The sequence below is a fragment of the Neptunicoccus sediminis genome (assembly GCF_001719615.1).
Taxonomy (GTDB): domain Bacteria; phylum Pseudomonadota; class Alphaproteobacteria; order Rhodobacterales; family Rhodobacteraceae; genus Amylibacter; species Amylibacter sediminis.
Map to the genome: position 1 here is coordinate 1 of NZ_MDVX01000014.1, position 56,847 is coordinate 56,847.

The 56,847-nt window shown below is 58.1% G+C and carries 50 protein-coding genes and 9 pseudogenes (1 of these 59 only partly in view); 27 read left to right on the forward strand and 32 right to left on the reverse strand.

Annotation, left to right across the window (positions count from 1 at the left end; translation table 11 throughout):
- Positions 1 to 440: 440 nt before the first annotated feature.
- From BFV97_RS14180 to BFV97_RS19175, 4 genes and pseudogenes are all read left to right on the forward strand, one after another.
- Entirely contained in the window at positions 441 to 1,547 is a 1,107-nt protein-coding gene (locus BFV97_RS14180) for a GSCFA domain-containing protein (RefSeq protein ID WP_157888332.1), read from the forward strand.
- A complete protein-coding gene (locus BFV97_RS14185; protein ID WP_069301057.1) occupies positions 1,544 to 2,296 on the forward strand; it encodes an SGNH/GDSL hydrolase family protein in 753 nt (250 codons plus the stop codon). The genes BFV97_RS14180 and BFV97_RS14185 overlap by 4 nt, the downstream gene beginning before the upstream one ends.
- Before the next feature lie 143 nt (positions 2,297 to 2,439).
- Positions 2,440 to 2,589, forward strand: a pseudogene (locus BFV97_RS18645) (IS630-like element ISSpo6 family transposase); the annotation flags it as partial.
- An 84-nt stretch (positions 2,590 to 2,673) separates the two neighbouring features.
- The gene (locus tag BFV97_RS19175) at positions 2,674 to 2,802 is read left to right on the forward strand and encodes a hypothetical protein (protein WP_281200958.1); all 129 of its coding nucleotides are present in this window, start codon (positions 2,674 to 2,676) and stop codon (positions 2,800 to 2,802) included.
- Positions 2,803 to 2,998: 196 nt separating this feature from the next.
- Here BFV97_RS19175 and BFV97_RS14195 read toward each other — a convergent pair.
- Positions 2,999 to 3,205 (reverse strand): annotated as a pseudogene (locus tag BFV97_RS14195) (transposase); the annotation flags it as partial.
- 256 nt (positions 3,206 to 3,461) lie between these two features.
- Here BFV97_RS14195 and BFV97_RS14200 point away from each other — a divergent pair.
- Positions 3,462 to 4,640 (forward strand): annotated as a pseudogene (locus tag BFV97_RS14200) (IS110 family RNA-guided transposase); the annotation flags it as partial.
- Positions 4,641 to 4,776: 136 nt separating this feature from the next.
- Here BFV97_RS14200 and BFV97_RS18460 read toward each other — a convergent pair.
- Positions 4,777 to 5,449: pseudogene (locus tag BFV97_RS18460) on the reverse strand (IS256 family transposase); the annotation flags it as partial.
- A 346-nt stretch (positions 5,450 to 5,795) separates the two neighbouring features.
- On the opposite strand from BFV97_RS18460, the gene BFV97_RS14210 reads away from it, so the two are divergent.
- Positions 5,796 to 6,995 (forward strand): sulfotransferase domain-containing protein, encoded by a 1,200-nt coding sequence (locus BFV97_RS14210; protein ID WP_069301060.1) that lies wholly within the window; start codon positions 5,796 to 5,798, stop codon positions 6,993 to 6,995.
- 128 nt (positions 6,996 to 7,123) lie between these two features.
- On the opposite strand, the pseudogene BFV97_RS18465 reads toward BFV97_RS14210, so the two are convergent.
- The 3 genes and pseudogenes from BFV97_RS18465 to BFV97_RS14220 form a co-directional block, all read right to left on the reverse strand.
- Positions 7,124 to 7,537: pseudogene (locus BFV97_RS18465) on the reverse strand (DDE-type integrase/transposase/recombinase); the annotation flags it as partial.
- A complete protein-coding gene (locus BFV97_RS18790; protein WP_157888334.1) occupies positions 7,530 to 7,703 on the reverse strand; it encodes a hypothetical protein in 174 nt (57 codons plus the stop codon). The pseudogene BFV97_RS18465 and the gene BFV97_RS18790, both read right to left, overlap by 8 nt.
- 20 nt (positions 7,704 to 7,723) lie before the next feature.
- Positions 7,724 to 7,999, reverse strand: coding sequence for an IS3 family transposase (locus BFV97_RS14220; RefSeq protein ID WP_069301061.1), 276 nt, complete (start codon positions 7,997 to 7,999; stop codon positions 7,724 to 7,726).
- Positions 8,000 to 8,065: 66 nt separating this feature from the next.
- Here BFV97_RS14220 and BFV97_RS18470 point away from each other — a divergent pair.
- Positions 8,066 to 8,200 (forward strand): annotated as a pseudogene (locus BFV97_RS18470) (helix-turn-helix domain-containing protein); the annotation flags it as partial.
- 98 nt (positions 8,201 to 8,298) lie between these two features.
- Positions 8,299 to 9,114 (forward strand): annotated as a pseudogene (locus BFV97_RS18475) (IS110 family RNA-guided transposase); the annotation flags it as partial.
- Positions 9,115 to 9,141: 27 nt separating this feature from the next.
- Here the strand turns inward: BFV97_RS18475 and BFV97_RS18480 are convergent.
- Together BFV97_RS18480 and BFV97_RS18485 are read right to left on the reverse strand one after the other, a co-directional pair.
- Positions 9,142 to 9,423, reverse strand: a pseudogene (locus tag BFV97_RS18480) (IS30 family transposase); the annotation flags it as partial.
- Positions 9,424 to 9,589: 166 nt separating this feature from the next.
- Positions 9,590 to 9,745: pseudogene (locus tag BFV97_RS18485) on the reverse strand (integrase core domain-containing protein); the annotation flags it as partial.
- A gap of 131 nt (positions 9,746 to 9,876) precedes the next feature.
- Here BFV97_RS18485 and gmd point away from each other — a divergent pair.
- The 8 genes from gmd (at position 9,877) to BFV97_RS14270 (ending at position 19,507) form a co-directional block, all read left to right on the forward strand.
- Positions 9,877 to 10,995, forward strand: coding sequence for a GDP-mannose 4,6-dehydratase (gene gmd / locus BFV97_RS14235; RefSeq protein ID WP_069301064.1), 1,119 nt, complete (start codon positions 9,877 to 9,879; stop codon positions 10,993 to 10,995).
- 11 nt (positions 10,996 to 11,006) lie between these two features.
- Positions 11,007 to 11,963 (forward strand): GDP-L-fucose synthase, encoded by a 957-nt coding sequence (gene fcl, locus BFV97_RS14240; protein WP_069301065.1) that lies wholly within the window; start codon positions 11,007 to 11,009, stop codon positions 11,961 to 11,963.
- A gap of 60 nt (positions 11,964 to 12,023) precedes the next feature.
- On the forward strand, positions 12,024 to 13,457 hold the full coding sequence (locus BFV97_RS14245) for a mannose-1-phosphate guanylyltransferase/mannose-6-phosphate isomerase (RefSeq protein WP_069301066.1): 1,434 nt from the start codon (positions 12,024 to 12,026) through the stop codon (positions 13,455 to 13,457).
- Positions 13,458 to 13,537: 80 nt separating this feature from the next.
- Entirely contained in the window at positions 13,538 to 14,074 is a 537-nt protein-coding gene (locus tag BFV97_RS14250; protein ID WP_069301067.1) for a hypothetical protein, read from the forward strand.
- Positions 14,071 to 15,039 carry a glycosyltransferase family 2 protein gene (locus BFV97_RS14255; protein ID WP_069301068.1) on the forward strand — a complete coding sequence of 323 codons (969 nt, stop codon included), beginning with the start codon at positions 14,071 to 14,073 and terminating at the stop codon, positions 15,037 to 15,039. The genes BFV97_RS14250 and BFV97_RS14255 overlap by 4 nt, the downstream gene beginning before the upstream one ends.
- Positions 15,036 to 16,163 carry a glycosyltransferase family 2 protein gene (locus BFV97_RS14260; RefSeq protein WP_069301069.1) on the forward strand — a complete coding sequence of 376 codons (1,128 nt, stop codon included), beginning with the start codon at positions 15,036 to 15,038 and terminating at the stop codon, positions 16,161 to 16,163. Before BFV97_RS14255 ends, BFV97_RS14260 begins: the two co-directional genes overlap by 4 nt.
- A 146-nt stretch (positions 16,164 to 16,309) precedes the next feature.
- Positions 16,310 to 18,640 (forward strand): glycosyltransferase family 2 protein, encoded by a 2,331-nt coding sequence (locus BFV97_RS14265; protein WP_069301070.1) that lies wholly within the window; start codon positions 16,310 to 16,312, stop codon positions 18,638 to 18,640.
- Complete coding sequence (locus BFV97_RS14270; protein WP_069301071.1) at positions 18,641 to 19,507, forward strand: ATP-grasp fold amidoligase family protein; 867 nt, start codon at positions 18,641 to 18,643, stop codon at positions 19,505 to 19,507.
- A gap of 20 nt (positions 19,508 to 19,527) precedes the next feature.
- On the opposite strand, the gene BFV97_RS14275 is transcribed toward BFV97_RS14270, so the two are convergent.
- The 8 genes from BFV97_RS14275 to BFV97_RS14310 all read right to left on the reverse strand — a co-directional run bounded on the left by BFV97_RS14275 (position 19,528) and on the right by BFV97_RS14310 (position 29,049).
- Complete coding sequence (locus BFV97_RS14275; RefSeq protein WP_069301072.1) at positions 19,528 to 20,727, reverse strand: hypothetical protein; 1,200 nt, start codon at positions 20,725 to 20,727, stop codon at positions 19,528 to 19,530.
- 16 nt (positions 20,728 to 20,743) lie between these two features.
- On the reverse strand, positions 20,744 to 21,592 hold the full coding sequence (locus BFV97_RS14280) for a hypothetical protein (RefSeq protein WP_069301073.1): 849 nt from the start codon (positions 21,590 to 21,592) through the stop codon (positions 20,744 to 20,746).
- Between the two features lie 87 nt (positions 21,593 to 21,679).
- Positions 21,680 to 22,702 carry a UDP-glucose 4-epimerase GalE gene (gene galE, locus BFV97_RS14285; RefSeq protein WP_069301074.1) on the reverse strand — a complete coding sequence of 341 codons (1,023 nt, stop codon included), beginning with the start codon at positions 22,700 to 22,702 and terminating at the stop codon, positions 21,680 to 21,682.
- 144 nt (positions 22,703 to 22,846) lie between these two features.
- Positions 22,847 to 23,521, reverse strand: a complete 675-nt coding sequence (locus BFV97_RS14290) for a sugar transferase (protein WP_069301075.1) — start codon at positions 23,519 to 23,521, stop codon at positions 22,847 to 22,849.
- Between the two features lie 257 nt (positions 23,522 to 23,778).
- On the reverse strand, positions 23,779 to 25,017 hold the full coding sequence (locus BFV97_RS14295) for a type II secretion system F family protein (RefSeq protein WP_069301076.1): 1,239 nt from the start codon (positions 25,015 to 25,017) through the stop codon (positions 23,779 to 23,781).
- Entirely contained in the window at positions 25,014 to 26,468 is a 1,455-nt protein-coding gene (locus tag BFV97_RS14300; RefSeq protein WP_069301077.1) for a GspE/PulE family protein, read from the reverse strand. The genes BFV97_RS14295 and BFV97_RS14300 overlap by 4 nt, the downstream gene beginning before the upstream one ends.
- A 9-nt stretch (positions 26,469 to 26,477) precedes the next feature.
- On the reverse strand, positions 26,478 to 28,439 hold the full coding sequence (gspD, locus tag BFV97_RS14305) for a type II secretion system secretin GspD (RefSeq protein WP_069301078.1): 1,962 nt from the start codon (positions 28,437 to 28,439) through the stop codon (positions 26,478 to 26,480).
- Between the two features lie 193 nt (positions 28,440 to 28,632).
- Entirely contained in the window at positions 28,633 to 29,049 is a 417-nt protein-coding gene (locus BFV97_RS14310; protein WP_069301079.1) for a type II secretion system protein N, read from the reverse strand.
- 160 nt (positions 29,050 to 29,209) lie between these two features.
- On the opposite strand from BFV97_RS14310, the gene BFV97_RS14315 reads away from it, so the two are divergent.
- Entirely contained in the window at positions 29,210 to 29,788 is a 579-nt protein-coding gene (locus BFV97_RS14315) for an outer membrane protein assembly factor BamD (protein WP_069301080.1), read from the forward strand.
- Positions 29,789 to 29,997: 209 nt separating this feature from the next.
- Here BFV97_RS14315 and BFV97_RS14320 read toward each other — a convergent pair whose 3' ends face one another.
- The 11 genes from BFV97_RS14320 to gspG all read right to left on the reverse strand — a co-directional run bounded on the left by BFV97_RS14320 (position 29,998) and on the right by gspG (position 37,878).
- Positions 29,998 to 30,342, reverse strand: coding sequence for a nuclear transport factor 2 family protein (locus tag BFV97_RS14320; RefSeq protein ID WP_069301081.1), 345 nt, complete (start codon positions 30,340 to 30,342; stop codon positions 29,998 to 30,000).
- Positions 30,343 to 30,481: 139 nt separating this feature from the next.
- Positions 30,482 to 30,949: an SRPBCC family protein gene (locus BFV97_RS14325; protein ID WP_069301082.1), complete on the reverse strand. Its 468-nt coding sequence runs from the start codon at positions 30,947 to 30,949 to the stop codon at positions 30,482 to 30,484.
- Between the two features lie 90 nt (positions 30,950 to 31,039).
- Positions 31,040 to 32,029, reverse strand: coding sequence for an IS1595 family transposase (locus BFV97_RS14330; protein WP_069301083.1), 990 nt, complete (start codon positions 32,027 to 32,029; stop codon positions 31,040 to 31,042).
- Between the two features lie 500 nt (positions 32,030 to 32,529).
- On the reverse strand, positions 32,530 to 33,318 hold the full coding sequence (locus tag BFV97_RS14335; protein WP_069301084.1) for a hypothetical protein: 789 nt from the start codon (positions 33,316 to 33,318) through the stop codon (positions 32,530 to 32,532).
- Positions 33,315 to 33,815, reverse strand: coding sequence for a type II secretion system protein GspM (gene gspM, locus BFV97_RS14340; RefSeq protein ID WP_069301085.1), 501 nt, complete (start codon positions 33,813 to 33,815; stop codon positions 33,315 to 33,317). Before gspM ends, BFV97_RS14335 begins: the two co-directional genes overlap by 4 nt.
- On the reverse strand, positions 33,812 to 34,942 hold the full coding sequence (gspL, locus tag BFV97_RS14345) for a type II secretion system protein GspL (RefSeq protein WP_157888336.1): 1,131 nt from the start codon (positions 34,940 to 34,942) through the stop codon (positions 33,812 to 33,814). Before gspL ends, gspM begins: the two co-directional genes overlap by 4 nt.
- Positions 34,943 to 35,020: 78 nt before the next feature.
- Positions 35,021 to 35,950: a type II secretion system minor pseudopilin GspK gene (gene gspK, locus BFV97_RS14350; RefSeq protein ID WP_069301087.1), complete on the reverse strand. Its 930-nt coding sequence runs from the start codon at positions 35,948 to 35,950 to the stop codon at positions 35,021 to 35,023.
- Positions 35,947 to 36,570: a type II secretion system protein GspJ gene (locus BFV97_RS14355; protein ID WP_069301088.1), complete on the reverse strand. Its 624-nt coding sequence runs from the start codon at positions 36,568 to 36,570 to the stop codon at positions 35,947 to 35,949. The genes gspK and BFV97_RS14355 overlap by 4 nt, the downstream gene beginning before the upstream one ends.
- Positions 36,567 to 36,950: a prepilin-type N-terminal cleavage/methylation domain-containing protein gene (locus BFV97_RS14360; protein ID WP_157888337.1), complete on the reverse strand. Its 384-nt coding sequence runs from the start codon at positions 36,948 to 36,950 to the stop codon at positions 36,567 to 36,569. Before BFV97_RS14360 ends, BFV97_RS14355 begins: the two co-directional genes overlap by 4 nt.
- Complete coding sequence (locus BFV97_RS14365) at positions 36,947 to 37,423, reverse strand: GspH/FimT family pseudopilin (RefSeq protein WP_069301090.1); 477 nt, start codon at positions 37,421 to 37,423, stop codon at positions 36,947 to 36,949. Before BFV97_RS14365 ends, BFV97_RS14360 begins: the two co-directional genes overlap by 4 nt.
- Positions 37,408 to 37,878, reverse strand: coding sequence for a type II secretion system major pseudopilin GspG (gspG, locus tag BFV97_RS14370; protein ID WP_069301091.1), 471 nt, complete (start codon positions 37,876 to 37,878; stop codon positions 37,408 to 37,410). The genes BFV97_RS14365 and gspG overlap by 16 nt, the downstream gene beginning before the upstream one ends.
- Positions 37,879 to 38,008: 130 nt before the next feature.
- On the opposite strand from gspG, the gene BFV97_RS14375 reads away from it, so the two are divergent.
- From BFV97_RS14375 to BFV97_RS14395, 5 genes are all read left to right on the forward strand, one after another.
- Positions 38,009 to 38,752 (forward strand): prepilin peptidase, encoded by a 744-nt coding sequence (locus BFV97_RS14375; protein WP_069301092.1) that lies wholly within the window; start codon positions 38,009 to 38,011, stop codon positions 38,750 to 38,752.
- Between the two features lie 88 nt (positions 38,753 to 38,840).
- Positions 38,841 to 40,424, forward strand: coding sequence for a tetratricopeptide repeat protein (locus BFV97_RS14380; RefSeq protein ID WP_069301093.1), 1,584 nt, complete (start codon positions 38,841 to 38,843; stop codon positions 40,422 to 40,424).
- Entirely contained in the window at positions 40,408 to 41,619 is a 1,212-nt protein-coding gene (locus tag BFV97_RS14385; RefSeq protein WP_069301094.1) for a tetratricopeptide repeat protein, read from the forward strand. The genes BFV97_RS14380 and BFV97_RS14385 overlap by 17 nt, the downstream gene beginning before the upstream one ends.
- 195 nt (positions 41,620 to 41,814) lie before the next feature.
- Entirely contained in the window at positions 41,815 to 42,231 is a 417-nt protein-coding gene (locus tag BFV97_RS14390) for a hypothetical protein (protein ID WP_069301095.1), read from the forward strand.
- Positions 42,232 to 42,285: 54 nt separating this feature from the next.
- Positions 42,286 to 43,476 (forward strand): hypothetical protein, encoded by a 1,191-nt coding sequence (locus BFV97_RS14395; protein WP_069301096.1) that lies wholly within the window; start codon positions 42,286 to 42,288, stop codon positions 43,474 to 43,476.
- Positions 43,477 to 43,557: 81 nt separating this feature from the next.
- On the opposite strand, the gene BFV97_RS14400 is transcribed toward BFV97_RS14395, so the two are convergent.
- Both BFV97_RS14400 and BFV97_RS14405 read right to left on the reverse strand, forming a co-directional pair.
- Positions 43,558 to 44,202: a hypothetical protein gene (locus BFV97_RS14400; protein ID WP_069301097.1), complete on the reverse strand. Its 645-nt coding sequence runs from the start codon at positions 44,200 to 44,202 to the stop codon at positions 43,558 to 43,560.
- A complete protein-coding gene (locus BFV97_RS14405; protein WP_245667753.1) occupies positions 44,192 to 45,265 on the reverse strand; it encodes a GSCFA domain-containing protein in 1,074 nt (357 codons plus the stop codon). The genes BFV97_RS14400 and BFV97_RS14405 overlap by 11 nt, the downstream gene beginning before the upstream one ends.
- A gap of 121 nt (positions 45,266 to 45,386) precedes the next feature.
- Between BFV97_RS14405 and BFV97_RS14410 the strand changes: the two genes are divergently transcribed.
- Positions 45,387 to 48,440: an FG-GAP-like repeat-containing protein gene (locus tag BFV97_RS14410; RefSeq protein ID WP_069301098.1), complete on the forward strand. Its 3,054-nt coding sequence runs from the start codon at positions 45,387 to 45,389 to the stop codon at positions 48,438 to 48,440.
- A 47-nt stretch (positions 48,441 to 48,487) separates the two neighbouring features.
- On the opposite strand, the gene BFV97_RS14415 is transcribed toward BFV97_RS14410, so the two are convergent.
- The 3 genes from BFV97_RS14415 to BFV97_RS14425 form a co-directional block, all read right to left on the reverse strand.
- Positions 48,488 to 49,993, reverse strand: a complete 1,506-nt coding sequence (locus BFV97_RS14415) for a M10 family metallopeptidase (protein ID WP_069301099.1) — start codon at positions 49,991 to 49,993, stop codon at positions 48,488 to 48,490.
- A gap of 105 nt (positions 49,994 to 50,098) precedes the next feature.
- Positions 50,099 to 51,082, reverse strand: coding sequence for a calcium-binding protein (locus BFV97_RS18490; RefSeq protein WP_083225660.1), 984 nt, complete (start codon positions 51,080 to 51,082; stop codon positions 50,099 to 50,101).
- A 174-nt stretch (positions 51,083 to 51,256) separates the two neighbouring features.
- Positions 51,257 to 51,937 carry a DUF1236 domain-containing protein gene (locus BFV97_RS14425; protein ID WP_069301138.1) on the reverse strand — a complete coding sequence of 227 codons (681 nt, stop codon included), beginning with the start codon at positions 51,935 to 51,937 and terminating at the stop codon, positions 51,257 to 51,259.
- 339 nt (positions 51,938 to 52,276) lie between these two features.
- Here BFV97_RS14425 and BFV97_RS14430 point away from each other — a divergent pair, with 339 nt between their 5' ends.
- From BFV97_RS14430 to BFV97_RS14440, 3 genes are all read left to right on the forward strand, one after another.
- Positions 52,277 to 52,450 (forward strand): hypothetical protein, encoded by a 174-nt coding sequence (locus tag BFV97_RS14430; RefSeq protein ID WP_157888338.1) that lies wholly within the window; start codon positions 52,277 to 52,279, stop codon positions 52,448 to 52,450.
- Positions 52,451 to 52,463: 13 nt separating this feature from the next.
- Positions 52,464 to 52,616: a DUF3309 family protein gene (locus tag BFV97_RS14435; RefSeq protein ID WP_069301101.1), complete on the forward strand. Its 153-nt coding sequence runs from the start codon at positions 52,464 to 52,466 to the stop codon at positions 52,614 to 52,616.
- 182 nt (positions 52,617 to 52,798) lie between these two features.
- Positions 52,799 to 54,616, forward strand: a complete 1,818-nt coding sequence (locus BFV97_RS14440) for a cation:proton antiporter (protein ID WP_069301102.1) — start codon at positions 52,799 to 52,801, stop codon at positions 54,614 to 54,616.
- A 9-nt stretch (positions 54,617 to 54,625) separates the two neighbouring features.
- Here the strand turns inward: BFV97_RS14440 and BFV97_RS14445 are convergent, their stop codons facing one another.
- A complete protein-coding gene (locus BFV97_RS14445) occupies positions 54,626 to 55,624 on the reverse strand; it encodes a replication initiator protein A (RefSeq protein ID WP_069301103.1) in 999 nt (332 codons plus the stop codon).
- Between the two features lie 494 nt (positions 55,625 to 56,118).
- Here BFV97_RS14445 and BFV97_RS14450 point away from each other — a divergent pair, with 494 nt between their 5' ends.
- Positions 56,119 to 56,847, forward strand: partial view of an AAA family ATPase gene (locus BFV97_RS14450; protein ID WP_069301104.1) — the 5' portion only. It continues 660 nt past the right edge of the window; the window shows 729 of its 1,389 coding nt (coding positions 1-729); its start codon is at positions 56,119 to 56,121; the stop codon falls past the right edge of the window.

Consider the following 56,847-nt stretch of genomic DNA (forward strand, 5'->3'; position numbering starts at 1 on the left):
TCGACCGAATCCATGATCACAAGATCAACCGACTTGAAGAGTTGTTGCCGTGGAATTGGGAACCGCTCGCCTCAAGAAGTGACACTCAAGCCGCTTAATCCGCGGTATCAATGAGGCGGTTACGAATAAAGAGTAGCCAGCGATATTTGATTTCCATCGCGTGTTGTAGCAACGATGACATCAGACTTAAGCATGTCCTGAATAGTATCCGTCTTAATCAAGCGCTGTTTTCGCCCATTTCCGATCGCTCTTAATCAGTAGGTTCGCCAACAAGATTAGTTTACGCATGATAGCGGTAAAGGCGACCTTTGCAGGTTTTCCGGCGTTGATGAGTCTTTCGTAAAACTGTTTCATATCCGGGTTGTGCCGCGCAGCGAACATCTCTGGACTTGATGCCCCTACTGGCCTATCACTTTCCCCATAGAAACAGCGCGCTGGGGATGATGATGACACTGAGCCCGTACTCAAAGCTTCCAGATACAGCCTTTTGGCGGACCGGCGTTGCCGAGATCGATGCACCGATCGACCCTAATATTTATACGCCCAAGTGGGCGATTGATCCGGCGATACAGATTGCAACTGCGGGAAGCTGTTTTGCGCAGCATATCGGTAGCCATCTGAGTGCCGCGGGCTTTGACATCCTCGATGTCGAGCCCGCACCCAGGGACCTGCCCGCGCCGCTGCACATGAAATTTGGCTACGGTATCTATTCGGGACGGTACGGGAATATCTATACTGTTCGCCAGATGCTACAGTTGGCGCAAGAGGCGCTTGGTGACAGCAACCGCCGCGATTATCTGTGGCGCAAGGGCGATCGATGGTTCGACGGTCTGCGCCCGACAATCGAACCGGACGGACTATCATCGCCGAAAGCGGTGACTTACCACCGTGATTGGCACCTGTCGCAAGTTGGAAAAATGCTGACCTCGATGGATTTGCTGATCTTCACGTTTGGCCTGACCGAAGCTTGGATAGACAAGGAGACCGGCACTGTATTCCCAGTTTGCCCAGGGACAGTAACTGATAATTTCGATCCCAGAAAGCATGTCTTCCACAATTTCGACTATGCTGAAATCTATGACGATTTCATCGAATTGATGGCGCTTCTTGCCAAACATCGGCCTGTGGGGAAAAAGCCGCTAAAATATATGCTGACGGTATCACCCGTGCCGCTGACCGCGACTGCCGCCGATAAGCATGTGCAGGTTGCGACCGTCTATTCAAAATCAGTCCTGCGATCGGTGGCCGGCACCTTGGCCGACCGGTTCCCTGAGGTCGACTATTTTCCGTCCTACGAGATTATCACCAGCCCATGGTCGGGTCGGCATTTCTACAGTGCTAACGAGCGTTCCGTTACGGCCGAAGGAGTCGCTTGTGCCATGAGCACTTTCATGTCGAGCCACAGCAGCGCGGCGATCACCAGCGAACAGGCCCCTACATTGCGATCGAGGCCCCGCGACGAACCTGAAACGCTGGAGGAAGATCTGGAGATGTTGGTCGCCTGTGACGAGGAGTTGCTGGACGCGTTTGGAAGGAGCAAGACGTGAAGCTTCTTGTAATCGGAAACTCTCAGGCGGGTGCCATCAAGCGCGCATACGACTCCCGCCAGCCCGAGTTCAACACTGGGGGCATCGAGTGGTTTTTTTATGTTGTTCCGGGCGGGTTTGGCCCCGATTTCACGATTGCAGACGGCAAATTGATCCTTGGTGCCCGCAGTGAAAAGAGCCCGCCATTCATCAAGCCGAAAGGGACCGAAAAAATACCCTTGGACGAATTCGACGCTGTGTTTGTCAGCGCGCTCGGGAACACGGTGGGGAGCTATACGTACAACAACTATTTTGTTCAGGCTGGCGTTCTGGCGGAATGCGAACCGCGCGGCCGTGCGCTTTCTCTGCCCCCAGTTTCAGATCATTGTTATTCGTCAATGATACAAGCCCTGCTCGAACGCCAGTCAGGAATTAAAACGCTTCGGAGGATCTCTGCGGCCTTCGATGGTCCAATTTATGTTCAACGTTTTCCGCTATTATCTGACGCCGTCCGCGAGAATCCGGCTTGGCGGCTCAGGCAGTGGTACACAAAGCCGATCAAGGCATATAACTTTCTCGCGACCGAGTGCGCGATGGCGTTGGCCACGATAGCGAAGGAGACCGGCGCCATTTTGCTCGACTACCCCGACATTGATCACCCGAATGGGATGAGTCCCCAGGAATTGATGCGCGACGATTGCATCCACCAGAGCGATGTTTACGCGGGCATGATTCTAGACCAGTTGGTGGTCAAGATGTTAGACCGCTGAACGTCGGACAAGCCGCGTTGTTCGTCGCCCATCACCGTTCCTGAACAGGCTCCGGGCGTTTCTTAGAGCGGCGTCCTGAAAATCTGAATCGATAGGATTCCCACAAGCCTGATTTTGTGATTCACCATATTTGGAGGTGGATCATGGGCGAATCGCTATCACTGGGCATTCGGGAACGTGTCGTCTCACTGATTAATGAAGGGTTGTCATGCCACGAAGCCGCACGGCGCTTACGCATATTAGCGGCGAGTGCCGTGCGGATCATGCAGCGCAAGAAGAGAACGGGTGGGGTCAAGGCTGCGCAGCAAGCTGGATGCGGTCTCGGGAATTCGGACGAGTTGTTAAGGTGGATCGACCTGCGAAAGAGATGATCCAAAATGACGAAACGGAAGAACCATTCGCCCGATTTCAAGGCCAAGGTTGCGCTTGAAGCGATCCGCGAAGAAATGACAATGGCGGAGCTGTCCATCCTACCCAGATCGGGACATGGAAGCGCGCAGCGATAGAGAACATGGCGACTGCCTTTATTCGCAAAGGTTCAGCGCCCGAACGGGTTAGTTCCGCCGATGTCGACAAGCTGCATTCCAAGATTGGGCAGCTTGTTGTGGAACGGGGTTTTTTGGTCGATGCCTCGCAGCAACTGCTCGGAAGAGAGTATCCGAAACTCTGTGTATGAGGCTTAGCCCATGCGAGTTTGGTGGCTCATTTGTTGAACTGTTCTGGGTATAGAATAGCGAACTGATTTCGGGCAGCAACCCATTCTCTGACGGCCCTGCCTGTCTTTTCAAAACTGCGGATGGCCAAATAGATCAGCTTTGTCGCAGCATCATCAGTGGGAAAGCTACCGCGCGTTTTGGTGGTTTTTCGGATGACGCGGTTCAGGCTTTCAATCGCATTTGTAACTGGTATGGAGAATCTGGTGTCGAAGTTCGGCCCGGATTTTCGGATTTGGGTGTATGGTGCGACCATCCGGGACAGAGGCACCGGGAGCACCAAAGTGCGGGCAGGCCGATCTATACGATGAGCCGAGAGCTCGAGTTAGTAGCTGGCCGCCTCTGCGACTCGCCCGGTTGCGCCGAGAGCGCGAATCCGTAGTTGTCGTGTCGCCCGCCGCTCCCGCTTTTTGTCACTGGCAAGGGAGGCGCACATGCGACGCGCAATCGGAATCGACATCCACCGCACCTTTGGGGAGGTAGTGATCTGGGAGAACGGTTTAACGAGGCACGAGGGACGGGTCGACATGACCCGCACGGCCCTGGAGGGGTTTGGTAGACAGCTTCTGAAGACAGACGAGGTTGTGATCGAGGCGACCGGGAACTGCATGGCGGTGTCGCGCGTCCTGACGCCCCTTGTGAAGCGGGTGGTGATCGCCAATCCGCTTCAAGTGAAGGCTATCGCCCACGCGCATGTGAAGACCGATAAGGTCGACGCAGCAACGTTGGCGAGTCTACATGCGGCTGGTTACCTGCCGGAGATCTGGACCCCGGATGCGGCGACGGAGCGGATGCGTAGGCTCGTTGCGCGCCGCTATCAGGTTGTCCGGCATCGAACCCGGATTAAGAACGAGTTGCATGCCATCCTGCATGCGCATCTGATCCCGAAATGCCCGCATGCCGATCTTTTCAACAAGCGTGGCCGCGATTGGCTGACCCGCCAACCGGTGCCGGAGGACGAGCGAGCCGCCATCGTGCGCCATATCCGAGAACTGGACCGTCTTGGGGAAGATCTTGCCATGCTCGACGGTGATATCGCTCAAGGTGCCCTGGAAGATGAACCGATCCGGCGGCTGCTTACCATCACCGGGGTTAATCTGACAGTGGCGGCCGGGCTGATGGCGGCGATCGGCAGCATCGACCGGTTTGGATATCCGCAGAAACTGGTGAGCTACTTCGGGCTAAACCCACGGGTGCGCTAATCCGGCCTCGGGCTAGCCTATCATGGCCGGATCAGCAAGGCCGGCCGCAGCCACGCCCGCGCAATGCTGGTCGAGGCGGCTTGGGCAGCGGCGAAAGCGCCAGGTCCGCTGCGGGGGTTCTTCATCCGTATCCGTGCGCGCCGTGGCCATCAGATCGCCGTCGTTGCGGTGGCACGCAAGCTTACTACGTTGTGCTGGCATATGCTGACCAAGCAGGAAGATTACCGTTGGGCTCGGCCCAGTCTTGTAGCCCATAAAATCCGGTCCATGGAGTTGGCTGCCGGAGTGCCGCCGAAGAAAGGTAACAAGCGTGGTGCCAGCTACGCCTATCACATCAAGGAGTTGCGAGATCAGGAAGTGCAGATCGCGGAACGGGCAGGGAAAAGCTATGAGCACTTTGTTGCAGCTTGGCGAACGTATCCCCCGAAACGACACGGGTGTGCGGCCGCCTCAAGCCAGCAGGGACTAAATAGGCTGCCCGGTGACGCTTCCAGCCGACGCGCCACGCTTCGCCACGAGGTCGACCACACAAGAAAAGATTAGCAGAAATCAGAAGAAAAGTCTTGTCGATCACATCCGTCGTATAGATGATTTTGCGCACTGCTGGTGGGAAGGCGAAGAACGGGATGACTTCTTGCCACGCGCGTCGCCAGCTTGGAGCGATTGACGAGTACTTTTGGCCCCATTCGGCCTCAAAATCAGTAAGGGCTTTCTCCGCCTCGGTGTCATTCGTGGCCTGATAAATCCGCTTGAGGTCTTTTGCGACGTTCTTGCGATCTTTCCATCCGCAGAAGTTCAGGGAATGGCGCACGAGGTGGACAATGCAGGTTTGGACTGTGGTCTCAGGGAATGCGGCATTGATGGCATCTGGAAAGCCCTTGAGGCCGTCCATTGCCCAGCAGGCGATTGCAAAGCAATCTGCCGAGAGGGGACAACGGCGATCAGGATGTCTTCGACGCCGCGATCGCGCAGGTTGTTCATCACCGAGAGCCAGAACTTGGCCCCTTCGTTGTTGGCAATCCACAGGCCGAGAACCTCGCGTTCGCCCTCGGCGTTGACGCCCAGGGCTACGTAAACGGCTTTGTTCTTGACCTGACGGCTTTCCATTGCCCGACAGGGTATTGCGCAGCAATGTCCCGAGAGGGGGCATCGCGGATTTTGACCCGAAGAGCATCAAGAAAAACAATGGGATACATCGGCTCCAGAGCCCGGTTCTGCCAGTCTGATACTTCCTCCATCCCAAAATAGGGAATTTACAGGAAGTGTCCCGAGAGTCCGTACATATCTACACCTTCGGCCATACGAGAAGGATGCGACAGAACCTTCATGACAAGCCAAGAACGCGGCATTCAGTTAAACGCTTGGACTTGAAAAGTAATTTTGCATCTGATAGCAGGGCACATATTTCTCAGGGCCTACAATCTACTTTGAAATGTCTTCAGATAAGTTGGATATCAATCTTCTAGAGTAGCGGACGGTAGTTTATAGTTTCCCATGATATAGCAGCAACTTTGGCGTATTTCCATGAGCCAATAATAGCTTTAAAAACCCTTTCGAATATGAAGACGACAATGGGACAAGTCTATGAGTAACGCGTTTCAAAACAAGGTTGAAAAGGCACGCAATTGCATGCGAACTAATAAATGGCATGCTGCATGCGACCTGTGGGACCAAATCCGATATGAGAATCCGTTGCATAGAGGGGCTTATATCGAGGGTATCAATGCTCTGATCCGTGCCTACCGTCACGACGAAATTGATGCCCTAGCCCTACAAGCTCGTGAGATGGTAGGTGATTACTTCCAGGTGCAGTTTTTTTTGGCTGGACTTGCCTGTCGAAGAGGGCAATGGACCACTTCAGTTAAGGAGTTTGAAGCATTGATCGGAAAATTTCCTTCACGGAAGTCCGAGGTAATGAACTCGACCACTTACCGTCAAGCGGTCCTCAACTCAGTGGGAATTATTGCGGGTAACCGCAAACTCGCTCCCTTATCTCATGCTGAGTTTATGAAATATGACGGCAATAATACTTCCCCTTCTTCTTATGAACTTGAATATGTCTTTGTTTCCGGCATGCCACGGGCCGGAACTACTGCACTTGGCCATCTTTTGAACATGTCTCCCGACATAGCCTTATTTACGGAAATACATATTCCATACTTGAACTATAAGCCGAGTTCATTCTCTCAAGAGATTCTAGAAAAACGTGCTGTACGGCTACCGGCTGGAGCGCCGCCAAAGATAGTTAAAAAATTGAGCCAAGCAAAGCTTATAGGCGATAAACGTCCGTTGTTCCATTACATGTTGCCACAAACACTACAGGCAATGCGCGAACACAGGGTTACCGTGTTTCAAATTCTACGTTCAGTCCTTAATGTTGCAGTCTCGTACCAAAATCGTGCTAATAGTCCTGAGGACCAATGGGATCCCTTACGCAATCTAAATAATGCCATAGATGAATTTAATGTGATGCATAGATTCATTCTAGAATGGGAATCACAGGGTGAAATGCAACCGCACCATAAGATATTCTATATTGACTACAGCAAGGTTTTCACGGAAATGAATTGCGCGACGGGACTGTTTGACTGTCTTGGTCAGACTGTGGATGAAAACCTCAAACACAGAATAGCCCAGTACATTCAGCATTCAAATAGTATTATGGCCAAAGAACGCAGGGTGGAACCTGAAGTTCTTGCTCAGATTCGGGATCGAATTGATATGAATGCAGCTTGTGAAGTGGTCAAGCTGACCGGCATAGATGTTATTGATGGATTGAGCTGAATTAGTCTCGATGTGATCTGACACCGCCCCCTTCCCAGCAAGCCGGAAAGCCATGCGGCACCACCCCATCGAACGGTCGATCAGTGTTTGAGTCAAACCATCCGAGAACTGGTTCTTATCATATGACTATCTGTATTCATGATCTTCGGTGGGCCATGTTTGGCGATGGCTTCGTTCAAAGCATCGACGCAGAAGTCGGCATGCATCGTATTCGATAGTCGCCAACTCAGGACTTTGCGTGACGCCTAATCCGTGATTGCCACGAGGTACAGGAACCCGTTCTTGACCGGCACGAACGTGATATCGGCGCACCAGACTTGATTGGGGCGGTCGATCTGCATCTTCCTCAGCAAGTACGGATAGACGGGATGATGTGGGTGCGGCTGACTGGTTCTGGGCCGTTTGTAGATCGCCTCCAAGCCCATCCTGGCCATCAACCGCCTGACGCGATGACGTCCGACAACTGTGCCTTCTCTTCGCAGATAGGCCGCGATCTGGCGCGACCCGAAGAACGGATACTTGGTAAAGACCCGGTCAATTATTACCTGACAGTGCATTCGCAAAGCGAATGTCACGAGAGGGCTCTTTCATCATGGCCAGCGTATCTGAACCGATGCCAACCGGCGTGTAGTAGAACGCCGACCGCGACAGCTGCACCAGTTTGCATTGCTGGCTGATGCTCAGCTCAGGGTGATCGCGTTTGATCATGGCTCGCTTCTTTGCCGGGCTCACTTTTTGAGCCCTTCCGACAAAAAATCATTCTCGACCGCCAACCTCCCGATCTTGGCGTGCAGTTCCTTGACCTCTGCTTCAGTTGGGCCGCTTTGCTTCCCCCCAGAGAACACATCGGCCTTCCCGTCGATGGCCTGCCGTTTCCATGTGCTGACCTGGTTTGGGTGCAACTGATGCTTCGCTGCGATCTCCTGCACAGTCTTGTCACCGCGCAACGCTTCCAACGCCACCTTGGCCTTAAACTGATCTGTAAAATTCCGGCGCTTTGCCATTCTCGTATCCCTTCAAAGGTTTGGGATACACCTTAACCGACTGCCCAGTTTTCTGGGACCACTTCAAAGCTTGGCAACGTGTCAAAAGCCTGCCAGGTGATGGGCATGTCACGCGATACGTTCTACCGCTACAAATCGGCGGTTGAGGGCGGTGCTGTCGAGGCGTTGTTTGAACGCAGCCGACGCAAACCCAATCGTAAGACCGCATGTCTTTTGTGCGCCGGTTTGATGTTGTGAGGATTTAAGCTGGCTCTGAGAGGGCTGCTTATCCTGCTGCCCTTCATTTTTGGAGGTACGACATGAAGGACAAATCAAAAGTAGTTTTTGTTGGGCTCGACGTGGCAAAGGACACGCTGGCAGTTTCTGTTGCGGATGCAGGCCGGGACGGTGAGATACGCGATTGGGGGACAGTTTCCACTACACCTCAATCAGTTGAAAGGTTGCTCAAAAAGCTGGCGGCGCGATTTAATAAGGTTGAGGTCTGCTATGAAGCGGGGCCAACGGGGTATGGGCTGCATCGACATATTACGGCGTTTGGGTTTTCCTGTAGCGTTGTGGCCCCGTCCTTAATCCCTATACGGGCCGGAGAGCGGATCAAAACGGACAGGCGGGATGCGATGCGCCTTACGCGCCTTCTAAGGGCGAGCCCGATCTAGGTGCCCGATGAAATCCATGAAGCGATGCGGGATTTGGTGCGGGCCCGCGAGAGTGCTGCTGAAGATCAGCGCCACAAGAGACAATTGATCTCTGCTTTTCTTCTGCGTCACGGGCGGATTTATCATCGCACCAAAACCTGGACGATGCGCTATCGCCGCTGGCTGCAACGGCAGTCCTTTGACCACCCTGCGCAACAGGTTGCGTTGCAAGAGATGGTTCTGGCTGAGCGCCATGCCGTGGAGCGGGTCGCGCGGCTGACAACTGGGATCAAGGAGTTGGTGACAGATTGGCAATTGGGGCCGGTTGTTGAGGCATTACAAGCCCTGCGCGGTGTTGCCTTGATTAGTGCCGTGACATTCATGGCTGAGATCGGCGATGTTTGCCGGTTTGAGGACTCTCGCAAATTGATGGCTGATCTGGGCTTGGTGCCAAGCGAGTATTCCACGGGTCAGACGGTAATCCCCCCATTTTTAATGGGGGCGGATTCAACCGATCGTCGCAACACCTTCGATCATATCCTGTTTGAGCAGCCGGTCGAGAGCTTCTGCCGGTGTTTGCCAACCCAATGTCTTTCGAGGGCGCGTGTTCAGTGAGTGCGCAACAGCGCTCAACTCGTCAACGCCATGCTGGCTGAGGTCCGTGCCCTTGGGAAAGTATTGGCGGAGCAAACCGTTGGTGTTCTCATTGCTGCCACGCTGCCAGGGGTTTTGAGGGTCGCAGAAGTAGATCTCGAGACCGGTATCGATCCGCAGCTGCACGTGTTGGGCCTGCTGGCACCAGGAGCGCAGACTGTCCGGCGAACAACCCAGCTTCGGTGCGATTGCGCGAGTGTTTTACTCTCCGGTAAACCCGGGGCGGTTCAGAATTCGTCCGTCCGTTTCAGTCCCATAGTCAGTCTCCTTTGTTACAGTAAATGCTATCAAAGGAGCGGCATCAAACCGTGACAGGTCCAGTTCTGACATTCCTCAGCCAATAGACCACGGCTGGTGGCCTGCCGCCAAGGGCTGAGTGAGGGCGTTGGTTGTTGAAAAAGGTCATCCATTTCCGGATGCCTGCCTTCGCTTCTGATCCGGTCTCCCAAGCATGCAGGTCCACAAACCCGCCGATGGAATTTTCCGCTTATTCTCAATTTCAACCTTGTGACCGTTGTGTCTCTTCACTAAACAGACGGACTGAATGATCGATGACATTTAGTCGCGCAATTATATTGGGAACTTTGCATGAAAAAAGCCCTTATCACCGGTATCACAGGCCAGGACGGCTCTTACCTCGCTGAATTCCTGTTGGAAAAAGGCTATGAGGTGCATGGCATCAAACGGCGTGGTTCGACGTTGAACACCCAGCGGATCGACCATATTTATCAGGACCCCCATGTGGACAGCCAGCGGCTCATTCTGCATTATGGGGATCTGACGGATACCTCCAATCTGGTGCGCATTATTCAGGAAATCCAGCCTGACGAGATTTACAACCTTGGCGCGCAATCCCATGTGGCGGTCAGCTTTGAATCGCCGGAATATACGGCGGATGTAGACGGCATGGGCACGCTGCGTCTGCTGGAGGCGATCCGCCTGTTGGGTCTGGAAAAGAAGACGAAGTTCTATCAGGCTTCTACATCCGAATTATATGGTCTGGTCCAGGAAACTCCGCAAAAAGAGACCACGCCATTTTACCCGCGTTCCCCTTATGCGGTAGCCAAGCTCTACTCCTACTGGATCACCGTCAACTACCGCGAGGCTTATGGCATGTATGCCTGTAACGGCATCCTGTTCAACCACGAGAGCCCGCGGCGTGGGGAGACCTTTGTGACCCGCAAGATCACCCGTGGTCTCGCCAATATCGCGCAGGGTCAGGAAGAGTGTCTGTATATGGGCAACATCGACTCTTTGCGCGACTGGGGTCATGCTAAAGACTATGTTCGGATGCAGTGGATGATGCTGCAACAGGACACGCCCGAGGATTTCGTCATCGCCACCGGCGTGCAGTATTCCGTGCGCGAGTTCATCACATGGTCCGCAGCCGAACTGGGGATCACCGTGGAATTCACCGGCTCTGACGTGGAAGAAATCTGCACTGTTACCGCAATTGAAGGCGACAAGGCCCCCGCCCTGTCCGTAGGTGATGTCATCATGCGCATTGACCCGCGCTACTTCCGCCCTGCCGAGGTGGAAACCCTGCTAGGCGATCCGGCCAAGGCTAAAGAGAAGCTAGGTTGGGTGCCGGAAATCACCGTGCAGGAGATGTGTGCCGAGATGGTGCGCGAGGACCTCAAGACTGCAAAACGTCATGCGCTACTGAAAGAGCATGGTATGGGCATGCCGGTTTCGGTTGAAAACTGAGGGCTAACCCTATGAAAATATACATCGCAGGGCATCGCGGCATGGTGGGCAGTGCCATTTTGCGCCGGCTTCAGGCAGAGGGCGGGCATGATCTTATTACCCGCACCAGTTCGGAACTGGATCTGACCAATCAGGCGGCGGTGCAGGAATTCATGGCAGCCGAAAAGCCCGATCAGGTTATCCTGGCGGCGGCCAAGGTGGGGGGCATTATTGCCAATAACACCTATCCGGCGGATTTCATTTATGAAAACCTGATGATCGAGTGCAATGTGATCCACAGCGCCTACCGCGCAGGGGTGCACAAGCTGTTGCAGCTCGGCTCCAGCTGTATCTACCCGCGTCTGGCCGAGCAGCCGATGCAGGAAAACGCCCTGCTGACCGGCACGCTGGAACCCACAAACGAGCCCTATGCCATCGCGAAAATCGCAGGGATCAAGCTCTGTGAAAGCTACAACCGGCAGTATGGCACGGATTACCGTTCGGTGATGCCGACCAACCTTTACGGCCCCGGTGACAACTTCCACCCCGAAAACTCCCATGTGGTGCCTGCCCTGATCCGCCGCTTTCATGAGGCGACGCAGAACAACACCCCCGAAGTGGTGATCTGGGGCACCGGCAACCCCATGCGCGAATTCCTGCATGTGGATGATATGGCCGAGGCCTCGCTGTTTGTGATGGGGCTTGATGATGCCACCTATAAGGCGAATACCGAACCGATGCTGAGCCACATCAACGTGGGCACCGGCAGCGATGTGACCATTGGCGAACTGGCCCGTATGGTGGCAGAGGTGACAGGCTATCAGGGTACTATCAGCTTTGACACCAGCAAACCCGACGGCGCCCCGCGCAAACTGATGGATGTCAGCCGGTTGAAAGATATGGGCTGGGTTGCACAAATCGGCCTTAATGAAGGCTTAACCAATGCCTATGAATGGTATCTGGATAACCAGACTACCCTACGGGGATAATGTGATTAAGACGCGCCTGCCGCGGCTGTGACCGCAGGGCGCTTTAAGGAGTTTTCAGCAATGACTTTAACCATCACCCCCGTTCTTCTCGCCGGCGGCTCTGGCACGCGGCTTTGGCCGTTGAGCCGTAAATCCTACCCCAAGCAGTTCTCGCCGCTTCTGGGGGAGGAAAGCCTGTTTCAAGCCTCGGCCAAACGACTGTCGGGGGCGGATTATGCAGCCCCTGTGGTTCTGACCAACAATGCCTTCCGGTTTATTGTGACCGAGCAGCTGGCCAATGTGGGGATCGAACCGGCGGGCATCCTGATTGAACCCGAAGGGCGCAATACGGCACCTGCGGTTCTGGCGGCGGCTTTGTCGTTGCAGCAAAAAGATGCGGACGCCCTGATGCTGGTGGCCCCCTCCGATCACGTGATCCCCGATGTGGCGGCCTTTAACGCAGCCGTGGCTGCGGCGACCCAGGCAGCACAGGCCGGTGATCTCGTGACTTTCGGCATCACCCCGACACGGCCCGAAACCGGTTATGGTTATCTGGAGCTGGAGTCCGCGCCCGAAAACGGCGGCGCCCCCCGCCCTGTCAAACTGACCCGTTTCGTGGAAAAACCCGATGCAGAGCGGGCCTTGCAGATGCTCGCCGCAGGCAACTACCTGTGGAACGCAGGGATTTTCCTGTTTTCCGTCAAGACCATCATCCAAGCTTTTAAAGCCCATGCGCCATCCCTGATGGAACCGGTGCGCACTTCGGTTGAGAACGCGCAAAAGGATCTCGGCTTTACCCGCCTTGCCCCGGAACCCTGGTCACAGGCCGAGGATATTTCCATCGACTATGCGGTGATGGAAAAGGCGCAGAACCTGTCTGTGGTGCCTTATGCCAGCGGTTGGTCCGATCTGGGCGGCTGGGATGCGGTCTGGCTGAAAAGCGGACCGGATGAGAACGGGGTTGCCACCAATGGGGCTGCCACGGCAATTGACTGTAAGGACACCTTCTTACGCTCTGAATCCGAAGAACAAAAGATCGTCGGCCTCGGGTTGAACAACGTGGTGGCTGTGGCCATGCCTGATGCGGTTCTGGTGGCGGATAAATCCCGTGCGCAGGATGTGAAAACCGTGGTTGCCGCGCTGAAGGCACAGGGCGCAAAACAGGCGGAAACCTTCCCCCGCGATCACCGTCCCTGGGGCTGGTTCGAGAGCCTTGTTGTGGGCGAGCGTTTTCAGGTGAAACGCATCGTCGTACATCCGGGGGCGGCGCTGTCGCTGCAATCCCACCATCACCGCGCCGAACACTGGATCGTGGTGCAGGGCACGGCCAAAGTCACCGTCGACGAAGACGTCAAACTGGTGAGCGAGAACCAGTCTGTCTATATCCCGCTCGGCGCGGTGCACCGGATGGAAAACCCGGGCAAAGTGCCAATGGTGCTGATCGAAGTGCAAACCGGCAGCTATCTGGGTGAGGATGACATCATCCGCTATGAAGATGTCTATTCCCGCAGCTGAGCCCTTGCGTGATAATGTCTGGTTCCAGTGCGCTTTAAAATGCTCTAACAGGGGGTGAATTCTTAAGGGAGCCACCTCTCATGACCAATAATATCCGTCTTGGACCGGACGCCAATGCCAACCAGATCCTTCGGGTGTTGCGGGCGGAAAACCCTACCGGGGACATCCGGTGCGACACGCCGATTGCGCCTGGTGTGCTGTTTTCCTTTGATCCGGCAGGCACGCTCAAGGGCAGTCTGCTGGACAATGACGGCGCGATCCTGTCGTTTCGCGTCGAGAGCCTGAAAGACAGTCACTGGCTGGCCCTGCATGTGTCTCTCGGGGGCTTTGATCTGGACGGGATCGGGGTGATCGGCTTTATCTGCAAAAGCACAGCACCCTCGGCTGTGGCGATGAAAACCTGCATCAGGTCAGGCACAGAAGCAGGGTTTGTGGACTGTTTCTTTGACAAGCAGGTGGTGTCTTACGCACAGACCAGCACCCATCTTGATGCAATGGACGTGGAAGGACGCAAGAACCTGCCGACGCAGGCGCCTTGGCGGGATTTCATCCTGTTTCTGCCGCCGGACCGTCCGGTTGAGGCGACCTTGCAGGACCTGCGTTTCTTTTTCGTATGAAGCTCTCCCTTGTCATCCCTGTCTTTAACGATCCCGAAGGGGTGGGTCGGCTGCTGGCGCAGGTGGCGACGCTTGGGCTTTTTGCCGAAGTGGTCGTGATTGACGATGCCTCTGAAAACCGCAGCGATCCTGTCGCGCTCGGGCTGGACCCTGCCACCCTGCCCTTCAAGCTGAAATACCACCGCGTGCGCAAGAACCGCGGCGCCGGATATGCCCGTAACAAGGGTCTGTCCTTGTGCAGCGGCAGCCATGTGATCTTCTTTGACAGTGACGATCTGTTCACGGAGGGGTTCTCGCTGCTGGTTGCACGTCTTCAGGACCGCGAATTCGACTTTTGTATCTTCAAACATGTGGACAGCCGCGTGCGGGCGCAGGGCGGTTATGGTCTGTTGCCCAGCGATGAAGAGCGCTGGCAGAATGCCGGGGCCCGCGGTGCGCTCGGCACGCTGCCCCCAGAGGCTGCACAGATCCTCTGTACGGTGGCGGCTTATCCGTGGAACAAAATCTACCGCGTTGATTTCCTGCGGGAAAACAATATCCGCTGCACGGAAATTCCGGTGCATAACGATATTGAAATTCACTGGATGGGTTTTTTGCACGCGCAGACCATTCTCTATTCCGATCTGATCTGCTGTGAGCATTTCGTTGCTGAAGGCCAGAAACGGCTGACCAACCGGCGCGGACGGGAGCGTTTCGCGGTGACAGAGGCGCTGGTGGAGGTGCAAAAAGCCCTTGGCACCAACCCGCAGACCCGCAGTTTCATCGTCCCTTTCACCGGCTTTTATGTGGGATTGTTCCACTGGATCGAGGCACAGCTTGTGGAAGACCTTCACAGACCCTTCCGCGAATTGATACAGGATTTCCTGCGCCGGAACCTGCCTCTTGAACACTTTATCCGCGTCGTGGACACCGATCCCGAGCTTGGCTTGCGGATCAACCGGATTCTAAAAGGGCGACGGGCATGAGCGTTTCCTTTATCATCACCAGCTATAACATTGATCCCTATATCGAAAAATGCCTCAACAGTGTCGCGGAATCGGCCCGTGCAGGGGATGAAATTATCGTAGTCGATGACGGTTCCAGAGACCGGACCGTCGATATGGTCCGCAGCTTTATGGACCGCGCCGACCTGCCCGAAGGGGTTGATCTGGTGCCGGTGTTTCTGGGGGCCAATACCTTTGGCGGAGTGGGAATTGCCGCCAATATCGGTCTGGATCACGCCAGCCGCGATACGGTGTTCTTGGTGGACGGGGATGACTGGCTGAACCCTGCCAGCTTCAACACCTGCCGTGCGGTGTTCGAGCAGCGCGGGGTAGATTTTCTGCTGGTGAACTATCTGGAATACGACGAGTTGCTGGACGAGATTCGCCCGCCTTCGGATCAGGGGCGCTGGCAATTGTTGGACGCTGGCTTCACCCCGCAGCAACGGCGCGATTTTGCCCTGTCGATGATCGCCGTGCCCTGGCGCAAATTTTACCGGCGCGATTTCCTGAAGGGCCATAACCTGCGCTTCCCCGAAGGGGATTTCTTCTTTGAAGACAACCCCTTCCACTGGGCTGTATGCCGTGCTGCGAGCAATTTCTCTTTCTTCGATCAAGTGATCTGCTATCACCGCGTCAACCGGCCGGGCCAGACCATGGCTTCCACGGGTGCAGAATTGATGGCGTTTTTCACCCATTACGATCTGATCACTGCCGATCTGCCTGCGGACGATCCGGCGCTGAAAGTGGCAGCGATGCGCTGGCTGGTGAATAATATGTCTTGGCATTTGACCCGCCTGCGCTCCGCAGTGCTGCAGGCTTACGGGCAAGCCGCCGCCACCCGTATCCGCGCCTTTGACGAAAGCCTCTGGAACGATCACATCCTGACCGGATTTTCTCAAAGCCCGATGATTGATGCGCTTTTGTCCCTACGGGCCGGCGATCTGGCAGGGTTTGTCAGCGGCGTCAAGCTCGACAATCTCCAGCGCCAGCTAGAGACTTTGCACTATCAAATGTTGGAACAGGCAGAGACGGGCGCCGACACCCGCGCCCAGATCGACAGGCTGCGGGCGGTGCAGGAATTTGACGCGCTGACCCGTAGATCGTAGAACAGCTCGCAGGGATTGACGTAATGAGCGACGCAGCTTGCGGAATTTACCTCCCCTGTAAAACCCTTTAGGACAGAAGCGTCCACAACACGCTATTTTGCGGTGTGAGACCACAGCCTAATCATAATGGGAACAGGGACAAGAAGATGAATTTCCAGAAGATCCAGCGTGCTTATGCGGATATGCGCCGTATTCTCGAGACTGCAAACACGCGCCGCGGTCTGCTGACTGATATAGAATTAAAAACCCTTTACACAGCCCTTGATGCTACAGAAGAAGCCAATGATTTCGGCGCTATCATCTATCTTTACCAACGTCTGCTGCATCTCGGCGCTATACTGGATGAAGGACCGATGTCCCCCGAACGCCAGCGGTTCCATTTCCGCTATATCCGCGCCCTGCTGAAAACCTGTGACTTTGAAACCGGACTGGCTCATCTGAACAGGGCGCTGGAGCGTTTCCCCAGCAGTCTGGACCTGTGGACCCTGCAGCTGCATTACCTCTGGTTCAACCGCCCCTCCGATCTGGTAGAGATGGCGCGGGCGGGGCGGTTTGATGCACTGCCAAGCACCGGTCTGATCGGACTTTACGGAGAAATTTTTATCCTTGCAGGCCAGCACGATAGGGCCCGCGAGCTGGTCAACGGGGCCAACGCCGCCGGACAGGGTAGTCCTGACCTGTTGTTCCTGCAAATGAACAGCGAAACCGACTCCGCGCGCAAACTTTCGGCTTTCAACAGCTATCTGGCTCAGAACAACCTGCGCCCCCTGATGCTGCGGGACGACAGCCAGCCTATTGGCATCGATAATCTGGTGGCTGCCGACCCCGACGCCGATCACACCAGCGACGGGCCTTTAGTAACGGTGATCACCACCGCCTATGAATGTGCCGAGTATCTTGAGGTCTCTGCCCGCTCGATCCTGGACCAGTCTTACCGCAATATTGAACTGATACTGGTGGATGACTGTTCGGATGATGCGACACGGGCGAAGATTGCGGAACTGGCAGCACAGGATTCCCGCGTGGTGCCGGTTTACCGGAGCGAAAACGCTGGCACCTATATTGCCAAATCCGAAGCCTTCCGGCGCGCCAAAGGCGAATTCACCATCTTCCACGACAGTGACGATTGGGCCCATCCAGACAAGATCCGAAGCGAGGTCAAAGAGTTGCGCGCCAGCCCTAATTTGGTTTGCCTCGGGTCTTGTTGGGTGCGTATCAATGAAGACGCCCATATCCTGATGCAAATTTCAGGGAACTATGGCCATCCCGATCCGGCCGCCACGATGGTGCACACACAAGCCGTTCTGGAGCGTTGCGGCACGTTTGACCCGATCCGCACCGGTGCGGATACCGAATTCAAACGCCGTATCCAGCACACTTTCGGTCCTCGTAGTCTGCGTACAGATAGGCGGGTTCTGGTGCTCGGACGGCAACATGGGGAATCCCTGACCCAAAGCGGCACTTCCACCATGAAGAATTTTGGCTGGTCGGTGCCCCGTGCGCTCTACCGTGCCAGCTGGTTTGACAATTACGCCACCGGAAACCAAGACCGGAACCACTGGTCCCCCCTTGGCGTGCGCAAAATTCCGATTCCGGTGCAATATGATTTCGAGGACCTGCTGAAATTCGATCGGCTGGCCCGTCTGGGGCTGGACCAGAAATTCGAGGATATGATATTCGTGGTCCGCGGCCAGCATGCTAAACGGCATCTGACCCAGATCCATCGCCTGATCATGGGGTTGCACCACAACGGCTATCGCGTCGGGCTGTGGTTCGAAGATAAGGAGTGGGCCCATGAAACGTGGCAGGGCAAACACCTGCGCAAAATGGGACATCTGCACTATTATCACACGCTCGACAATCTGACCGGCAAGCTTTGCCTGTTGCTTGATAGCACCGACACCGGCGTCACTGCGCAAATCGTCGATCCGGACCAGTTGGAGAAGGATGGCACAGCCGAAGCGCCCCCGCCGCAGACTGTTGAAGGCTTCTCCCGTTTCCTGATTTCGCCCAACTGGACCCAGCATATGGAGACTCTGCAACAGGTGGCTTCCGTGGATGTTCTTGTATTCTCACGCCCCGATGTGCCCGGAACCACAGCGCTGCAAGGGACGGCTTTTGCCTTTACAACACAGCCCGCCCCCAAAGGCTGGCGGAATCTGCTGGGCAGCGGCAAAGGGCAGCCTGCCGATACACTGGTTCTGGTCCATGGCGGCTGGAGCGAGGAAGACATGATCGAAGCCGCAATGCTGGCCCGCCAGTTGGGCCGCCGCTTCCTGTTTGTCGACATCTTCGCAGAGGCTTTGATGAATCACGATCTATCCCGCGAGGGTGATTTCACCCTCTCCACCCCACTGGAACCGGCTGTTGGGGCCGACCTGATCCAGAAAATTTCCGTAGTGATTGCGGGCGATTATAAGACGGGGCAACCGCTGAACACCGGCTTCCGGCTGAACTTGTCCGCAAGGGGACTATGAATGAACACCCCGACCTATTCGCAATTCCTGAACCGCCGCACAATGATGTGGGCGACAGAGGCAAACAAGAGCCGGTTTGATGCCCCCACACAGGTGGAATTTGCGCAGTTAATTCATATCAACAGGAAGCACCAAGGCTATGAATTTGCGAAAAAATGCGGTGTAGCCTGCGTGCCCCATCAGGTGTTTAAAGATATTGACGCGGCCCTCGCCGGCCCACTTCCCGAACGCTTCGTAGTCAAACCCTTGGGCGGACATAGTTCTGCGGGCGTGTTTCTCATTGAGACCCGTTCCAATGGGCGTCTATGGTGTCACATGACCAATCGGGGCTTTGATACAAAGGAGGCTCTTGCTGCACGTTACAAAAAACGGCTGGCCAAGTCGGGCAAATTCAAGATGTCCGTGGAAATCCTGCGGGAGGATTATGTGGAAGACAGCCTCGGCTTTGATGTGCCGCTGGATTACAAGGTCTACGGGTTTTACACCGGCGCTGTACTGGTGATGCAACGCTATGCGCCGGTCCACTTGCCCTATGATCAATGGGCCTTCGTCATTTATGACCGCAACGGCACCGATCAAGGACAAATCCGCTGGAAAACCGACACACATCCGGATGTAAAATTATCCCTGCCCGATAACTTTGACGACCTCATCAAAGCCACCGATACGCTGGTCAGACAGGCGCGGGTGTCCTTTGTGCGCACCGATCTCTATTCCACCCCCAACGGGGTGGTTTTCGGTGAATTCACCCCTGTCCCCAATGCGGGCAAGGAAAGTTTTACACCGGAATATGAGACCCTACTCGGGCAGCACTGGCAGAACAGTATCGAAGAACTGGGCCTGACCTATTTCAAAAACGCCCCCTGACTTTAGAGACCCACCGCCATTCAGCCCTGTGGACCCTTGCCGAACTGTTCTGCCAGTTCATCTGCGCGGGCCTGCAGGGTTGCAAGTTCTGGCGTGTATTTGTCTTGCGGGGCTTTCAGTTCCAGTGTGGCGCGGGCCTGTTCTAATTTCTCGCGGGCTATGTTCTTCCGCTTCTCTGCGAAATCAAGGGCGGCTTCGGCCAGCAGGGCGCGGGCCCGTTCCAGTGCCAGCCCCTGCCGGTAATGGGTCAGCACATGGGCCAGTTGCGCGCCGAACAGGGCGCTGTCGTCCAACCGGTAGATATTGGGCACTTCGTCATAGCGGCTCCAGTCTGGGATCAGATCGCCCGCTTCCAGATCATCGCGGCGTTTGACCAGACGGGCGTTGGAACGGTTGAATCGCTCTTGCACCTCTTGTGCCATGGTAAGGCCGATCTGCAAGGATTCCTCCACCGGGATATTGCGCAGGTCAAGGGCGGCCGTCAGGTTGCCAAGTTCTGTGCGATGCTCTCCGAGGGCGTTGACCAGCCCCATGGTGCGCCAGTCGATCGCCTCGTTGTGATGGGGAACCGCGTTCAGACCGCTGCGGTCAATCCCGATCTCTTCCGCCAGATGAGCGGTGATACTGCTTTGCCGCAGGAAGGGCACGATGCGCAAGTGTTCCGCGCCGAACACCTCTTCCCAACGGGACACGATCTGGTCGTAGTTGAAATAGGCACTGTTTTCGCTGACCGATTTGCGGGTCAGGGCCGCAGGGGTCACGGGTTTACCCAGCCGCGCCCGCTGGGAGGCGCCGGAGACCAGCAGATCCACCTGCGGGCGCAGATGCAGATAGACGGTGATTTCAGTGAAATGGGGCGCAAGGAAATCCCGCACGCGGCGGATCATCCGCACTGTGGTAATTTTAGAGTGCAAATGCTCGTTTGAAATCACCCAGTGGCGGGCCTGCGGGTGGGCAGCGACCTCGGCGGCGAACTCTGCTTCAAGGGTCTTGCGGAAAGCGGCGTGGTCGTCCTTGGTGTGCACACCGTTGCGGCGGAAAGCCTCGTCCGGCTTGTCGCTGTCGCGCCCGTAAACCATCAGCTTGCGGTGGTTCACCTCGCCAAGGCTCTCGGGATAGATCACGCCTTGCTGCGCCAGCGCCTCACGGTTGCCCGCAAACCAGTGCTGGCAGCTGGTGGTTCCGGTTTTCGTCGTACCGATGTGCAAAGCAAGCTTCATGGGAATTCCGTTTCAGTTAAAGAGTGTTAAAATCTAGAAAGGTCAGACTGTCATCCGCCTTTATACGCGCCACATCCGCGGCGTAAACATCCGCCAGAACAGGTTTTTCCTCGGGCTTCCAGGGCCAGTAGCCCGGAAAACCCGGACCTCTCGGGTAGGCTTTGACCGCGGCGCGCACATCCTTGTGCAGCACCTTGCGTTTCTGGCTGAGTTCGCGCAATTCACGGATCGTGCGGTGGGAAAATCCGGGCCGTTCGGTTTTTTCCAGCAGGGTGAAACTGTCCGGTGCCAGCCCCGTCACACGAGACAACAGCGCCCGTTCGTTCCCTTTGAGATCCTCATACTGATAGACCAGAACCTCTGCCCCGTCGAAAGCCTCCTGAAGCCCTTTGAGCACAGGATACCACGCCAGTCTGTCCAGCGGGGTGCGCAGGAACTTGCGAAACATTTTGAACGGGGTGGATTTCAGCGTCTCGCAGTAAAGCGAGGGCAGATAGCTGGCAAAGGGGCGGATGCCGAAAACGATGGTCGGGCGCTCCAGCCCCAGATGATCCGCGAGCTTCCGGCTGCGCTCCGGCGCGGTGGTATAAAGACCCTCGGGGTGGCAGACATGCTGCACCAGCGCAGGCACATTCTCGTCAAACACCAGATTGGTGCCCTCCCAGTCCTGCCGGTAAACGCTCTGCCCCAGTTCCATATCCGTGCGCCCGTTCAACAGAGGACGGGTATAATCCGCGCGGAACCGGTCCAGCGCCACATAATGCACCCGCCCCGCCGCCAACACCTCTTGGGACAGATCAAGGCTCTTTTGCAAGAAGGTGGTGCCGGTTTTATGGGCGCCGAGCCACAGGATATTGCGTGCCAACCGTTTATGCTCCAGCCGTTTGCATCTGCGTGATACTCTAGAAGAAGTGCCGCTTGCGGGACAAGGTTAATGGGATCAGGGGAAAACTCAGCTTGTGGGGTCCGCCTGCCCGCTTTCGCGCCAGCTGTCGATGCACATCTCGGCCAGACCGAGTTCTGCCTCAAATTCCAGCACCTCCCGCGCGAGGGTCACATCCGCATAACAGGTGCCCACATCGCCCGGACGCCGGTCTGCCATCTCGTAAGGCACCTCACGCCCGCAGGCTTTGGCGAACTCGCGGATCATATCCAGAACCGAATACCCCGTTCCCGTGCCCAGGTTCACCGTATGGCTTTCATTGGTGCGGATCAGCGCATCAAGGGACAGCACATGGCCGCGGCACAGGTCGGTGATGTGGATATAATCCCGTACGCCGGTGCCGTCAGGCGTGTCATAGTCATTGCCAAACACCATCAGATGGGGCCGCGTGCCCACGGCCACTTCCAGCAGGCGGGGCATCAGGTTTTCCGGCGGGTTGTTCCCCGATTTCGGGCTTTGATATAGCAGCCCCGAAGGATGCACGCCAGCAGGGTTGAAATAGCGCAGGATGCCGATGGTCCAGTCCGGATGGGCCACCTGCATCTGACCCAACATCATTTCCCCCATCAGTTTGGTCAGGCCATAAGGGTTGGTCGCACCCAGCGGGGCTGTTTCGGGGATCGGCTGTTCTTCCGCATCGCCGTAAACCGTGGCGGAAGAGGAAAACACGATCCGTTTCACATCATGCTTTTCCATGGAGCCCATCAGGTTGATCAGACCGCCGGTGTTATTGTCAAAATACATCTGCGGCTTGGCCACAGACTCCCCCACCGCCTTCAGAGCGGCGAAATGAATCACGGCCTCAAAATCATGTTTCTCAAACACCGCGTCCAGCGCGGCCTTGTCCATCAGATCGCAATCATGGCAGTCCACCTTGCGCCCCGTCAGCTGCGCCAGCCGCGCCGGCGTGTCCTGATCCGCATTGGCGAAATTATCCAGAATCACAGGATGATAGCCCGCTTCGTGCAGGGCGACAAACGTATGGGCGCCGATATAACCCGCGCCGCCGGTCAAAAGGATTTTCTGAGTCATGAATTGGATGCCTTGCCTGTTGCCCGAAAGAATATGCTGCTTATATGCTCAAAAACCTGCCGGAGATAAAGAGCCCAGACGCCCCATATAACACCGGATCCGTCCGGAGAGGCCCCCTTTGCGGAGAGGCGGATTTTACAGGGGTCAGAGTTTGGTTTTGGTGTCCACATTGCACAGCCGCTGGCACACGAAAACCATCGTTTTTACAATGATATAGAATTCAAGGCGAAAGCCGGAACGCCGGATATATTCCAGATCCCATTTCAGCTTGCGCGCGGTGCCCACTTCGTCGCTGGTGTAGCCGTATTTCAACTGGGCCAGTCCGGTGATGCCCGGACGTACCTGCTGGCGGGCGGCATAGCCCGGAATAGCGGCAGTATATTGTTTGTAAAATTTTACCTGTTCGGGGCGCGGGCCGACCATGCTCATCTGACCGAGCAGCACATTGAGGATCTGGGGCAGTTCGTCAATGCGTGAGGCGCGCATGAAACGACCCAGCCGGCGGATGCGGGCCTGTTCTTCGGTGGCAAAACGGGATTCCACGTTTTTGCCTTCCATGGTACGGAATTTATAGATGCGAAAGGTTTCCCCGTCCCGCCCGACCCGTCTCTGAGAATACATCACCCGTCCGCGATTCAAATAGGGGTTGAGAACAAAGAGAATACAGGCAATCAAAACAAAAATCGGCAGCAGCGCCAGCGAAAATCCCAGATCCACCAGCCGTTTGACAATCTTGAATTTCAGTGTCGCCGAAGACGGAACTCTGTCGACAACCGGACTTGCGTGCAAAAAATCTGTACTGAATTTCTCAATAGTCAAAAAGCACCCTCACGGTTGTGCGTTCCAATAATTTTCACTGGTTCAAGTATGTATTACGGCCCGTTCTATCCGGTGCTTTATAACACTTAAACCCTGCTCAGTATGGAATGTTGTTTACGCCCCTGATTGTGCTGATTCAGCACGCTCATCTTATCATTCAAATGTGATGTTTCAAGAATCTCTGTGATCGGCGTCACTCTACCAGAGGATTTATGCCGAATCCAACCCCTGCCCTGATCTAAAACCTGTTTTCGCACCTACCCGGCGATCACCGATTGCAGGTCGAAGATGGGCAGCAGAACCGACAGCACAATGACCAGAACCATTGTGCCCACAAACATCATCAGCATCGGGTCCAACAACGCGGTAAAGCGTTTGCGCGCGTTGCCCGCCCATGTCTCTACCAGATGGGCGGCCCGTTCGGACATACGCGCCAGCCGCGCCGAAGCCTCGCCCGCATTTACCAGTTGTGCCGCCACTGGCGGGATCAGGGTCAAATGGCGCAGGGCGCTCGACAGGCTCTCGCCGGAGCGCACGGCCTCGCTCACCAGATCAGCCTGAACCCGGAAACGGGTGATGGTCATGACTTCGGCCGCATGGGTGGTGGCATCCAGAATGGTCTGACGGCTGGCAATGATCAGCGCCAGCGTGCGCAGGTATTGCGCTGCGGCCGAGAGGCGGATCAACCGCCCGAGCACCGGCACCCGCAACAATACCCCGTGCCAGCCATCGCGGAACCGGGGCAGGCGCAGGGCCAGACGGAAGGCAACAAGACAGCCCGCCGCCCCGAGCAGCAACACCAGCCAGTGATCCTGTATCCAGTCGCTGATCCCCAGCATTACCCGCGTAAGTTGTGGCAATTCGCGCCCCGAGACCTCGAACATCGAGACGATTTCAGGGGCCACATTGATCATCAGAATGGCACAGACCACAATCGACACCGCCGCCACGAAAGCAGGATAAATCAGCGCCGTGGCAATCTGGGCCCGATCCGATCCGGCGTTTTCGAGATAGGTGGCCAGTTCTTCAAACACCGCCGCCAGATCACCCGAACTCTCGCCTGCCCGCACAGCGGCAATATAATAGGGCGGCAACCCCATATCGGCCCGCTCCAGCGCATCGGACAGGGGCAATCCTTCCAGCACAGCGGCCTTCAATTCAATCGCGACCGTGTTGACCGGACCCGCCACGCCCGAGGCCCGCACCGCATCAAGGGCGGCGTCGCTTGGCAGGTCGGCCGCTAACAGCACCGCCATCTGGCGGGTGAACACCGCGCGCAAATCCGCGCCCAGCCGGTTGCGTTTCGCCCCGAACAATCCGCCACCTGCCTTGCCAGATCCCTTGCCCGCCCGCCGCGCAGGGCGCAATTCGATCTGGCTGGCAAAGAGGCTCTTTTCTTTCAGCAGACTGGCGGCATGGGACTCGCTCTCTGCGATAATCACACCGTCCTTGCGTTTCCCTGTGTCGGAATAGGCGGTGTATTTATAAGTGTTCATACCGTGTCACCAACCACGCGCAGGGTTTCGGACAGGGTGGTACGCCCCAGCGCAACTGCCTCCATCCCCTGCCCCAGCAGGGTGAATTGCGGTTCCAGCGACAGGCCCACAAGCTGTTGTTCGGAGGCCCCCTTGTCGATGGCATTGCGCAGGGCTTCGGTGACGGGGACGATTTCAAATATCCCCACACGGCCCGCATAGCCGCTGTCGTTACAAGCCTCACAGCCCGTTGCATCCCAGACCTGTTCGGGGGCGGCAATCTCGGATGCGTTAAACTGGTCCGCTTCGGCAGCGGTCGGTTGGCGCGGTGTCTTGCAGCTTTCACACAGGCGGCGCAGCAATCGCTGGGCAATCACACCGCGCAGGGTCGACGCAATCAAGAAGTCATCAAGCCCGAGATCGCGCAGCCGCACCACCGCCCCGACAGAGCCATTCGCATGGAGCGAGGAAAACACCAGATGCCCCGTCAGCGCAGCCTGTGCCGCAATGCTGGCGGTTTCCGTGTCGCGGATTTCCCCCACAAGGATCACATCAGGGTCCTGACGCAGCGTGGCGCGCAGTCCGGCGGCAAAGGTCATGCCGATGTCAGAGTTGATCTGGCTCTGTGACACACCGGGCAAATCATATTCGATCGGATCTTCCACGGTGACGATGTTGCGCTCGTCCCGATTGGCCAGTTGTAACAGGGAATAGAGCGTGGTGGTCTTGCCCGATCCGGTTGGCCCCGTGGCCAGAATAATCCCGTTGGGCAGGGCCGAGAGCCGCTCCAGTATCTCGATATGGCGGGGTTTTAACCCGAGACCGTCCAGCGGCATCAACCCCGCAGAACGGTCGAGCACCCGCAACACCACCCGCTCGCCATAGTTTCCGGGCAGGGTGGAGACCCGCGTATCAATGGCACGGCCCCCCAGACGCAGGGCAATGCGCCCGTCCTGTGGCAGACGGGTTTCGGCAATATCCAGATTGGCCATAACCTTGAGACGGGAAATCACCCGGCGCACCGGCACGTCATTGCGGTCAAGCACGGTTTGCAGAAATCCGTCGATGCGCAACCGCGCCCGCAAGCCGCCCTCATGGGGTTCCACATGCAAATCGGATGCGCCCGATGTCACCGCGCGGCGCAACAACTGGTTCACAAGCTGGATCACGGGGGCCTCGGTGCTGTCTTCCAGCAGGTCGCGCGGTCCCCCTGTGCCCGCCCCGTCTTCCAGATCGAACAATAACTCGTCGGTGCCGTCATCCACCGCATTGCTTTGGTAAAGGGACGCCAGCCTGCGGTCGAATTCTTCCTGTGTCAGGGGATGGGGTTTGGTGGCGGGGGGCGCACGGCGGGCTGCTTCGCGCAGGCCGAACACCGAGGCTTGGGGGCCATAGACCAGTCGCGCCCCGTCCATCGCCACCTGATGGTCGCGGGCAAAGGAGAACGGCAGGCGGGACGGATCAGCGGACATGGACCGAGCCTATTTGAATTCCAGTCGGGAAGGCAACGCAGGAAAGGCACGGGTCTGGGCGATACTGTCCACAAACCCCGCATCAAAGGGCTGGTTCAGATCCGCCCCGTCAAAGGGAAATTCCCCGTTCGGGGTGCGGGGATAGCGCCCGTCGTCCTTGGGCTGGATCACCTTGCTGGCTCTTTTTGCCTCGCGGGCGACTTCACGGGTGATGCGTTTGGCCTCGGCATCCGAACCGATCACACGGGGACGCAGCAGCACCAGCAAAACCCGCTGGTTCTTGGAGGCATTCTTGCCGCGGAACAAACCACCGATTACCGGCATATCCCCAAGGCCCGGCACCTTCTGACTGACCGTACCCGAGCCGTCTTCGAGCAGGCCGCCAAGCATGATGACATTGCCATCCCGCACCAGCACATTGGTAGACAGTGTACGTTTGGCGGTAATCTCGCCGCCGGCTTGGGACGACGAATTGGTCAGGTTCGACACTTCCTGTTTCACGGCCATCAACACGGTGTTTTCCGCCGTGATCTGCGGTGTCACCTGTAGGGTCAGCCCCACATCCTGCCGCTCGATAGTCTGGAACGGGGTCTGGGGCACAGCACTGTCCCCGACAGTGGCAAAACTGCCGGTCACAAAGGGCACATTCTGCGCCACGACGATTTCGGCTTCCTGATTGTTCAGGGTCATGATCGAAGGGGTCGACAGCAGTTTGGTCGAGTTCTTCGAGGCCACGGCGGTCAGGAACCCGCCGATGCCATTGTCCCCGTTCCGCTTGATCGCCCCGATGCTGCCCCCGTTGCCCGGATCAACCACCGTGCCCGACAGGGCGCCGCTGACCGCAGAGGTCAGGGTCGGACGGCCCTGCAGCGAAAACTGCACCCCGCCCGCAATGGCATCATCCAGCAAAACACCGAATTGCACCGACAGGTCCGAGAAATTCTCCACCGACATTTCAAAGATCACCGCTTCGATCAGCACCTGTTTGGGGCGGCGGTCAAGGGCCCGCACCGACAGGACGATGGAATGGATCTGGTCTTGCGGGGCGGTGATCAGCAGGGTGTTGGAGCGGGGCTCGGCCACGATGTTCACACTGCCCGTGACGGCTTCATCGCCGTTTTGTGCCACGAAAGAGGCCCGCACCACTTCGGCCAGAGACGCTGCATTGGCATAGCTGAGCTCGACCACGCGGGTCGCCATAGAGCGTTGCGGCTGGTCCAGTTCGACGACGATGTCGCGGATACGGTCACGGAACTGCTGGGGTCCGGCCACCACCAGCGCATTGACCCGCCGGTCCGCCGACAAAGACGCCCCCACAGGGGTGACTTCAAGGGACTGGATCACCTGCAACAGCTCGGCTGCACTGGCATGGCGCATGCGGATGGTTTCGATCGGCTGGCTGCGGGGCTGGTCGAGCCGTTTGACAAGGGCAGCAATCCGCAACTGGTTTTCACGCCGGTCCGACAGGATCATCAGACCCGCCCCCGGCACAGTAGAGAGCACCGCTTCTTGTGGCAGCAACGGGCGGATCACCTCGGTGACTTCTTCAAGGGGTACATTCACCACCGGCAGCACGCGGGTTTCATACCCCCCGCCGGTCAGCCCTGCCGATTGGCCGGGTGCGAGTTCGCGGGCGATGCCGATGGGCACGATCCGGTCCGCCCCGACCCCTTCCACGATGGTCAGCCGGTTCAGTTCCAGCACGTTGAGAAAGATTTCATAGATCGCTTCGGGGGGGACTTCGTTCGGGGCCAGCACCGTCACGGTGCCGTTGATCTGGGGATCAAGAATAAAGCTGCGTCCGGTGGTTTCAGAGACGATTTCAACAAAACGCTGCAAATCCGCATCCCGCAGATCCAGCGCCACCTGCGCGCGTGCAGGCATAGGGGCCAGAACTGCAAGTGTCACCACCGCCATCACCGCGCAGAACCATGCGGCCGCAAGGGCCGTCACACAACGGGTATATCTCATCGTATCTTTACCACTCGGTTTTCTGCCTTTCCCCGGTGGTCGGTCACATTGGACAGCAGACCCGCCGCGCGCCCCGGGGTTTCCTGCCACTATTCGCGCGTGCCCTTCAAAAAGCAATGAAATTCCCTGTGTGACGGGGGTTTGCCGCTGATCTGTTGCAGTTTTGGACAGGCGTGGCAGGGGTCAGCCCCGATCAGTTTTCCTCAAAAGCGATCATCTGGCGGCCCTGCGGGGTTTGCAGCTCTACTCCGGCCCGTGTGATTTCCTGCACCAGCACACCGCCGGGCAGTTCGTCGCCCTTGCGCAGCAGATGCTCTCCATCCGGTCCGGCCACAATCGCCCAGGCACTGCTGGCGCTCGCGAACAGACCTGTCAGTGTGTAATCAAGGTTCACCACCACCTCTTCGGGTTCGGGGGGCGGCGGCGGCGCAACCGCATCGGGCACAAAAACCCCAAAGGCATCCGGCCAGGGCACTATGTCTTGCGGCGCAACAGCGTCCCGCGCCACGGCAACCCGCTCCGGTGCGATCCGCGCGTCCGCCACGGGTGGGCCGCCTGCAAACAGTGTCAGCCCCAAATGCCCAGCCCCATAGCCCGCAGCAATAGCCATCACAAAACCGGTCAGGGTGGAAAGACGTGGGATGGTGTGTCTCCTTTAAGACAATCAAACACTTATATCGGGGCGTTCATCCCCTCTTATAGACAGGGCAAACACACCGCTGCTAGGCTTTTGACAACAACAAGGCCCGAAAAGGGCGGACGAGGTAAAGATGCAGCAGTTTCCACATACGCCGCGCGGCCCTGTCGCGCCCACAAAATCCGTTTCCGTAAAATCCGTGTCCAACCGCCTGATCGCCTACGGGCTTGGCGCGGTGGTCCTGTTTACCGCCGCCTGTGCGGTGGAACCCAGTTCCAAAGGCAAGAATTTCAAGGGGCGCTATCTGGTGGCCCGCGATGCGCTGGAAAGCGGGTCCTATAAGAAAGCCATCAGCAGCTATAAGACCATGATGCCCGAAGCCGGCCCGCTTGAGGCCCGCCTGCGTCTGGAATATGCCCATTCGCTGCTGCGTTCGGATAAATTCATCGAAGCAGGCCGCGAAGCCCGTCTTGTGGCCGCCAACCAGCAGGGCGACGGCCGTCTTGCCGCCCTTGCCGTGCAAGGCACCGCAGATCATGAAGCCGCCAAGGCCGCACTGGCCGCAGGACAGAATGATACCGCCACCAAGGCCCGTCTGGCCGCCGCCGGATCCGCTCTTGATGCGGTGCTGGAACAGGCAGAGATTTTTGACCCCCTTGGCACGCTGGCCAGCCGCCGCGCCGAGATCAAAAACACGCTGGCTGGACTGTAGGAAAACAACACACCTCCCCCCTGAAACAGAAACGGCCGGATCATTGCTGATCCGGCCAAGTCCTGTTGGACTGTTTTTTAGAACGGCAACGCGATGGGGGGAGGGTATCACGCACCGTTATTTTTTAGGGGGTGTCCGTAAACCGTGTTGGTCCGCTATGCCGGACGAAGCGGTATTCCGCATCCAAAAGTTCTTTCAATAGGAGAGCGCTACTCTTCTGGTGTTTGCTGGTGAGCCAGGAGAACCCATCTCCCATCGCTCTTCACATATGTGCTGGCGCAAAGAGCGATGTAGGAATCTTCGCCAACTCTTTTGCCAGTTGCCTTGTAGGCAAGGACAATTGTATCGCCCAAGCCGGTTTCCGTTTTTTGCTCGAAATCAACAGATAGCCAACGAGGTCCTTTTTTCAGAGCCTCAACTATTTCGTTGCCTGCGAGAATACCAACCGGAGACGGAAAAACCATTCGGGCATCCGATGCCATCGAGCTTTCGTAGAAGTCCGGTCCATCGAGCCAGAAGCTGTTCTCCATTTTCCAAAGCGTTTTAAAGTTCATTCTCGATCCTCCTTGAAGTGCTGATACCATGCCCATGCCGCGAGCGCATCATGCGACAAGGCGGGCTCAAGCCGGACTCCGGCTGCGCACGCAAACAAGGCCAGGAGTGAGAGATGCAGCGGGCGTCCCGGCTGCGGACTTAACAGCCGTTCGGTGCGTGGTCTTTTACGACGTTGATTTTAACGCCGTGTTCGAGCATCGCTTTCGCGGCGACGATCACCTGATTAAAGCCCCCAGTTGAATCGACAGCCTTTGCAGCGACTTCTTCCAGCGAGCCTTCAAAGCCACTTTCGACAATCTCAAGGAACGTAGTTCCGTCGCTTTGCGGCGTGAATTTCCATTCAACGCGAGTTGATTTTTCTCCGGCAGTCCATTGTATATCAAGGCGTGCATCCTTCTCAAAATTAACGACTTTTACGTCAATTTTTGGGTCGTCATCGCTTGTCCCCACCTGCCACTCAACAGTCGCGCCCTCTTCAAGGCGGCCGCTGCTCTTGGGGAACCAGAATTTGGTCATTTGGTCGGGATTTACAAACGCCTCGAACACCTCGTCGACCGGACGGCGGATTAGCATTTTTGCAGTAGCTTTGATTTCTTGGTTTGACATGAGGCATCTCCAAATTTCGATGGCATCATAGCACACACATCAAAGAACTGTAGGTTTGGGCTCGAAGCAGACCTCTGTGCGACACCTTGTCTACGAGGCACGGACAATCTCCGCCGGGCGCATACCCGCCAGCCGCACTTCCAGCCAGCGGATGTAGCCGCTGAGGTTCTTCGTGGCCGGTCCGCAGAAGGGCTTGATGAATCTTTTGTAGCGGGCATGGAGCGAGTTCACGTTCTGGATGTGATAGCATCCTGAGGCCACTCGCGTGCCGGGCTTGCTGCCCACCACGAAGTGCTCGAGACCGCCTGCTGCTGCGACGTTCTTGTAGCCGGTGGCGCCGTCGGAACAGAGCACGGCATCGCTCGGAACCAGCGGCTTCACGGCGCGCTCGAGCGTCACGCTCTTGCGGTTCGGCAGGCGTCGGAAGAGGCGCGTGCCGCCGCGGTCGGCGACGGTGAGAATGGGGAGCTGCCACTTCGAGAGGCCTCGCATCATCTTCAGTCCCTGCGTCGTGAAGTCCTCCCACCTGGGGCGGGGCGGCGGTGCGACTTTCTTCGGATCTGCGAAGTGCCGGACCCATTCGCGAGAACCCTTGCGCGATTCCCGCTGGAAAGTCTCATCCGCCTCCACGATACCAGAGAAGCTCACGGTTGAGCTGCTGCCAATGATGGAAAACACCAGCATTCGCCAGCGCCAGACCGTGTATTTGTTGAGTCTAAGCCGCCGCGCGAGCTTGCGCACAGACTGCGGTGCGGCGGTGCCCAGCATATCCCTCAGCGCGACCATGAACAGGTCCGGGCGATGGAGTCGGCCAATGGCGCTGCCCGTTCTGCCCGAATAGGTTTTCCGGCAGCCAGTGCAGCGGTAGCGCTGGATCTTGGTCCGGGTGCGGCCCCACTTCTGCCGGCGCTCATCGCCGCAGAAAGGGCATTTGAGATCTTGGTTTGTCCGTGCTTCGATCTCCGAGATCGCCTCGGTCTTCTGACGGAGATCCCTGATCTTCGACTGGGCGTCCTCGATCTGGGCCGGGTTCAGGCGGTCGATTGCATTGAGAAACCGGCGAAAGTCGTGGTGCAGCATGGGTATCCTCCGCGTAAAGAGCCGAGTGATATAGGCCTTTCTGCGAAATCACGAAGCGGACCAACACGGTTTGCGGACACCCCCATTTTTTATACGAACCGGATCAATGGGAGGAGATATTGTACCGGTTCGCTTTTGTACCTCCATCCTTTCCGTAGCGCAGCAATGCTGGCAAGCACTGTAACGCCCCTAGCAAGGGGCTCGCGGCCATTGTGCCGAATATGTGCATAATTTCAGAGCGCTGTACAAAAACCAGGCAGGGAGAGGCCAGTGCTGCGAATTTTAGAGAATTCATCCGCTGTTAAGCATTTGATAAAAATTAGGCTCAAAACTGCCTGTTTATGAACCGACCCTTAAGTCAGCCCCTCTTGTCCTAAGGTCCGATAGACCGCCTTACTCTTAAAAAACTGGAACAAACCCGAACCACCCTCAACACTGCTGTCGCCACCCAAAGCAAACAGACACTCCCAGCCTGAGGCGTTTCAATGGCCCCCAAATACTCAGAAATCCGGCGCGTCCAGATCCATCCCGGGCGGCAGGGACCAGCCCGCATCCGTTTTCCGCAGGCTTTGGTTCAAATAGCGCCGCCAGCCCTCTGGCATATCAGGATTTTCCCCGATTTTCCCCTCCAGCGCAAAGACGTTTTGATTCAACCGGCCACGGCCCCCTGCGGAGAGGTCCAGAACCCCACCATCCGCCGTCACATCGCCCAGCCACTCCCCACCCGCATCATTTCTCAACACCAGCCGTACCTGCCCAAGGTCAAACCCGTCAAACCGCCCCTCCGCCAGACTGCCGGTCAGCGCCAGACTGCGGAACTGCTTCGCTGTGCCATCCAGCACACCGGACCCGTCCACCACCAGCAGCCGCCCTGTCAGGGGCAGGCCACGGGGCGCGGCATAGGTCGCTCCAAGGTCAATCACGCCTTCCCCTTGGGAAAACTCCAGCGCCTGCCAGCCTGCGCCAAAAGGAACCCTCAGACGCGCCTGCAAATCCACAGCCCCCGCCGCATCGGTTAGTGCGACTTTATAGGTCGCACCGGACAGGTCGATCCCGTCAAATTTCCAGCGCAGATCTACCGGCCCGCCAAAAGGCAAAAGCCCGGTCACATCCGCCAGCCGCCCCGCGCCAAACCCCGCATCGGGCGAAAGCGCACGGCTCCAGACGGGCAGGCTCTCTCCGGCTAGGGCACGCAAATGACGCATCCGTCCCTCGCCCAGCACCGCAAGCCCGAGCCCGACCAGCAGGCCGGTCACAACCAACAGCCCTTTCGCGACGCGCCCCGTCATCGGGCCACCTGCAACAGAAAGCTCGCCGCCACCACACCGGCACGGGGGCTGCTGTCCAGACGGAAGCTCTCTATATCATAGCCCCAAGTATCAGCACTCTGATCCAGCCACTCCCCCAAAAGCCGGAAATCCACCGTATCAAACCCCAGTTCGACCCCGCCGCCGTCCCGATTGGCCAGTCGGGTCACACGATCCCGCAGCCCCGCGGCAATCAGACTCTGTTCAATGCCACTGATGCCAAGCGCCACAGGCGCCGCGCTGTCCTGTGCGGGGTTGGCCGCATCAAGGGCGGCTTTTTCCTGCGCACGCTCTGCCACCCAAAACCGCAAATCCTGCGCTGCGGCCAGTTCCACCCGCGCCGCCTGCCGTTGTTCCAGCAGGGGCAGCACCCAGAACATCACCACCGCCAGCGGCAGCACAGCCGCGCAAAGTATACCGATCAGCCAGCGTTCCCGCGGCGCGCGGCCCAGAAGAAATGTCACCAGACGGTCCGTCATTGCACTGCTCCTTTGGCCGCCAGTTCCAGCACCGCTGCAACGCCGCCCGCTTCCGCAGTGCCCGCCGTGGTGATCGCCACCGCCAGCCCCGCCTGTTCCAAAGCTCCGACCAATTGGTCGAGCGTGGCAAAATCGGGCATCAAGAGATCCACCGTCAACCCGCCTTGGGGCTGGTAGCTGCTGCTCGTCAGTGCGCCCGGATAGTCTACAATCACCGCGCTGGCCTGTTTCAGCAGATCAAGGGGCTTCGGGCCGTCACCTTCCTGACCGCTCGCGCTGCTCTGTGCTGCCAGCACGCGGGACACTTGGGCGCGAATGTCCAGCACCGGCCCTGTGGGGACGAAATGGCGGCGCACTTCAGCGACCGTATCCGCCCTGACACTGCGGGCGGCCTCAATCAGTTCGCGGGTCTGCACCAGCATGCCGCCGGACCAGAACGCCAACCCCAACAGCCCCAACACCACCGGCAAGCGCCAGGCTTTCAACCGCTCTGTCAGGGATTCAAATGCGGCGCGGGGATCGCGGGCGAGATCCAGCGAGAGTTCTCCGTGTTCCAGCGCGCGGGGCGGGGCAAAGCCCTTGTCCACCAGCGCATCCGCACTTGAAAATACCGGCAGATCAAAACCTTCCAGCCAGTCTTCAACCTGATCATCAAGCGCACCCAGCTTCAGGATTGCCTCTGGCGGGGCCGCTTTGAAAGCTTTCTCCAGCAGAACCAGCGCCAGTTCACTTGGCGCCGAGAACCCGTCCTCCAGCCCCAGCCGCGCGGTCAGCGTTGTTTCTTCGGAACGGACAGTGCCCTGATGCAGGGTCCAGACCCGATCCGTCACCGGCAGGGCAAGGTAGTCGGGCAGGATTGCTGCACAGCGCTCCCCCGTTCCGGCAACACGGGTGCGCCAGTCCTCAAGCTGTTCGGTGGCGCTGACGATGGCCCGCTGCCATTGGGATTTAGACCCTTTCACCACGAAGGGTCGCAGTTCTGCTGTTCCTACAGGCAGGCCGGCCATATCCGAAAGCTGCCGCGCCGCCACCCGTTCGCGGGCCTGCCCTTTCAGACCGGCCGGCAGGTCCAGCGGCAGCAGCGGCGCACGCTGTCCGTCCACCAGCACAATGAACGACCCGCTCAAAGGGAGCGTCTCCCCCTGGTCGAACCGTACCAACGGCAATCCGCTGTCCTTGCCCTGTTTTACCATGGCCCCATTGCTCTAATTCTCTGCAAAGCGAAATATTGCCTTTGTCTTGCCGGTTTCCCCGGAGCGTTCCAGAACAACCTGTCGCGCCAGACGGGTTTGGCCCAGAGTGACAGAAATCCTTGCGCCAAACCAGTGGCTTGAGATGCCGTAGGGGCTGAAATCGAATTCCTCGGATTTTTCCTCCCCCAGCAGACGGGCCAGTTCGCCGTGCAGCGCCTCGGTGGTTTCGAACGGGCTGTCGCGGCGGGTCTCTACCAGTCCGGCGATTTCAGAGGCAGAGAGTTCGGCCAGCACCGCCGCCAGCACCGCCACAGGGGCGGTGTTCACATTGATCACCCCTTCGGTGCGCACCGCCGTAAACAGTTGCGCAAACCGTGCGTAGGCGGCGGGTGTCATGCCGCTGACCTGTTGCAACTGGGGCAGGATTTCCACCCCGCCACGGGGGCGCACCGGCGGGGTCTGTTGCAGATAGGGTTGCAGGTCGCGCGGGCCTTCGACACTGACAAATTCACGGATTTCAGTGCCGAGTTCCGCTGACACCCCCGCAGCCGCCAGCAGGCTGTTATAAGCGTCGATCCCGAACAGAATATCGCCGCCCGATACCCACCCGAGACTGAATTTCCCCGACAGATCGGTGATGTCATAACGCCCGCGCCCGCGATCTATCGGCACATCGGACCCGCCGGTTTTCGCCCAAGCCTCCCCCGGATGATCCGCCGGCCCACGGGCACGATCCGCGTCCAGCCGGCTGATTACCAGCAGCTCCAGCCCGTCAAGATAGGCGGTGGCCTGTGTCACCTCCTGTGTTGTGACCTGCCGCAGCCGGGATCCCTGCGCCAGTTGCAGCAACAGAACCGCCACCGCTGAAAGGGCCGCCACCAGCACCAGCGCATTGATCAGCGCCAGCCCCCTGTCAGCCGTGTCATGGATGCGCCGTTTCATGGATAGGCCACCAGAGTATTGATCCGCCCGAAGGCTTGCGTGTCGATCACCACATCCACGGCACGGGGCAATCCCGAAGAACTGCCCGCGCCAAGGTTGGGATCTGGGCCGGAGACCCAGTTGCCATCCCCGTCCAGACGGCGCACCTCGAATCCGGTGATCCCTTCGCCCACCACCACCTGCGGACTTGCAGAGGCGCGGTCCGCAGGGTTCAGCACCGGCCAGCTTTGCCGCGTCAGAACCCCCGCACCCCGATCATAACGCCAGATCACACGGCCAAGCCCCGTGACCTGTTCGCCGGGCAAACCATGCCGCCCGCTGATCGAAATGCCCAGCTCGACAGAGCCTTGGGCAATGTCAAAAGAGGAACGTGTCCGGCCACTTACATCGTGAAACTCAAGCGGGACGGCGGCCTCCAGATCGCTGCGCAGCAGGGCCAGAACGCGGGTGGTTTGTGCCGTTTGTTCGACCACCCCCGCCAGCCTGTCGCGGGTGCGCAGGGTGCCGGTCATGGCTTGCAGGCTCATGGTGGCCACCAGCGCAAACACCGCCAGCACCACGATCAACTCGATCAGGGTAAACCCCGCCTGTTGTTCTGTGTCTTTGCCCTGTGCTGTCATCGGGGCGGCTCCATCCGTGCATAAGTCACCAGCTGCGCCCCCGGCCCGCCTTTTGAAGACACCGCCAGATGCACCTCGAACAAGCCGCCTTCGGTTTCCTTGCGCGTGGTTTTAATCCTCCACTCATAAGGCCCCTGTTGCACGCTGGCGGGCAGGCCCAGCCCCCGTGCCAGACCGTAGATGCGGATTTCCGCCGCGCGGTTGGCGGCCACACTTCGGGCCAGATGGCGTTGCATCTCGCCGCCGATTTCACGGCGGGACTGATCGAGCGTGCGAAATACCGCAAGTGTGCCGATGGAGAGAACCAATATGGCGATCATCAGTTCCAGCAGGGTGATACCGCGATCCCGCCGCCCCGTTTTGCCCGCCCGCAGTTTCACAATCCGCACTCCAGCCCTTGCCAGCCGTCACTGCTGCATTGCACCACCTGACCGGCATCCGTGAACCGGATGGAAAAGGCGCTGCTGCGCCCGTCGGGCAGAAAAATCACTTCAGGCACCGGAGTTGACGGAACGGGCGCGGAAAGATCCCGCTGGAACACGGCGGCCCCGTTCCAGCGTACCCGCGGGCCTTCACCCTGCCAGACACCGTTCTGGCGGCGCATCACCTGCCAGCCCGCAGGGTCCAACGACAGGGCAACCGGCGTGCGGCTGTGAATGGCACTGTCGCGCAGGGCCGCATACTGGCTTTCAAAACGGCTGGCATCGCGGGGATACCCCCCGGTGCTGCGCCCCCCAGATAGCGACAGGCTAACCCCGAGCGACAGGATACCGACCACGGCAATAACCACCACCAGTTCCAGCAGGGAAAACCCCGCAGTCCGGCGGGATGAAGGCTCTATTCGAGGGTCCATGTGCCCAGATCGGCATCGGCCCCGCTGCCCCCCGTCACCCCGTCCGCACCAAGGGTGAAGACATCGAATTCCCCGTGCACACCAGGGGAAAGATACTGGTATTCATTGCCCCAAGGGTCCACCGGCATCCGGTCGATATAGCCGTTTTCGGCCCAGTTGCGTGGGACGGGTTCACTGCTCGGGCGGCTGACCAGCGCCCGCAGCCCCTGTTCCGTGGTGGGATAGCGGAAGTTGTCCAGCCGGTAGAGTTTCACCGCGCTCTGGATCACCGCAAGATCCGATTGCACCCGCGCCACCCGCGCCTGATCCGGCCGGTCAATGATACGCGGTGCGATCACCAGCGCCAGAATCGACAGGATCACCACAACCACCATCAGTTCCAGCAGGGAAAACCCTGCATCCTTGCGGCCCGCTTCAGATACAGAAGGCGTTATATTTTCTTGTGAAGTCAGCATAGATAAACCACGGTTTCCAAATCGGTTTCTCCAAAGGTCAATCCAGCGGAGAGTATTCAGAAGGACAATAGCGCAAAATAATGGGTCAGCAACACAAGGATAGCTCCCCGAACCAGAAGGTCCCCGCCCCGTGATCACGCTCACAGGAATAATACTGCTGCTGGTCAGCCCCGCAGTGGGCTCTTTTCTGGGCGTGCTGGTGGACCGGCTGCCCCGCGGGCAGGATGTGGTGCGCCAACCCTCGGCCTGTCGGGGGTGCGGGGCGAAAATTCCGGCCCGCGATCTGGTGCCGCTGCTGTCCTATTTTCTGTTGCGCGGGCGGGCGCGCTGTTGCGGCGCGAAAATTCCCGCCCGTTTGCCGCTGCTGGAGGCTGGCGCGTTTCTTGTCGCGCTGCTTATGCTGCTGCTTGCGCAAAGCGATCTGCAACTGCTGCTGGGGGCCCTGTTCCTGTGGCTGCTGCTGGCGCTTGGTGCCACCGATGCCACGGTGATGCGCCTGCCCGATCCGCTGACCGCCCTGCTGCTGGCCACCGGTCTGGCGCTGGCTTGGGAAGACCCGTCCCGCAGCCTGACTGCCGCCTGTCTTGCCGCCCTTGGCGCAGCGGCGGTATTTTGGGGCATCCGCATCGCCTATTTCCACCTGCGCGGACGGGAAGGGCTTGGCTTCGGGGATGTGAAGCTGATCGGGGGGATTGCCGCCGGACTCGGCGCGGCGCAAACTCCGCTGGCGGTGCTGGTTGCGGCCCTGCTGGCCCTTGGCTTTGCCGCGGCACAAGCCCTGTGGCGGCAAAGCCCGCTAAGCGCCACCACCCCCCTGCCCTTTGGCAGTTTCCTGTGTCTCGGCGCGGCTCTGGTCTGGTGCATAAGTCTTTGAAGGCTCTAGAAATCCGTTGAATTAACAGCCGCCATAGGGCTAACTGCCCCAAAGTTCCTGTTCCAGCCCTTTGAGCGAAAGCCCTCTTATGATCCCTGCCCGCCGGTCCGCCCTGATTTGCCCGATCCTCGCAGCGGCACTGGCTTTTGCCCCGCCTTCACAGGCGCAACAGACAGGGGCGTCCGCTCCGGCACAGATGGAGGCGATCGAAAAAGCCTATGCCGCAGAGGATTACGCCGCCGCCCGCGCCGGACTGCTGGAACTGGCCACGGCGGGCGATGCGCTGGCGCAGGCCCGTCTGGCCCGCCTGTTGCTGGACGGGCGCGGCGGCCCTGCCGACCCTGCGGGCGCGGTGGACTGGCTGCAAAAATCTGTTCAGGCTGAAAACGCACAGGCGATGGTGCTGCTCGGGCAGCTTTATCTTTACGGTGCGGCGGGTCTGACAGCAGACACGAAACAGGCGGTCGATCTGCTGACACGGGCGGCACGGGCAGGCCATCTGTCAGGCATGGTGCTTTTGGGCAAACTCTATCAAAGCGGGCAGGGCGTGCCGGTCGATCCCGCTTCGGCGGCACGGCTGTTCCAGAAAGCCGCTGACGGGGGCGATGCCACTGCCGCCTTCGAGCTGAGCAAACATCTCTCCCGCGGGTCGGGGGTAGAGCTGAACACCGCCAAGGCCCTGACCTATCTGAACGCCGCCGCAGAGGCCGGACATATTGAGGCGGCGCTGTTTCTCGGGCTTGCCTATATGACCGGACAGGGCGTGGCACAGGACAAAGCTGCGGGGATCGACTGGCTGTTGCGGGCTGCAGAGGGGCAGAACCCGATGGCGCAGCGCTTGCTCGCCACCTCTTATCTGCAAGGGGACGGGGTTGCACAAGACACAGCAAAGGCACTGCACTGGATGACAGCCGCCGCCAGCGCCGGAGAAGCCAGCGCCCAATCCAATCTGGGGTATTTCTATGCCACGGGCACCGGTACGGAACAGGACTTCGAACAGGCCTTCCACTGGTATAAAAAAGCCTCGGATCAGGGGTTGTTACGGGCGACCACCGCGCTTGCCAATCTTTATGAAGCCGGACAGGGCGTGGCGCAGGATCTGACACGGGCGGGCGATCTGTACCTTGAGGCCGCCGAACAGGGCGAACCCCGTGCGCGCGCCCGTTTCGCCCGACTGGTGGGCACCGGCCGGCTGCCCGCCCCCGCCGGTCCGCAAGGCCGCACCATCATCTGGGTGGCGGATCTGTTACTGGACAGTGACGCCCCTTCAGGAATTGCAGCAGAAGAAAAAGCCGCGATCCTGTCGTGGTTGCAGGGCCGCGCCGATCCGGAAGGCAACAACCACGCCACCGCCCAGTCCCGTCTGGGTCTGATCAGGGTGCAACAGGGCACCGCCGCACAGGATACGGAGCAGCTGGAACAGGGGGTGGCGCTGATCAAAACCGCAGCCGCACGGGGCGATGCCTTTGGCCAGTACCAGCTTGCCCTGCTCTATGGATCAGGCACCGGAGTGCCGCAGGATTATATTGCCGCCCATGCCTGGGCCAATCTCGCAGCCGCACGGGGCATGGCAGAGGCCGGACGCAGCCGCGATCTCTTTGCCAAACTGATGACCCCCGAACAGATTGCCCAAGCCCAGACACAGGCCCGCACCTATGTGGCAGAGAATTAATCCCGCAAGGGCGCTGACCCTTATCGCTGTAGTGTCCTTCCTGTCTGCCGCCCCGCCGGTCCAGAGTCAGGACCAGCCGCAACCCGTTGTAAGCCTTGCAGAACTGCTAAAGGCTGCACGCGATGGCGACAGTGCGGCGCAGCTTTATCTCGGGCGTCTGTTTGACGAAGGCACGCAGGTGCCACAGGATTTTGCCCGCGCACGCCAGTGGTACGAACAGGCCGCCACCGCCGGTCTGGCCGCGGCACAAAACAGTCTGGGCCGTCTGCTTGGCGCGGGTCTTGGCGGCCCTGCCGATCTGCCCCGCGCCTTTGAACTGATGAAACAGGCCGCAGACGACGGCACAGCGGCCCATCTTTATGATCTGGCGCAAATGTATGAAAACGGCGCGGGCACCCCGCAGGATATGACCCGCGCTGCCAGTCTTTATGAACAGGCCGCAGGGTTGGGCCATAGGGATGCGGCGGTCTCTCTCGGGGTGCTGTATCAGAACGGCACCGGTGTCGCGCAGGATTTTGCCCGCGCCCGCGCCCTTTATGAACCCGCCGCCACCGCAGGGCACAGCCGTGCGCAAAACAATCTGGGGTTGCTCTATACCCGTGGCAGTGGCGTGGTGCAGGACTACGAACGCGCCGCCGCCCTGTTTCAGGCCGCCGCGGCAAGCGGTTTGTCCACCGCCATGACCAATCTGTCAGTGATGTATGAAAACGGTTTCGGCCTGCCCCAAAGCGATGATCTGGCCGCAGACTGGGCACGACGGGCCAAATCGGACACGAAAACCGCCTTCCTGTCAGACCCCCGCCTTGGCAGCGCCATCCGCCTTGAGGACACAGCAACCACACAAAAGATGCAAACCGCCGCCCGCGCCGGTGATCCTCTCTCCGCCTATCTGCTGGCCTTTGCCCTGCTTGACCCTGCCAACCCTGCGCCCGATCCGGTTGCTGCTGCCCGCTTTATGGAACAGGCCGCCCGCGCCGGCATCCATCTGGCACAGGCCAATCTTGCGATGATGTATTTCGAAGGGGTCGGCCTGCCACAGGACTACGTTCTGGCCCGTGTCTGGGCCAGTCTCGCCAGCCTCGGAACAGACCCGAGACCGCTTGCGTTGCGGGACCGGATCACCCGAAAAATGACGTCGGGACAGATAAACGAGTCCCAGCAGATCGCGCAGCGCTACTGGCAGAGCAAGAGGTAGGCTACCATAGGTTGTTTATACGTGAAAAATCAGCAGCTTTAATTAAATATACCCTTCTAACTTCACAAAAGTTTTGCGCCGAAATACTTAATAGCTTATAAATTAGTGTAGAAAATCACACTCATAGACGGGCTTTCCACCCAAATTAGAGTATTCGCCATAATTTCGCTCAAACTCTAGGATAAGGTCCGGAAGATGTACAAAACAAGCCGAACACTCCCCGCCCTTTTCGTCGGTCTTTTTCTGGCCGGTGCCGCTTTTGCCAATGAACCGGTGGAGCGCACCGACACCACTACCCTGTGGTTTGAATCTTGGGGCAGCCTGAGCAATGCCACACTGGTAGTCTCCGGCCCTGACGGATTTGTCACCAATATCCTGGCGGAAAAAGGCTCTCCGAAGTTTTATCTGCGCGATGCGGCGCCGGTGACAGACGGGGTTTACCGCTATGAACTGACCGCCGCCACCACCGAGAAGATCAAGCTGCGCAACCAGCTGAACAACGGCCGCGGCGAGAACCAGAAAGACGAGATCGCCAAACCCTTCCAGATGGGCGGCAGCTTTGTTGTGTCCCGCGGGGTGATCACCAAACAAGAAGACATCGTCGAAGAATAACCGCTTAACACCATTCAAAGGGGGCACACGCCCCGCAAACGGGAGATTTGCAAAATGACTTTACTAAGAACCACCGCCGCCGCCCTTGCCCTGGGCACAGCCGGTCTGGGCAGCACCGCCTCTGCGGACATCCAGCATCTGGATGATGTGATCATTCGGGGCAGCCTCTGCGTCGGGCAGGATTGTATCAACGGAGAGAACTTCAGCTTTGACACACTTCGCCTGAAGGAAAACAACCTGCGGCTTCATTTTGATGATACCTCCAGTTCCGCCAGCTTTCCCAACAATGACTGGCGGCTGACTGCCAATGACTCCTCCAACGGCGGTGGAAATTACTTCGCGATTGAAGATGCCACGGCCGGCAGAACGCCTTTCAGGGTAGAAGCCGGCGCCCGCAGCAATGCGCTTTATGTGGATAGTCAAGGTGACATTGGCGTTGGCACCAATACACCAGTGACCGATATCCATACAAAAACCGGCGATAGCCCGACCTTGCGTCTGGAACAGGACGGATCTTCCGGCTTTACCCCGCAAACATGGGATCTCGCAGGCAACGAAACCAACTTCTTTGTCCGTGATGTCACCAACGGCAGCCAACTGCCGTTCCGTATCCGCCCGGGCGCGGATTCAAATTCGCTTTTTATAGATTCTAACAACGATGTGGGTGTCGGGACGGACAGTCCGGACACTAACCTCCATGTACGAACAACCGCAGCGGGTGGTGTTGTTGCCGCCTATGACCCCTCCGATCTGGGGCATTTCGCCGTTGAAAACGTCAATGGAACCACCGCAATCCGTACAATGGCCGCCCTGAAGAATAACGGTGACATATCTTTGAATTTCATCAACACGGCCAGAAGTGAGGTCTGGAAATTAGCCTCTCTCGGCGGTGCCTTCACAATCCTCTCCCCTGTAACCGGCGGCAACGAGTTTTCCCTTTCCAACGACGGAAACCTTACCATTACCGGCGACTTCATTTCAGGGACCGATACGCTCAACGTGCCCGATTACGTATTCGAAGATAGCTACGAATTGCGTCCTCTCTCCGATGTCGAGGCCTTCATTGTGGAAAACAGCCACCTGCCGGACATCCCCTCCGCCAAGGAAATCGGCGCCAAGGGTCTGAACGTGGGCAAAATGCAAATGGCCCTGCTGCGCAAGATCGAAGAGCTAACCCTTTATACACTCGATCAGCAAAAGACTATCACGGCGTTGAATACCCGTCTGGACATGCTGGAAAAATAAACCGGCCTTCCAACGGGCCAAACAAAAACCGGGTGGCGCAACGAAACTGTTGCGCCGCCCGGTCCGTTTCAGACGATACGATCAATCCGTCTGGCGGGCTGCCCATAAATCCAGGACGATCTGCCCCCATCCGGCATTTGCATGAATTGTATCCTCTGGCAGGGCAAACTCCGGCAAGAGACCTTGCGCATTTGCTGTCCCAGGGCGTGCATCCAGAAAAACTGCACCCGTTGCAGAAACCGCATCAATCAGTATGGTTTCGGCCTCTCTGAGCACCTCCAACTCCGGAAGCGGAACGCGCTGGGGGGAACAGGTAAAGAAAACCTTCCGCCCCGCATCTGCGAGCATCCGGTAAAATTCCAGCGCCACGGCCCGCGCATCCAGCACACAGGCGGCAAAGACATCCCCCGACATCATCTCGGAATAATGGGCAACACCCTGTGTTCTGTATAGTGCGGTAAATTGTGCCGCGAGACGATGTGAATTGAACCCGACCGTGCTGATGACCGGCGCTGAACTGCGGAGCAAATCGTGAAACAGGGGCCGGATTGGCCCGCTGCCCTCCAGAGTGATCTCGAAACGGTCTTGCTCAATCCGGTAAAAAGGTTCTTCCAGAAACCGTCCCGCAGAAACCGGCCCGCCCTGATACCCGAGACCTGTGGCTTTCGCCGCCTGTGCGATTGCAATTACGAATGAATCGCCAACCAGAAAAACCTCATCCGGCATTATAGAAATCCAGGATCATTTCATCACATACCAATTCGCCGTCCGCGGCGCTGTCGCTTCGGTTCGCTTCCTGACCCGGGCCGATTTCTTCTGCATGAGAAAAACATTTGAAGAAATGCTTCATTACAAAATCGATCCCCTCTTTTGTGATCGTGCGCGCGTTCGGCGCATAGAACATCCCGCGAAAAGACGGTGCTGTCAGAAGTTCGTAAGAAGGAAAATAGTCCACAAAATTGTGGCCGTTGGCCATATCCCCAGCCACGGCACGCAGGGTTGATTTGGTGTAGGTGTTTGCCACAAGCGCATGCTCCTCCGCCTTGGCTGTTGCTGTCAGTGGAACCGGAGAGACCGTCAACAGAACCTTGATCGCCGGATTTTCGCGGCGCAACAACTCCAGAACCGGCATCATGTCCTCGCGGATCGGCATGTAGGAAAAATCGATCATTTCATGCAGTCCGCCGTCGAACTTTCCCTTCTGGGTCCCCGGGCACATTGGGTAAACCAGCCCGGTCCGGTTATTCACCCAAGTCTCTGTTTGTCCGAGGGTAAATACAAAAACCTGCGCCTGCTGCACCGCGCTGCGAATAGCAGCCAATGTCCTTGCGCGGGCATCAAAAACCTCTTTGCGGGACGCAAATCCGTTCGGTTCAATAACAGGCCGGACGGGATCAAAGAACCGACCATCCTCAAACCAGACCTCATCGCTCTGTTGCAAGTCCCCGAAAGCCCATTCCAGCCACTGACGCAACAGCGCAACCGAATAGATATTCCCTGTCCGGAAGGAAAACACATCATAGTTGAACCGGCGGACATTCTCAGGAGAGAGAAACTGTGGCGCAGGTTCTGCATTGAACCAGTGGTAACCTTTGTTCTGCAACGCCCGTCCGACATTCTGCGCAAAGCAGGAACCGGCGGTTACAATCTTGTCAGACTGTGAAATCCTGAATTTGGCGCGGTGGATGCCAAAGACCCCAAAGGGTCCCGATTCTGCGATGGCTGTCCGCCAGAAATTCCTTGCACTCAAGGTTTTATAAGGATTGTCATGCACTTTTTCTGGGGGCAAGATAGAAAACTCCGCAAGGAAAAAAGGGTTTGAAAATATCTATTTTCTCCATCATATTATCGCCATTAATATCTTGAATTAAAAGTATTTTCAACGCGTTCCTGCACAGAATGAGTACGACATGCAAACCCTCGTCACACCGCCTTTTCAGAAACGTGCTTTTTTCACCCTGTTGCTGATCGTCGGTCTTGCGGCGGTTTTCTGGACGCAGTCGCGCTATCCGGCGCTGGATGAAAAGGCGATGATGTCGGGTGCGATCCAGCTCGAGGATTCCTTAAGCTTTGAGGCGAAATACCCCATTCTTGACTCCATGCCGGTCTGGGAAAAGATCGGGCTTTCGACGCTGAACTGGCTGCACACCAATAAGAATGGCATGACCTTCGGGCTGTTGTTCGGGGCGGCGATGCTGACGTTTTTCGGTTATCTGCGCCAACGCAGTTTCAAGGGCGGGTATCTCAATTCCCTGCTCGGGCTGTTCATCGGCGCACCGCTCGGGGTTTGTGTGAACTGTGCTGCGCCCATTGCCAAGGGTCTTTATGCGGCCGGAATGCGGGCGGAAACCACGCTTTCAGCCATGGTCGCGTCTCCGACGCTGAATGCGGTGGTGATGACCATGCTGATTTCCCTGCTGCCGCTTTATATGGTGGTGACAAAAGTGGTACTGAGCCTGTTTGTCATCCTGATCGCCGTTCCGCTGGTCTGCCGGTTGTTGCCGCGCAGCCAGCTTGAAGTGCCCCCGCCGGTACCCGCGACAGGCTGGGATCTGCCCGATACAACCCCGCAAAGCGAGCCGCTGCTGGCCGCTTTCCTCGGCTTTGTCAAAGCCTATGCCGTCAATCTGTGGTTCATCCTGCGCACCACGGTGCCTTTGATGCTTCTGGCCGGATTCCTCGGGGCGATTGTGGGCACATTGATCCCGCCCGAGACCCTTGAAGGTATGTCTTTCAGTGTCTTTATCGTCGTGGCCGTGGCCCTTGTGGGGCTGTTCCTGCCGGTGCCGATTGCCTTTGACGTGGTGCTGGCCGGGGCGTTGTTGTCTGCAGGTCTTGCGCCGGGATATGTGATGGCGCTGCTGTTTACGCTTGGCATTTTCTCGATCTATTCCTTCTTCATCGTGGCGGGCAGTATTTCCCTGCGCGCCGCCCTGTTGATGAGCGGGGTCATCATGGTGCTTGGCATCGGCGCGGGGATCGGCACGCAAAGCTATTACAACTGGCAGAGCAAACGGGCGCTGAACATCCTGCTGTCCAAAGACCACAGCGCCCCGTTTTCCCTGATCCCGATAGCCCATGCACAGGAAGCCACGGCAGATATTACAATCACCAAAATGCCCTTCACGCCGCCCTCGCCTGCCGCCGAGACCCCCTTCACCCGACTGGAGGGCTGGGAAATCGGCATCGACAAACCCATCGAGTTTTCCTTTCAGGATATGTGGCCCCCGTTCTGGGAAGGGCGCAGCCTGTCTTCGGGGGATGTGGACGGGGACGGGGACATGGACCTGTTGATCGCCTCCACTTACGAGGGGCTGTATCTTTATGACAATGACGGTGCGGGGCAATTCACCCGCCGAGCGCTTGATCTCGGGCCACTGGCCTCGGCGCCTGTGTTTAACGCGGCCCTTGTGGATCTGGACGGCGACGGCTGGCTTGATATTTTTGTCACCACCTACCGGCAGGGAAATTTCCTGATCACCAGTGACCGCGGAGATTTCAGCGCTGTTGGCATCACCCCTGTGGCCAACCGCGAAGATGCGATCCTCAGCCTTGCGCTGTCTTTTGCGGATTTGGATCGGGACGGAGATCTTGACGTGGCTTTGGGCAACTGGGCCGCAGGCTGGTACCGCCGCATCCCGGGCGAGGAATCCCGCAACCGTATCCTGCTGAATGACGCAGGCACGTTGGACGGCAGCCGCTTTACCGATTTGCCCGGTATTCCGGGCGAAACCCTGTCGATCCTGTTCAGCGACATCAACGGCGACGGGACCAGTGATCTGCTGGTGGGCAATGACTTTGAAATCCCCGATTACTTTTACCTTGGGGATGGTAAAGGCGGGTTTGAGGCCATCACTTACGCGCAGAACATCATCCCCCATACCACCACCACAACGATGGCCATAAAAACCGCCGACCTGTTGAATGACGGCACGCCGGAAATCTACCTTGCGCAGATTGCAGGACGCTCTTCGGGGGTGTCTTCGACCCTGAAGATGCAGCCGCTGGAGCAGTATTGCGACGGGATCAAACGGGCAGAGGATAAAGAAACCTGTGCGCGGAATATGGCGATCAAGACATGGTATAAATCGGGCAACAACTTTGACCCCAGCTATGCCGCCCGCTGCGCCACACTGGTTGGGCGCGACCAGCGGGAGTGCAAAGGGATGCTGGTGAAGGATCTGGCGATCCAGCAGAACGATCCGGCTGTCTGCAATCTGATCCCTGCGGACCAGAGCCTTGCCAAAGCCTATTGCACCGCCCATTTCCGACCTATCCGCCAACCCACACAGGCAGAAGCCGACGCCGCGATCCAGCAGATCCTGCGCTCTAACGTCTTGCTGGAACAAAACGGGGCGCAGGGCTTGCGCTTTGAGGACACCGCCGAGACCCGTGGCCTTGATGTGGGCGGCTGGAGCTGGGACACGAAAATCGCGGATTTTGACAATGACGGGGCGCAGGATGTCTATATCGTCAATGGTACATGGGTCCCGAATGAGGTCAGCCCCTCAAATCTTTTCTTTCACAATCAGGGGGATGGTAGCTTTGTTGAAAGCTCGGGCCCCTTCGGGCTGGAAGATTACCTGATGACGGCCACCGCAACTGCCTTTGATATGGATGGGGACGGTGATCTCGATATGGTTGCGCATCCGGTGAACGGGCCGCTGACTGTGTTTCGCAACAACAGCCAGGAGGGTAATGCCATCGCCTTCAGGTTGGAGGATCACACCAAAAAGAACCGCTTTGGCATCGGGGCGGTGGTGCAGGTCACCACGCAGGATGGCAGCACCCAAAGTCGCGAGCTGCAACTGGGTGGCGGGTTCATGTCCTTTGATGCGCCCGTGGCCCATTTCGGGCTGGGGGCGCAGACGGGGATTACCTCTGCCCGCATCCGCTGGCCGGATGGCCGCGAAAGCGAAACCGGCCCGCTTACCGCCGGGGCCACCTACAGGGTGATCCGTTAAACGCCCCCGTCTGTTGAACGCCCCCGCCCGTTAAACATCCGCGCCGGTTAAACGATGTTGAAATCGGTAAAGTCGATCAGGCTCTCGTCCACGCCAAGCAGTGTGACCTGCCCTTTGGTCCAGACCACGATAGTATCATCGCCTTCGCCAAACCAGGAAAAGCTGTCGCCCCCGGCGATTTCGATCATATCCTTACCCTCCTCAAAATCGGTGATCTTGTCCTTGCCCGATTTTACGGTGGTGTCGAAATGGAAGGTATCCGCGCCCTTGCCGCCGGTGTGTTTGTCATTGCCCTTGCCGCCGAAGAAATCGTCGCGCCCGTTGCCGCCCTTCAGCCGGTCGCGGCCGCCCCCGCCGGTAAGGTCGTCATTGCCGCCGCCGCCAATCAGCTTGTCCCGTTTGGCGCCGCCGATCAGATCATCCGCCCCGCCAAAGCCGTAGAGCCAGTCCTTACCGCCGCCGCCTTTCAGCATGTTCTTGGCGCTATTGCCGTAAATCCCGTCATCCCCGCCGCCACCAATGGCATTTTCGATCAAAGAGCGTTTATCCCCTTCAAACTGTAAGGCGTTGTAAAGATTTCCTTTTGCATAGACGACAGCCGCATCTCCGACAAAGATCTCGTCGTCGGCATAGCCGTCGTTCAGCTCGGCCCGCTGGCGGGTGCCATGATAATCAAAGGTGCTGTACAATCCGGGTTCCAGATCAATCAGCAGGGCCGTGTCATAGTTGGACAGGTCATAAGTATCCTTGCCGCCACCGTCCCAGATGGTGCGCAGCACGATGTTCTCACCGGGTGTGCCCTGCCCTGTGCCGTTCACAAACATCTCGCCGGTTTCGGTGGAAAACTTGTAGGTGGTATTGCCGCTGTTGGTGTCAAAATTTGCGCCATACATGCGCTGCAAGGCGGCAATATCCAGCATCATATAGCTTTGCGGGTTATGCCCCGGCGCATTGGTCAGGAAACGGATACTGTCAGGCTGACCAATATAGCTGTGATAGGTCATCACCGTATATTCATGGCTGTCGTGATGGTCCTCTATCAGCCCTGTGCCATCCTCTTCTTCATGGGCGTGTTTCAATCCCATCGCATGGCCGATTTCGTGCAATATTCCGGCTGTGAATGCGTAAGAGCCGATGAAAGGGTCTTCGTACTGGCCGTCTTTGAAGGCCATATCTCCGGCGGCTTCGTCGAGGTAGGGGTAAAACCCGTAAGCGGTGTAAAGCCCCTCAAAATCCCCGAACCGCAGGGTGCCGTCGGCGTTGTTTTCTCCCGGATCATCCCCGATTTCGTCAAATGTGACGAGCGCCAGTTCCGCCAGCATAGAAAACGCCAGCTCTGCGGCGGCGATCTGCTTGCTGTTAAACCCGTTGGCAAAACTCAGCCCTTGGGTGTCATAAGAAATATCCGCGGCTTCGTCGATAAAGCTGTAGGTGATCAGCGTGTTGCTGCTGGTGTCCCATTTTTGCCCTTCCAACAGCGCGTCAATGCTTTGGTCCGCATCACCCGTATTGGTGTCTACGCTAAAGGGAATATAGGCGCGTTCTCCGGCCATTGTCGGACTCCTGTCGAAATATCTGGCAAGCCTCTCGGGGGGGCATGCGGCTGGCTATGACGGATAGCACAGCTCCTCCGACAGCACAGCCAGCCCTAACGTATATTAAAAGAGAAAATCTGCTTCTGTTGTATCCGAAAGACTATGCCCGACCAGTGTGATGCGGGTGCCCGAGGGTAAAACCACCAGCGTATCTGTCGACTCTGCGCCTGTAGCCTCCAACTCCAATGCGCCAAAGGATTCGCCTTTCACCTGCAAGCGGTCCACGCCTGTGGTGAAATCTTCTATCCGGTCGCGGCCTTCGGATTTGCTGGCGTTAAAGACAAACACATCCGCCCCCGCGCCCCCCGTCAGCAGGTCATTGCCCTTTCCCCCGTTGATCCGGTCCGCGCCATCGCCTCCCGACAGGGTATCCCCTTTGCCACCCCCCGCCAGCAGATCGCTGCCCGCGCCGCCATAGATCTGGTCGCCCCCCGCCCCGCCGTAAAGCCAGTCGTTGCCGGAGCAACCAAACAGGATGTCCTTGCCGGTCTGCCCGTAAAACTGCGCCCGCGCCGGTCCTGCGGTTGAGATCACATCACCGCCGCCGCCGCCGTAAACCGTGTAGTCTTCGCCGCTGCCTGCACTGATCCGGTCCGCACCCCCGCCCCCATAAACCAGACTGCCCGGGCCTTTGCCTGTCGCATCCGGCCCGATGATCCGGTCCGCGCCACGGGTGCCGGCAATCAAAAGGGACTGTCCGCTTTCAGGCTGTAGATCGGTGGTCAGGGTCAGGGGGGGTGACAGATCATCCTTACTGCTGCCAAAGCGCAGGGTTTCAATCTTGGGCGCACCCGCCCCGTTCAGCGGGATTGCAATGCGCCCGACACCAGCCCCGTTCCAGACCAGCGCCCCGTCCTGCACCAGCACCCATTTCGCCGCCCATTTCCCATCACTATCAAGGATCGCCAGTTCGTCTGCCGCCCCGCCCCTGTCTTCCAACTCCAGCGTCTTGTAGCGCAGCCGGTCCAGATCCACGCGGTAGCTGTCCGACCCCACCGTCCCCTTCAGCACATCGCCCTTGCCCTTTTTATAAACCCGTATCGCCATAGGGCTGCACCCTAACGGGCCGGATCAAAAAAGCTGCTACAGAGTAGCTGGCATTTTAGGCAAAGGGGGGGCAAAAAAGGCCGCTAAGGGTCTAAAACCCCGCCCGACCATACCAAAAAGCCCCGTGGAGGGGTCCACGGGGCTTTTCATTAGGAATTAAATCTGCGGGGATATTTAGCGGATTACACGTACAATTTGATTTGTTTCCGCATCCACAACCACCGCCTGATTATTCACATTCAGGTAGCGGAATTCCGACTGGGGCAGCTCATAGGTTTTAACTGCTTCGGGCACACCGGCGCCTACAACCACTTCGCCGTCCAGATACACGGTCTCTACCGGATTGGAACTGATATAGGTGATGGTTTCTTCCTCAGGCTCTGCTGCGGCTGTACCGGCAGCCCCGCCCAGAATACCACCGGCAATGACGCCGCCGATCGGACCCCCAAGGGCAACACCTGTCAGTGCGCCGAGCGTTGCGCCAACGGCTGCGCCTTCGTTCTCATTCTTCTTGGTGCCTTCGGCGTCTTCATAGGTCACGGTTTTGACATTGTAGGACTGCGGGCGGGTCGTCAGAGCCACCGCTTTTTCCTCTACATTCACGGCCAGATAGTCAGAGCTTGACCAGCCTGTGACATCACCGAATTTCACCTGACACCACGATGTTGACTCAAGACAGCCCTCGACACTGGCTTCCTTGCCACCGGGGATTACACCCACCACAGAATGGTGCGGGCCGGGGCCGGAGCGGATGTTGAGGTCGGTGGCTGCAACCGCTTCGACTGTTTGCGCCACTGCGGGCAGCGCGGTAGAGATGAGAAGACTCGAGATCAGGCCTGTTTTTACCAGATTCATTTTATGTTCCTCCGTATAATTCATAACTTCGGTTTCATTCCGGTGCCGCCCGGACGGTAAGGGCACTGGGAAGAGCACCCCGTCCGCCAGCCGGCAACATTCCACTAACGGCAAGCAGCGGATGAAGTTCCTTGAACGGATGGAGAAAAAATGCGGCCCCGCAGGACCGGCATTTTTACGCCGTTCGGGGCGCACTTACCGGCACTATCCTGCCGGCCTGCGGGAAATAGATCCGGTGAAAACAGACCGGTGCGTCATGAAACAGACACTAAATCCGGCCGGACCGGAACTAAATCGGGCGTGTTGCGTTTTCCCTTCACAAAACACAAGGAGCAAAACATGTCCGATAGAGATACAACAGTCGTAACGACAGGTGGCAACGGCGGGAGCTGGTTCCTGATCGGTGCTTTGGTCGTGATCGTCGCGGTCGGTGCCTATTTCTTCTTAGGTGGCGATGCTTCGGGCCCTGACAAGGACGTGAATGTGTCCATTGAAAACCCTGTAAGCGAATAGAACGGGAACAGCCATGAGCACTGTACTTCTTGTCATTCTCATCCTGCTGCTGATCGGGGCACTGCCAACATGGGGGTACAGCCGGTCCTGGGGATATTTCCCGTCAGGTGCTTTGGGCATCATCCTGATCATCGTGATCGTGCTTGCCCTGACAGGGCGCATGTAGGGTACCGTGCCGGTCAGACCGTATCTCCACATTAAAGGACCCGTGCCATCAGGCTGCGGGTCTTTTGGTGTCAGAACGAGCAAAAGCAGCCCCCTGCGTTTGTCGGGTTTTTGCGCGAATAATGTGGCGGGCATCTACGGGGCGCGGTAGCGTCGTTTTCACATACAAGCGGCGAGGGATATATGGCGGCAGCAGAAACAGCAGGGTTGGCCCCGGTCATGGCATTTGCCCTTGTGGGGGCCCTTGGCGTGGGGAGCCAGTGGCTGGCCTGGCGTTTGCGAATGCCCTCTATTGTACTGATGCTGGTGGCGGGGCTGATTTTCGGCCCCTTCCTTGGCATTCTCGATCCTGCGGGACAGTTCGGAGATATGCTCGGGCCGATGATCGCCATTGCGGTGGCAATCATTCTGTTTGAGGGCGGGCTGACCCTAAACTTTCACACCCTGCGGGACGCGGCTACCGGCGTCAAACGGCTGGTGGTTCTCGGGGCGCCGCTTGGCTGGCTCGCCTCTGCGCTGACGCTGCATTATGTGGCAGGGCTGAGCTGGGCTGCCTCGGCGGTGTTTGGCGGCATCATGATTGTCACCGGCCCTACGGTCATCGCGCCCCTGCTGCGTCAGGCCAAACTGCAAAAACGCCCTGCTGCCCTGTTGCAATGGGAAGCCATCGTCAACGATCCGGTGGGGGCACTGGCAGCGGTGCTGGCCTTTCAGGTGGTGATCGTGCTTGAAACGGCCAGTTCGGCCGGTGCCGCCGCGCAGGATCTGACTATTGGCATCAGTGTCGCCACGCTGCTTGGCATTGCGGGGGGATGGGGCATCGCGCGGGCCTTCCGGCTGGCCTATGTGCCTGAATATATGAAAGTGCCGGTTCTGTTCGTGGTGCTGCTGAGTGTCTTTGCCCTGTCTGACGGCGTGTTGCATGAATCCGGATTGCTGGCGGTGACGATCATGGGCATCTGGGTCGCGAACGCCCGTCTGCCCAGCTACACAGAGCTGCGCCGCTTCAAAGAACACGCCACCGTGCTGCTGGTCTCCGGCGTGTTCATCCTTCTGGCCGCCAATATGAGCTGGGCCTCGCTGCGCTCGCTGGACCTGACGGCGCTGTTGTTTGTGCTGGCGGTGATCCTGATCGCCCGCCCCCTGCCCGTTCTGGCGGCTCTGTCCTTTTCCGATGTGACCTGGCGCGAGCGTTTGCTGGTGGCCTTTACCGGACCGCGCGGTGTGGTGCTGGTGGCGGTTGCGGGGCTGTTCGGGGAACGGCTGGTGCAGATCGGGATTGCGGATGCCGACCGGATCGCGCCGCTTGCCTTTGCGCTTGTGGCGGCGACTGTCGTTTTGCACGGGTTTACCCTGACGCCTATGGCCAGAGTGCTGGGGCTGACGGCGTCTTCCACCACGGGGGTGATCATTCTGGGCGGGTCACGCTGGTCTGTGGCGCTGGCCGAGGCGTTACAGAAGATGGGCCTGCAGGTGATTATCGCAGATCCCAACCACGCCCATCTGCGCGGCGCAAGGGATGCGGGTATAGAAACCTTCTTTGGCGATATTCTGTCAAAGGCCGCCGAGGAACGGATCAACCTTGTCGCCTATGAGAAACTGATCTGCGCCACGGACAATGATGCCTATAACACGCTGGTGGCCACCGATCTGGCGCCCGAATTCGGTCGGGACAATGTGTTTCAGGTAAAACGGGTGCGCGAGGCCAGTTCCCGCCACGCCCTGCCCGCCACATTGGGGGGACGCGTGATTGGCGGCGGCAAAACCTACTTTGAGGCCAACGCCCTGATCTCCCAGGGCTGGGAGTTCCGCGTGACCGGATTGTCCGAAGAATTCACGCTGGATCAATGGCGCGAGAAACATCCCGAAGCCATCCTGATTGCAGAACTGGGCAAAAGCGGCACCCTGCGTTTCCTTGAGCCGGAGTCAGACCCGAAAAACACCGTGGACGTAGAACTGTTGTCACTGATGCCGGTAAAACCGAAGCGGCGGGAGAACTGAGCCGATCCCTCACCCCGCCGTTTTGCGTTTCACCCACCCCAGAAACGCGCCGTCGGCGCTGCGCAGTTTCTGGCGCCCGCTGCCCGCCCACCAGGCCACCCATTCGGATTCCAGCGCATAGATGTCCCAGTCGGGCGCAAGGGCGCGGGCCTGTTCAAGAGCAGCGGCAGAGATCACCGGCTTCTCGCTTGGCTCCAGCACCACGTTGCGCGGGGCGACGCGGATGATGTCGCCCTCATCCTCGAACAGTTGATAGTCGGGCAGATGGTCGGCGGCGATCATATCGCGGATCATCTTGCGAAACACACGGCGGGGCGAATTGGACCCTGATTTCTTCAGCAGGGTTTCCAGACCCACCCGCCATTCCCGCTGGCGCCCGCAATGTTTGCGCGCGATTTCATAGATGCGCCGCTCCAGCGGTTTGCGCAGGCGGAAGTAATCCCGCGACAGGGTCAACACGGATTTCGAGGCGATAGCGCGGAACAGCCAGTCCGACAGTTTCACCGACACGCTGACCATCCGCCCCCGTCCCGTTTTGCGCACGATCTCCCAGCTTTCGATCAGGCCAAAGCCGCTGGTGGTTTCCAGATCACCAGTGACGATGTTGGTGGTGATGCGGGTGCCTGCCAGACGCTCAAAAGCTTCGCGCAGACGTTTGTAACCATCCCCTGATGTTTCGCGGTTTGTGGCCACCAGCAGGTCATGGGCCTTGAGGTGCAACACCTGACTGACCGCCCGCCCCGCGTTGATGCCCGCCATAAGCTGGCTCATGCAGTAGATCAGGATGTCCTTGTCATGAAGCGTGGCCAGACCGCGCACCGACGGGGTAATCTCGATCACGCTCTCGCCGTGTTCATAGCGCAGGATGCGCCGGTCCGGACGGGTGGAAAGGGAAAACAGCGGATGCTCCATCGAGGCAAGATCGCTTTTGGGAAGTGCGTCAAACACATCGCACAGGAAAAAATCCGCGGTGGGATACCGGTCCGGTAACAGCCCTGCTGTTGTCATAATACTGCCTGCCTGCGCGCCCTTTTCTGGTCGGGCTTTGCGCGTTATTGTTCTGCTCTGCTCGCTCAACCACAACCGTCCGCTTGTCTGCGCCGCCCCTGTTTTCAGGATCCAGTGCGCGAATCTTATCGTGGTTTTAATGACACCCACGCTAGGGGGGCCTGTGGATAAAAGCAACCGAAGCCAACGTGGTATCGGAATCGCCTGAACGTGGTATCAGAGTCACCTGAACGTGGTATCAGATTCACTGCTGTATTTGGAAAGCCGGATTCCTGACTTAAAACCAGCGCTTTACCGAAAGACAGAAAGTCCCGTAACTTATAAATAACAGGATTCTTAACTAAGTCTTTTTGCAATGGTGATAAATTTGCCAGCGTAACCCCTGCTGAACCCCCTGTATTTGCTTAGAAAAATAAGGTTTTTGTGCGGATAATCCTTTCATGTGCTTCGTTTTTGGGTATATTGGGAAAAAAGCAGCACATACAGGTAAACTCATGGCACAGGCAGCCCTTCCCCCCTATTTCAACATCTCGGCCGATGACGCGCTGGCGGAACTTGGCGACCCCGTAGCCACATCGGATTTTGCCCATGTAGCGCAGGTCTGCACACGGGGGCGGGAGGATCTGATGTCTCGCGGTCATGTGGTGGATGGCAAGAAATCCCTGCGGCTGTTTTCCACCTGGGAGATCACCAAATATCTGATCCCCGTGGCCACCCCCCATTTTCGCCGCGTGCTGAAAGCCAACCCGAACCTGCCCCAGGGCGAGAGCGAAACCGAAGGCGGGGCGAAGTGGTTTACACTGGACGAGGTGCTGCGCCTTCGCGCCCATTTCGCGACCGAAGGATCGAAGTCCAAGGAATATACCCCCTACCGTCCCAAGGGCCTGCCCGCCAAAATTGCCGCTGTGGCGAATTTCAAGGGCGGTGTGGGCAAGACCAGCACGGCGGCCCATCTGGCCATGTCAGCGGCGCTGGACGGCTACAGGGTGCTGGTGATTGATCTGGACAGCCAGGGCTCCATGACCTCGATCTTCGGCGGCACGGTGCGGGATGAATGGGACACGGTGTTTCCGCTGATCGCACGGGATTACGCCACCGACCTGCAGGCAGAAAACCGGCGCCGTGCGGATCGGGGCGATGCGCCCCTGCCCCTTGATGATACCATGACCGAGGCACTGGGGATCACGGCACAACAGATTACCCAGAAAACCCACTGGCCGAAT

What these genes read in the sequence shown, in the direction of transcription:
- BFV97_RS14180 (WP_157888332.1), top strand. Translation starts at nt 441, where the DNA reads ATGATGATGACACTGAGCCCGTACTCAAAGCTTCCAGATACAGCCTTT.
- BFV97_RS14210 (WP_069301060.1), top strand. Translation starts at nt 5,796, where the DNA reads ATGAGTAACGCGTTTCAAAACAAGGTTGAAAAGGCACGCAATTGCATG.
- BFV97_RS14425 (WP_069301138.1), bottom strand. Translation starts at nt 51,937, where the DNA reads ATGAATCTGGTAAAAACAGGCCTGATCTCGAGTCTTCTCATCTCTACC.
- BFV97_RS14430 (WP_157888338.1), top strand. Translation starts at nt 52,277, where the DNA reads ATGTCCGATAGAGATACAACAGTCGTAACGACAGGTGGCAACGGCGGG.
- BFV97_RS14220 (WP_069301061.1), bottom strand. Translation starts at nt 7,999, where the DNA reads ATGGCAAAGCGCCGGAATTTTACAGATCAGTTTAAGGCCAAGGTGGCG.
- BFV97_RS19175 (WP_281200958.1), top strand. Translation starts at nt 2,674, where the DNA reads ATGACGAAACGGAAGAACCATTCGCCCGATTTCAAGGCCAAGGTTGCG.
- BFV97_RS14250 (WP_069301067.1), top strand. Translation starts at nt 13,538, where the DNA reads ATGACCAATAATATCCGTCTTGGACCGGACGCCAATGCCAACCAGATC.
- BFV97_RS14270 (WP_069301071.1), top strand. Translation starts at nt 18,641, where the DNA reads ATGAACACCCCGACCTATTCGCAATTCCTGAACCGCCGCACAATGATG.
- BFV97_RS14440 (WP_069301102.1), top strand. Translation starts at nt 52,799, where the DNA reads ATGGCGGCAGCAGAAACAGCAGGGTTGGCCCCGGTCATGGCATTTGCC.
- BFV97_RS14435 (WP_069301101.1), top strand. Translation starts at nt 52,464, where the DNA reads ATGAGCACTGTACTTCTTGTCATTCTCATCCTGCTGCTGATCGGGGCA.
- BFV97_RS14330 (WP_069301083.1), bottom strand. Translation starts at nt 32,029, where the DNA reads ATGCTGCACCACGACTTTCGCCGGTTTCTCAATGCAATCGACCGCCTG.
- BFV97_RS14355 (WP_069301088.1), bottom strand. Translation starts at nt 36,570, where the DNA reads ATGACAGCACAGGGCAAAGACACAGAACAACAGGCGGGGTTTACCCTG.
- BFV97_RS14245 (WP_069301066.1), top strand. Translation starts at nt 12,024, where the DNA reads ATGACTTTAACCATCACCCCCGTTCTTCTCGCCGGCGGCTCTGGCACG.
- BFV97_RS14365 (WP_069301090.1), bottom strand. Translation starts at nt 37,423, where the DNA reads ATGGACCCTCGAATAGAGCCTTCATCCCGCCGGACTGCGGGGTTTTCC.
- galE (WP_069301074.1), bottom strand. Translation starts at nt 22,702, where the DNA reads ATGACTCAGAAAATCCTTTTGACCGGCGGCGCGGGTTATATCGGCGCC.
- gmd (WP_069301064.1), top strand. Translation starts at nt 9,877, where the DNA reads ATGAAAAAAGCCCTTATCACCGGTATCACAGGCCAGGACGGCTCTTAC.
- BFV97_RS14255 (WP_069301068.1), top strand. Translation starts at nt 14,071, where the DNA reads ATGAAGCTCTCCCTTGTCATCCCTGTCTTTAACGATCCCGAAGGGGTG.
- BFV97_RS14260 (WP_069301069.1), top strand. Translation starts at nt 15,036, where the DNA reads ATGAGCGTTTCCTTTATCATCACCAGCTATAACATTGATCCCTATATC.
- BFV97_RS14390 (WP_069301095.1), top strand. Translation starts at nt 41,815, where the DNA reads ATGTACAAAACAAGCCGAACACTCCCCGCCCTTTTCGTCGGTCTTTTT.
- BFV97_RS14295 (WP_069301076.1), bottom strand. Translation starts at nt 25,017, where the DNA reads ATGAACACTTATAAATACACCGCCTATTCCGACACAGGGAAACGCAAG.
- BFV97_RS14410 (WP_069301098.1), top strand. Translation starts at nt 45,387, where the DNA reads ATGCAAACCCTCGTCACACCGCCTTTTCAGAAACGTGCTTTTTTCACC.
- gspG (WP_069301091.1), bottom strand. Translation starts at nt 37,878, where the DNA reads ATGCTGACTTCACAAGAAAATATAACGCCTTCTGTATCTGAAGCGGGC.
- BFV97_RS14300 (WP_069301077.1), bottom strand. Translation starts at nt 26,468, where the DNA reads ATGTCCGCTGATCCGTCCCGCCTGCCGTTCTCCTTTGCCCGCGACCAT.
- BFV97_RS14400 (WP_069301097.1), bottom strand. Translation starts at nt 44,202, where the DNA reads ATGCCGGATGAGGTTTTTCTGGTTGGCGATTCATTCGTAATTGCAATC.
- BFV97_RS14335 (WP_069301084.1), bottom strand. Translation starts at nt 33,318, where the DNA reads ATGACGGGGCGCGTCGCGAAAGGGCTGTTGGTTGTGACCGGCCTGCTG.
- gspM (WP_069301085.1), bottom strand. Translation starts at nt 33,815, where the DNA reads ATGACGGACCGTCTGGTGACATTTCTTCTGGGCCGCGCGCCGCGGGAA.
- BFV97_RS14415 (WP_069301099.1), bottom strand. Translation starts at nt 49,993, where the DNA reads ATGGCCGGAGAACGCGCCTATATTCCCTTTAGCGTAGACACCAATACG.
- BFV97_RS14380 (WP_069301093.1), top strand. Translation starts at nt 38,841, where the DNA reads ATGATCCCTGCCCGCCGGTCCGCCCTGATTTGCCCGATCCTCGCAGCG.
- BFV97_RS18790 (WP_157888334.1), bottom strand. Translation starts at nt 7,703, where the DNA reads ATGATCAAACGCGATCACCCTGAGCTGAGCATCAGCCAGCAATGCAAA.
- BFV97_RS18490 (WP_083225660.1), bottom strand. Translation starts at nt 51,082, where the DNA reads ATGGCGATACGGGTTTATAAAAAGGGCAAGGGCGATGTGCTGAAGGGG.
- BFV97_RS14320 (WP_069301081.1), bottom strand. Translation starts at nt 30,342, where the DNA reads ATGAACTTTAAAACGCTTTGGAAAATGGAGAACAGCTTCTGGCTCGAT.
- BFV97_RS14310 (WP_069301079.1), bottom strand. Translation starts at nt 29,049, where the DNA reads ATGGCTATTGCTGCGGGCTATGGGGCTGGGCATTTGGGGCTGACACTG.
- fcl (WP_069301065.1), top strand. Translation starts at nt 11,007, where the DNA reads ATGAAAATATACATCGCAGGGCATCGCGGCATGGTGGGCAGTGCCATT.
- BFV97_RS14325 (WP_069301082.1), bottom strand. Translation starts at nt 30,949, where the DNA reads ATGTCAAACCAAGAAATCAAAGCTACTGCAAAAATGCTAATCCGCCGT.
- BFV97_RS14275 (WP_069301072.1), bottom strand. Translation starts at nt 20,727, where the DNA reads ATGAAGCTTGCTTTGCACATCGGTACGACGAAAACCGGAACCACCAGC.
- gspK (WP_069301087.1), bottom strand. Translation starts at nt 35,950, where the DNA reads ATGAAACGGCGCATCCATGACACGGCTGACAGGGGGCTGGCGCTGATC.
- BFV97_RS14265 (WP_069301070.1), top strand. Translation starts at nt 16,310, where the DNA reads ATGAATTTCCAGAAGATCCAGCGTGCTTATGCGGATATGCGCCGTATT.
- BFV97_RS14315 (WP_069301080.1), top strand. Translation starts at nt 29,210, where the DNA reads ATGCAGCAGTTTCCACATACGCCGCGCGGCCCTGTCGCGCCCACAAAA.
- BFV97_RS14395 (WP_069301096.1), top strand. Translation starts at nt 42,286, where the DNA reads ATGACTTTACTAAGAACCACCGCCGCCGCCCTTGCCCTGGGCACAGCC.
- gspD (WP_069301078.1), bottom strand. Translation starts at nt 28,439, where the DNA reads ATGAGATATACCCGTTGTGTGACGGCCCTTGCGGCCGCATGGTTCTGC.
- BFV97_RS14385 (WP_069301094.1), top strand. Translation starts at nt 40,408, where the DNA reads ATGTGGCAGAGAATTAATCCCGCAAGGGCGCTGACCCTTATCGCTGTA.
- BFV97_RS14445 (WP_069301103.1), bottom strand. Translation starts at nt 55,624, where the DNA reads ATGACAACAGCAGGGCTGTTACCGGACCGGTATCCCACCGCGGATTTT.